Source organism: Candidatus Nitrotoga sp. M5 (genome assembly GCF_927904885.1).
Taxonomy (GTDB): Bacteria; Pseudomonadota; Gammaproteobacteria; order Burkholderiales; family Gallionellaceae; genus Nitrotoga.
Map to the genome: position 1 here is coordinate 1 of NZ_CAKMNW010000013.1, position 57,671 is coordinate 57,671.

Consider the following 57,671-nt stretch of genomic DNA (forward strand, 5'->3'; position numbering starts at 1 on the left):
TGTACCCACACTCGTCGGTTGTCTGTAAACTTTTAAAGAACGGGCTGCCGTAACAGCGAGGGGCGCATTATACAGAGCAAATGTCGACGGTCAAGCATTTTGTTTCTCTATAACTTACACAATGTAGATATTTACTCCTTTCTGGCAAATAAAATGCCTCCCGAATTCGCGTTGCGTATGTGTTCCGTCCCTTGTAACTCTATTAGAGCCCTTCATTTAATGCGGGATCATATTGATTAATGCAGAGAGATTTGAAACTTTGAGTCAAGAATATCCATTCGCCTGCCCCCCTCTAGAACGCGGTCCGAAATCATTACTTAACTTTCAAATGTCACAGCATTGGATTCCTTGTACAACATCACTGTTGTCACAGTGATCAAGAGGGAAGGGCATAAAAACGATCAAGATCGTTTTTATCACCCGCAACCACTCAATTTTTTGCACACCTGGCGCGGTAAAGCCAACCTGTTTTGCTTCAGTCACTGCGCTGAAGACAACATTGCCAATCTTTTTTAATTTCTATAACCGCCCTATCTCACAACGAGCTTTGAATCACCTGACACCCATCCAGTCATGGGGAAAATAGGATACAAAAAACAAAAATATTTGTTTAGCGCGTTTATCAACAGGCAGGATTGATATGTATAAGCACTGATTCTAAGTGCGTCATGACTGGGACGTGCACCGCCAAGCTGACAGTGAAGGACACCTACTAGTGCAATTCAATACCTGATCAACTGAGAACCTTCTGACCTGATTCAACACAAATCCACCTCGGCGAAACAGAAATAGCAGAGGGCATTACAGACATCGTAATTTATTTACAGACCTAAAGAAATTCCGGCGACACGACCGTGCGCAGTGCGGTTTGTAATTTATCACCGTGCAAACGAGCGCTAAACCACCATACGCAGCCTTTTTTGACACTCCAGCCAGCCTCGGGAGCTCCCAACAATGTAGCTGCAATGCGCCCCAAGGTAGGCTGGTGACCAACCACAAGCACTACACCATTGGTATTTGGCCAGCCTGCTGCAGCCATGACCGACTCAATCGACGCCTCCGTTCCTACCTCTCTTGTGGTTTCGAACGCCAGACCCAAGGCACTTACCGTCTGCTGTGCTCGCTTTGCTGGACTAACCAGAATGCGCACACCCTCGGGAAGATGATGTTTTAGCCATCGCCCCATCTGTTGGGCCTGTTTATCGCCTTTTGCTGTAAGTTTGCGTGAGCAGTCCGGCACACCATCCTCAGCATCCGCATGCCGCCATAAAATCAAATCCAAAGCCCTGTCCTCCGTTGATAAAGCAGCCATTCTATACCTCGATTGTTAAGGCCATACCGCTATTACTGTTTGAATTGAGTGTCGGAGCTGCATACATTGTGGTCACAGAGCACACATTTTGAAACTGCCAAGCTCAAAACATAGGTAGGTGCGTTTTATCGTATGGGTCATAGTCAGCGGGATATTCGTGGGCAAGCAACTGAAAGCAAAATAACGAACGATGAAGGCGTGAAGCAGCTTGAGCAAAATGTGGCTGTTGCCTAGCTTGCCCGCATTGCGACGGAGCGAAGCTGTGTTGCTGGAATAATAGCTGCGATTGGCAATCGTTACTACTGACGTCATTGTAAACGCACCTTCAATTCCTTCGTCCACATGCCATTGATACGATTGCACCACAAAGACAAGTAGATCAATTATGCACAGACGATGCTTCAATCCTTGAGCATACGTCAAGAGGCGAGCAGTTACGGTACACCCAAGAACACCTGATTCAAATGGCTGCATCGCTTTAACCTATATGTAGTGCGTTAATGAGAAATTCACATGCAAAGTAACTCGATTACTAAACTGGCTTGGCAACACGCATGGCTCAAGGGGTTATGATTGACGGACTTAAACCTGCATAGCTTTAAATTTTTAAAAAAATCTATCGATCACATATTGCAATTGACCATGTAGGAACATATATCCATACTGTTGAATGATATTATCAGGGGCATAGTTTTACGAGGGCTGCTACAGCACTTACAATGCTCAAGATCATGATTCAACAGTCGAAGAGGTACTATATAAACGATTAATATGTATCAATAAATAATTCAACCTACACCACAACACGAACAGGAGAACAGAACCATGGCATTTGTGAATGAGCACGTCCCAGAGGAGGATATTAAGAAATACGGATTAGAGGAAATTAACCAGTGTTATGGCAAATCGAATGTGCGACCTGATTGGACGATTGATCGTGAGAATGACATTTACCTTCGATGGATCATGTCAGGCGAAGAAGAATTCAAAAACCAGCACGACTTCACTTTTTACTGGAAAGGAACATTGATATTTGTCCGGCTTCGGATAACTAATGGGAAACTACTGGGTACCAGAGGTTGGGCGAATTGGCGGCTGGTTATGATGAATCTACCTGAAGAATTAGAAGAAAAAAAACCAGAAATTATTGCCGATTTAAAAGCTGCTCTTGCAGTCTATAAAGATTTCGGGGTTTATTCGTCCATGATTGATTACACTGTCACTTTTGAATTCTAAAAACTACCGTCAGTGGCTATGTTAATTGCTACTTGATCTGGCGACATCCAAAAACACATAAAAAAATATGACCGTATGTACTGCGTGCATCTCAATTTTATCCGATGAAAAATTTGTCTGGCCGGTTTCACTTGAGGCATATAACGATACGGCATTGGTTTCCTAAACACCAAGGGGCATCTCTTAAAATCCAAGTTTTATCACAATACGGCGCCACCCTGAAAAATTATTGCATATATATCAACAATATACATCAAAATAATTTTCCTCGCGTCTTGTCTTGCTTAGAAACTTGTTTTTAAAGGCACCCCGAGGCTTATATTAAAAGCGGGCTCAACACCTTTTATTTTATTTTGTTTTGGATAAGTTTTTTAGTGTCAAGCAAACTCTCCGGGTCCACTGTGCTGCAATTTACCAACACTACTTTATGGCGTGACAGTGCCCCTTGCTTTAGCTCGACATTTCGTCGTGGAACATTAAATCTGCCAGCAATGAAGCGTAGCAGCGCTTCATTGGCACGCCCCTCAACGGGCGGGACGGCTAGGCGAATCTTCAGTGCATCATCATGCAAACCGATCACCTCAGTGCGTTTGGCACCTGGCTGAACATGTAATACCAGCTTAATATTATTTTTTTCGAGGTGATACCACACGTTCAAAACAGACTCAAGGCCAAACCCTCCAACCAACGTATCGGTACGATGAGGATAAGCTGGCACACTATGAGCAATAGTAGCAAGGTTAAATCAATATTGCCGACGGGCGGAATACGCTGTTGCAGGGGTAGAAGAAAAGGTTGTGTCACTGCGGCCAACATGCTTGCCATCGGTGAATGTGGTTTAAACCACGATAATATTGCTTGAATAAACAGAGCCGCCATTAGCAAGTATACGCTGAGCTTGAGCAGCTTGACTACAGTCCATATAAGCAATCCGAATATGGAGAAGTCCATAGGTAAAGCTTGTAACCAGAACGTAGCAGCGAGATAAATCGCTTCCGCTACGAAAGCCAGCAGCAAGGCTGCGACATCAAAACTCCAGGCAGCAGGGATAATCCGGCGCGCTCGCAGTACCAGGAAATTGGTAAGCGTCATAATGAATGCACCAAGTGGATTGCGCATCGGCGCGCGCAACCATTGCAAGTGGAAGCGCAGTAGCAATATGACAGCGAACGGCTGCAGTATAGTATCAAGCAAAAATTGTAGCGCTTCACTCAGCAAGGCGCACTCCCCAACTCATCGCCCATTTCTTTGGCTCGCTGGGCAGCAGCCTGCACTGCCGTAACAATATGTTGCTTGACTAAATTGGATTCCATGCTGAGCAGCGCACGCTCAGTAGTACCGTTTTTGGAAGTAACGCGTGTTCGCAACACACTCGCATCATCGCTACTGGCACCAGCAAGCTTAACTGCACCGCTGAAAGTATTGATTGCCAAGTGACGCGCCGTTTCTGCATCGAAACCAAGTTCGCTGGCTGCCTGTTGCAACGCCTCGATGAAATAAAAGACATAGGCGGGACCGCTGCCTGACACCGCAGTAACCGCATCCATCATTTCTTCGTCTTTTAGCCATATCGTACTGCCCACCGCAGCGAGTATAGTTTGCGCTATGTCGCGCTGCACATGGCCTACCGCAGGTAGTGCATATAAGCCAGAAACTCCGCTCTGAATTAAGGCAGGCGTATTGGGCATGGCGCGCACAACGTTTTGCGAACGCAACCAATGCGCCAGATCAGCGGCGCGAATACCGGCCGCAATCGAGATCAACAATTGCCCAGTCAACAATGGCGCCAGACTGATTGCGACCCCATGCAACTGCTGCGGCTTTACCGCTAATATAATTACATCACTACCCGCCACTCCTGCTCCCAGTTCGGCTACCGCTTGCACCCCAAATTCATTGATTAATTTCGCATGATGGCTGACATTGATTTCTACTACGCTTATCTGCGCAGCAACAAAGTTCTTTTTAAGCAAACCGCCAATGAGTGCGGTCGCCATGTTGCCGCCTCCGATAAAACAAACTTTCATTGATTTTCTCCGTAATTTCTTTCGCCAAAGATTGCCGTTCCGACACGCACGATAGTAGCCCCTTCCAGTATTGCCGCACTCAAATCATGCGACATTCCCATCGATAGCGTATCCAGTGCCAATCCTTGCATATTGATCTGCTCCATAAGCGCGCGCAGCTTAAAAAATGGTATACGTTGGGCTTCTAATCCTTCAGCGGGCGCAGGAATAGCCATCAGTCCACATAACTTCAGTTGCGGCAAAGATGACACAGCCTGCGCCAGCTCCACCAATCCATCAGGTGCCACACCGCTTTTACTGCCTTCTCCGCTCACATTGACTTGTATACATACATTTAGTGGTGGCAAACTGGTAGGCCGCTGTGTTGACAGGCGCTCAGCGATTTTCAACCTGTCAACGCTGTGCACCCATGCGAAATGAGTTGCAATAGCCCGCGTTTTATTACTTTGTACCGGCCCGATGAAATGCCACTGTAACGGCAAGTCACGTAGCAGCTCGATTTTGTCCAAGGCCTCCTGGATGTAACTTTCTCCGAAAGCGCGTTGCCCAGCTTGGTATGCTTCGCATACTGCAGCTGCGGAAAATCCTTTGCTCACCGCCAACAACTCAATGCTTTCCTGGCGCCGATGAGCAATGTGCGCAGCCTGCGCAATAACGTGATTGACAGCTTGCAAGTTAGAAGTGATCGCGGTCATAATTAACTGGTCGTCAACATAGAATACTTCTTTAATTTGTGGAGACTACACAGCGTCTTATCTGGTAGGCATCAACGTACGGGTACGGTAGAAGCATATTTAAATCGCTCCCCTAACTTAATTTTCATGCGATAGTTCAATTCTGCGAATTAACTAGGATTATATATGGACATTACCGAACTGCTTGCTTTTGGTGTCAAAAACAAGGCTTCCGATTTGCACCTGTCTGCTGGGCTGCCACCGATGATTCGCGTGCATGGCGATATACGGAAAATCAACTTGCCGGCGATGCCGCACACGGAAGTGCATGCCATGGTATATGACATCATGAACGATGGGCAGCGCAAAATTTATGAAGAGAATAAAGAAATTGATTTTTCTTTTGAGATCCCAGGGCTTGCACGTTTCCGCGTAAATGCCTTTGTCCACCAGCGCGGTGCGGGTGCGGTGTTGCGTACCATTCCATCCAAGATATTGACCCTGGAAGATTTAAAAGCTCCAAAAATTCTGGAGTCAATTGCCGATTATCCGCGGGGCATGGTGTTAGTGACGGGCCCAACTGGATCAGGTAAGTCAACCACATTGGCAGCAATGGTTAATCATCGCAACGAACATGAATTGGGGCACATCCTGACTGTGGAGGATCCGATTGAATTTGTGCATGAAAGCAAAAAGTGTTTGGTCAACCAACGAGAAGTTGGCGCGCATACTTCTTCATTCCAAAATGCTTTACGTAGCGCATTGCGCGAAGATCCAGACATTATTCTTGTAGGTGAAATGCGCGATTTGGAAACCATACGTCTGGCCATGTCTGCCGCTGAAACTGGTCATTTGGTGTTCGGAACATTGCATACCAGCTCTGCGGCTAAAACTATCGACCGCATCATTGACGTCTTCCCCGCTGATGAAAAGGAAATGGTGCGGGCCATGCTGTCAGAATCACTGCGTGCTGTCATTTCACAAACATTGCTTAAAACAAAAGACGGTACGGGACGTGTAGCAGCCCATGAAATTATGATTTGCACTCCAGCCATCCGTAATTTGATTCGCGAAGCCAAGGTGCCACAGATGTATTCTTCCATCCAGACTGGCGGCGCTCTTGGAATGCAAACGCTGGACCAATGCTTGCAAGATCTGGTCAAGCGCAACATTGTATCTTCTGTAGAAGCTCGCACCAAAGCGACTAACAAGGATGCAATTGTCGGCTAATCAGGAGTTATTCATGGAAAGAGATCAGGCTTACGAGCTAATGCACAATCTGTTGCGAGGGATGATAACCCAGAAGGCATCTGACCTGTTTATCACCGCCGGATTCCCGCCCGCACTAAAAGTGGATGGCAAGATGACCCCCGTTTCACAACAGTTGTTGACACCGCAACACACTATGGAACTAGCAAACAGCATCATGAACGATCGCCAGGCCGCTGAATTCGAAGCCTCACACGAATGTAATTTCGCTATCAGTCCAGCCGGCATTGGCCGTTTCCGCGTTAATGTGTTTATGCAGCAGCAGCGTATAGGCATGGTGTTGCGCACCATCACCACCAAGATTCCCGATCTTACGCAAATGGGGATGCCAGAAGTGCTAAAAGATGTGGTAATGACCAAGCGCGGACTGGTCATTCTTGTTGGAGGCACTGGCAGCGGTAAATCCACAACATTGGCAGCCATGCTTGGTTATCGTAACCAGAATACTTACGGTCATATCATTACCATCGAAGATCCGGTTGAGTTTGTGCATGAACACATCAACTGTCTCATCACTCACCGCGAGGTTGGAGTTGACACCGATTCTTGGGAAGTCGCACTGAAAAATACATTGCGCCAAGCACCCGATGTTATTTTCATCGGTGAGATTCGCGACCGTGAAACCATGGAATATGCTGTAACATTTGCCGAGACTGGCCACCTGTGTATGGCTACCATGCACGCTAATAGTGCGAATCAGGCGCTGGATCGCATCATCAACTTCTTCCCCGAAGAGCGTCGCGAGCAGTTGATGATGGATTTATCTCTTAATATCAAGGCGCTTATTTCGCAGCGCTTAATCCCCCGTGTTGATGGAATAGGCCGCTCGGTCGCTATGGAAATTATGCTTAACTCACCGCTCATCTCTGATTTGATCTTTAAGGGAGAGGTGCTTGCAATTAAGGGGGTGATGTCCAAATCGCGCGAGCTGGGGATGCAGACTTTCGATCAAGCGCTGTTCGATCTGCATGAAGCCAACCAGATCAGCTACGAAGAAGCACTAAAGAATGCCGATTCAGTCAACGATCTGCGCCTGAGTTTCAAGCTGAAAGGTCAAAACGCCAAGGATCTCGACTTGATGGCGGGGCTGGATCACTTACAGATGACTTGATCAGCCTGGGCCTGAAGAAATTCCAGATCATTAAAATTGGCGAAGGTGTAACCCACGCTAACATCTTTAACGGTAGCACCTATAAAATCGAAGTAACCATTGTGAGCATGGATTCTTGAACTAGGTGACAGAATCTCTCTATCCATTAATGTTTCACCCATAACTGAAACATTACCAACGGTTTACGCAAACATAATGATAGGACGTAAACGCAGCCAGGCAAATCACTCTAAAACTTCGCGTTCAATTTCTTCCACAGTGACATGGCGCACGTCCTTGCCTTTGACCATGTAAATTACATATTCAGACATATTTTTGGCATGATCCCCGATGCGCTCAATAGCCTTGGCGACAAATAAAATTTCCAGCGCAGTGGAGATGGTGCGCGGATCTTCCATCATGAAGGTAATGAGGTAGCGCATAATGGTGCGGAATTCCTCATCAACCAACTCATCCTGACGTACTACTTGAGCCGCATAGGCAAGATCAAGGCGAGCAAAGGCGTCCAACGATTTGCGTAGCATGTCCAGAGCCATTTCTGCGGCACGCTGGATCTCAGTATAACGTGGCAGGATGAGACTTTTCCTCTGCGACAGCAGCTTTCCCATGCGTGCTATTTTTTCCGCTTCATCGCCGATACGTTCGAGATCAGTGATAGTCTTAATTACCGTCATCACCATGCGCAAGTCACCTGCGGCAGGTTGGCGGCGAGCAATAATATGGTTACAGCTCTCGTCGATTTCCATCTCCAACGCGTTAACGCGATGATCATCCTTGATAATGCGGTTCATCAGCGGCACATCGCCACTAACCAGTGCTTCAATAGCGAGCCGAATTTGACTCTCTACCAATCCACCCATTTGCAATACTCGTGCACGCACCGCTTCCAGCTCGGCATCAAATTGCTTAGAGGTATGTTCAGTAGAGGCCATAATTCAGGTCCTTATAAATAGATAAGAGTTGCGGATACTACTCGCTTATTGTGACAACATTGTTACAATTCAGCGGTAAGGGCCTGCACCCCGCTTGCAGTCCCCAGCAACAGTACGTCTGCTCCACGATGTGCAAACAGGCCATTGCTGACCACGCCGACAATATTATTTAACGTAGTTTCCAGCTCCACCGGGTTCAATATTTTTAGGCCAGATACATCCAGAATACGGTTGCCATTGTCAGTAACAAAATCCTCACGCAATTTGGGCTGTCCACCCAACAGCACCATCTGGCGTGCCACATAGCTAGTAGCCATGGGAATCACCTCCAGCGGCAAGGGGAAGTTTCCAAGTACATCTACTAGTTTGCTGGAATCACATAAACAAATAAATTTTTTGCTCGCGGCGGCTATTATTTTTTCGCGCGTTAATGCACCGCCACCGCCCTTAATCATATGTAGGTGACGCGTGATCTCGTCTGCCCCATCTATATATACAGGCAAGCTACCCACATCATTCAGCGCAACCACTTCGATACCATGCTCTTTTAATCGCTCCGCTGAAGCCTCGGAGCTAGCCACCGCACCGCATATTTTTTTCTTGATCTTTGCCAGCTCATCTATAAAAAAATTAGCTGTCGAGCCGGTGCCCACCCCCACGATGCAATTCGCTGGGACATATGCTATTGCGGCTTGTGCCACCGCGAGTTTTAACTTATCTTGCGTCATAGTTATGCAGCCTCAATTTAACAAACATTATTACTAGCTTCAGATTATTGCAGGAATTAACACTTTTAGAAACACTTGGCATCTTTCATATTATGATATCTTTAACTAATCATCAGTACGGTCCTTGCTAAGCAAACTGGCCCAGCAAAATGCTGGCCTTATTTACTGTCACTATATATTTTTCGTAGCCAAGTTGACCTTAACCATACAATTGAAGCCCTTTGCAGAGCTAACACTACTAAAGATGACAACATTTGACGGAGACACTGCTCCATTACATCACGATGGTATTCCATCGCCATGGATTTGCCGTCATGCTCAATGGATTCGTACAGGCGGGCAGGTTCTCGATTTAGCGTGTGGCAGCGGACGACATACTCGTTGGCTTGCGGCCAACCACTGGCAAGTACATGCAGTAGATCGTAATGAAACAGCTCTTGCCGAGCTACAACAACTAGCTAATGTATCAACCATGGCAACAGACTTAGAGAATGATACTTGGCCGTATTCTGGCCATCATTTTGATGGCATAGTTGTTAGTCGTTATCTGCATCGCCCATTATTACCGAAGCTGATCGAATCACTGCATGCTGGTGGGGTGCTGATTTATGAAACTTTCATGGATGGTAATGAGCGCTTTGGGCGACCAAAAAACCCAGATTTTTTGCTGCGTTCTAATGAGTTATTAGACGTTTTTTTTCCGCACCTGACAGTAATTGCCTATCAACAAGGTGAATTTCAAGAGCCAGACCCCGCCGTCATACAGCGTATTTGCGCAGTATCTAAAAGACACAACAACCAAGCATTAGAATAAATATCGCTTATATATCTCAAGCTATATACTTAATATTTTTTCTGCCCTGCACCAACCTGGCCTTTCCTTTTGTAATTGCTAATCATCGCCCAAATCCTTCTTGGCAAACTTAACGTCGAGCTGTTTTAATTTACGATACAAATGGGTGCGTTCCAAACCAACGTTCTTCGCTACACGGGTCATATTCCCGTTCTCTTTATGCATATGATAATTGAAATAAAGACTATCAAAATGATCACGTGCTTCGCGTAATGGTAAATCGAGTGGCAACGAAAATTGCGCCGCAGCCTCCAAAATAGTCGCCACGCTTTCCCCGTCAATTAAATCTGCCGATGTAGCTTTCTGCCGAATATTTGGTGTTGCACCCTGCATGATTGCCTTGGCAACAGCATCAAGCAATTTCTTTAACGCAATTGGTTTTTCAAGGAAATCCACCGCACCAATCCGCGTCGCCTCAAGTGCTGTTTCTATGGTGCCATGCCCTGACATCATGATCACTGGCATAGTCAACAAATTCTGCCCCACCCACTCTTTAAGCAAGCTGACACCATCAGTATTTGGCATCCATATATCCAGCAACACTAAATCCGGTACCTGCCGGTTGCGGAAATCGCGCGCCTCAATTGCATTTTCAGCCAGATGCACATGATAACCTTCGTCAAACAAGATTTCAGAGAGCAACTCGCGTATTCCAACCTCATCGTCTACCACTAGAATTTCTTTAGTTGCCATTTTTACGCGACCTCTATCAATAAGGGCAAGGTAACACTTACTCGCGTTCCACCAGTTGCTACATTTTCAATAACAATGTTGCCACCGTGCTCTTCCACAATTTTTTTCACGATTGCCAAACCTAGTCCAGTACCTTTGGGCTTAGTCGTCCGGTAAGGTTCGAAAGCGCGTACTAGCATATGTTCAGGAAAACCGCTGCCATTATCTTGCACACACAGCTTTAATGCGCCGCCTTCATCTTCTGTGCTCAGGATAATTTCCCGTTCAGTCACGTTTTGCAAAGCATCACATGAATTCTGCAACAAATTATGAATCACTTGTCGCAAGCGTGTCGCATCCCCCTTTACACGAGTTTGCACCGCATTCAAACGCAAGGCAATTGGGTTGCTATTAGCTTCATACAATCCGAGCACTTCGCGCAGTAGCTGGTGCATGTCCAGCACCACCAGCTTGGGAGCAGGCCTCCGGGCATAATCGGCAAATTCCGTTACCATATTTTTCATTGCCGCCACCTGACTCACGATAGTCTGCGTGGCTCGCTGCAATAGTTGTGCGTCGCCACCATCCAGCTTGGCACTCAATTTGTGCTGAAGGCGCTCCGCAGACAGCTGTATGGGTGTAAGCGGGTTCTTGATTTCGTGCGCCAAACGACGGGCTACTTCGCCCCACGCGGCCTGGCGTTCCGCTTGAAGCAAATAGGTAATGTCGTCGAACACTACTACGTAGCTATTGTCCGTCGCTGTAGATAACCGAGTGCCGCGCATTAACAATATCTGATCTCCATTCTTGCTAAGGCGCTCAATTTGACGTTGCCATTCCCCGCTCGCCACTTCATTAAAGGCCTGCATGACCGCATCAGAAAAGGATCGCAGTAAAGGATGCCGCACAGAGATTTCCGCCAAGGGCACATCCTGCATATGCAGGAGCGACAACCCAAGTATCTGTGCAGCACTACTGTTAACTGAACGCAGCCTGAATTGCTCATCCACCACTAAAACGCCAGACGACAGGTGTGCCAGCATGCTTTCCAAGTAAGCTTTAGCATCTTCCGCTTGGCGTTGTTGCTGCTCACTCGTAGCTTTAGCATCGGCCAGTTGTAACGTCATCTGGTTGAATAGCCCAGTCAAAGCTCCCAACTCATCACCACTTTTAATTGGATGCTGTCGCGAAAAATCGCCCTGCGCTACCGCCCGTGTTCCTTCAGCCAACGCTGCGAGCGGCGCACTTAGGCGGTCACTGATAAAAAAAGCAGCTGACACTGCGCTTAACAACACGATCAACAGCGAAATCGTCAGCGTGATACCGAACAAGCGCTTCAATCCCAAACGAGACAGTGACAACTCCTGGTAATCGCGATAAACCGCCCGTACCATTTCTGCATCAGCTGCAAGCTTCTTGGCCACAGGCTGTGTTAGTTGCAGGATAAGCGTCCCAGTCGTCAACTGCTGTGGCATAACCATCACCAGCACACGCAATATCAAGCTGTTATCAGGCAATGTATCAACAATGCTATGTAGTCCCTGCTGGCCTGCTTCACTTAGCATTTCAGCGCTCGGCGCATCTGGAGGTTGCTTGTGACTACTACTGGCAAAAGTTAGTAATTTTCCGCTTTCGTTAAATAATGCAACATCCTGAGCAGTACCGTTGCCTATTAGCTGGGACAACATTTTTTTGTATTGGGCTGGAGATTGCTTTGAAAGAAACAGGGCAGCGGACTGACCTTGCTTGCTCAACTCATTCAGGTCCGCTTCCAGCGCATTTCGGCCCAGATTTAAACCGCCTTCTAACGCTTTTTCTACCCGAAGATCGAACCACGATTCGATGCTCTTATCAAGAAACTGTACCGAGACAGCATATACCAGCAAACCGGGCAGAATCGCAATCAAAATAAAAAATAGCGTCAAACGCAGGGTGAGCTTTGCACCAAATACTTGTGTCTTGAGCTTGCCGCGTAACTGCCATAATTGATAGCAAACCAGCACGGTCAGGCTCGATGCCAAAACTCCAGCCAAAGTCAGCAGTACGTAATAGTTACGTGAAAACAGATCCGTATTTGCGCTGGCGCTTGACAGTAGATAAAGCAGAAAACCGCCAAGCAGTGCACTGCCAAAAATCAAATACTTCACTGCCTACTCACTTTCGCGGACTTCAGCAGGTGCGACAGGGCGCACTATCCAGCGGTACCAATTGGAATCAAAATCCCAATCCTGATTGGCCAATGCATTAACTTGCAGCGGTTTGGGTAATTGAGTTACATCCAGATGCATTCGTATGGCAGCAATGTAGTCCACCTTTTGGGATAATAGCTCTGCATCAATAGGTGCAGCAGACTGATGACTAATAATACGAAGCGCGTCGCCCAAGCTAGAAAAATTCTGAAACAGCGAGCCACGCTTGATACGGTATTGGCGTGTCAATTTATTGTAAGATAACTTGGCAGTTTGTTCGTTTGTCGCAATAACTTCGTCAAACCAGTACCAACGCGGACGAATCAGAGTGAACTCGGTAATGAAATACAGAGGCACGCCAAGAGTCAGCGCTTGATCTACAATAAAGTTCAGACTAACGTCGAAATCAGCCGAAATCTGGTAATTGCCGTCAGAAAACCGCACCTCAGTTTTACGCACTGAAATTCCTTCGGCAAAGGCAACCGAAACACTTAGCCATAATGCCAGCAGCACAGCCAGCAAACGAGCCAGGTTATGCCCGTTTTTGAAGTAATGCATAATAGAAACCATCGCGTTGGTCATCGGGAAATAGTTGACCTTCATTTAAATTGGGTACAAGCAGTGGCAATTGTTTGCCATCATCATGTTTATTTAAAAATTCATTAATGACCTGTTGATTTTCTCGCTCGAAAATGGAACAGGTGACATATAGTAACTTTCCATTTTTTTCCAGCAACTGCCACAACGCGCAAAGAATATGCAACTGCTGTTGCGCGAACCCATTAATATCACCCGGACGACGCAACCACTTTATATCGGGATGTCGCCGCACCACACCGGAGGCAGAGCATGGTACATCGGCCAAAATTCGATGGAATGGTTCGCCATCCCACCAGCTATCAGGTTGAGCCGCATCACCGCTTTGCAAACGCGCATGCAATTGCAAACGTTGCAGATTTTCACTTACCAGCTCCAACCGTTGCGAATTTTTATCCACAGCTAGCAGGTCGAGCTGCGCTAGCTCCAGTAGATGTGTAGTCTTTCCGCCCGGTGCAGCGCACGCATCAAGCACACGCATGCCGTCTTGCACGTCTAACAAGCTTGCTGCGTATTGCGCACCCGCATCTTGCACTGATACCAGGCCGTCGAAAAACCCTGGCAATTTATTTACCGGGAGAGGATTTCTCAACAGCACAGCATTTGGCTCGATCAGACTGGCCTCTATGTCATGTTGCGCAAGTAATGCCAAATAATCTGCTGCACTGTTGCGTCGACAATTCACACGCAGTGTCATGGGCGGATGCTGGTTACCCGCTAGCAAAATAGCCTCCGAATTTCTTCCATATTGTGCTTGGACTGCTGATATCCACCATTGCGGATAGGCATAACGGCCTTCCTCGCTGATCGCCGCGGCTGCAAGTAACGCCTCGCGGTTGCGCAAAAAATTACGCAACACCGCATTGGTCAGTCCTCCAGCTGCAGCATTGCATTTTCGAACCGCGCGCACGGCATGATTGACCACCGCGTGGGACGCAGCTTTGGTATGCTGCAGTTGATATAAAGCCACCAATAACAGGCAACGTAATTGTGCATCCTGCACCGGCTTATGCAACAGTTGATCCAGCACGCGCGCTAACTGACCGTAAAATCGTAGCGTGCCGTAGCTCAGATCCTGTAGCGTACCACGTTGTTGTGGCGTCAATTCAGGCCTGGTTTGCCCAGGCGTAGCTTGCAAAGCCGCACTCAATGTCTGACTCAGATTGCGTCCGGCCAACACTTGGCAGACGACTTGGCTGGCACCCCGTTGTGCGATATGCATGTCAGAGAGATAAAGAACAACGGTCGCCAGGACGCACAGAAAATCCCTGCATAAACTGCATCGCAGGTAATGCCTTAGCATTCTGACGCTGCAATACCTCAAGGCATAATGCCCCGTGGCCACATGCCACAATAATGCCGTTTTTTTCTATAGCCAGCACAGCTCCCGCTTCACCTTCAATCCCGTCACGCACGCTGGCCTGCCAGATTTTTACAGGTACCCCATTAAGAACTGTATGTGCAACAGGAAAAGGGTTATAGGCATGCACCGCACGCATGATTTGTGCAGCACTTTCTGACCAGTCAATTAACGCTTCTGACTTGCTTAATTTGGCAGCATAAGTTGCTTCGGTCTCATTCTGCGGCAAAGGCTTTATTTGTCCTTGCTCCAGCAAGCGCAGAGCGTCGACGACAGCTTCAGCTCCTAATTTCTCTAATTTGTCATGCAATGTTTGCGAGGTGTCATGCGCAGTGATCGAACAAGACTTTGTAAGCAACATATCGCCAGTATCTAGTCCTGCATCCATCTGCATAATAGTGATACCGGTTTTGTCGTCACCTGCCAGAATGGCACGTTGAATAGGTGCCGCACCACGCCAGCGCGGCAATAGAGAAGCATGGATATTAATACATCCGTAGCGTGGCACCTGTAATAGTGCTGATGGCAATATTAGCCCATAAGCCGCAACCACTATTACATCCGCCGCATAATTGGCAAGTTCTTGTTGCACATCGACAGATTTTAATGACGTAGGCTGTAAAACGGGCAAGCTATGCGCTACGGCAAGCTGCTTGACAGGACTTGCTGTGAGTCGCATGCCACGACCAGCAGGCCTGTCGGGCTGAGTCAATACCGCGACTACAGTAAATTGTTGCACCATCAGCGCCTCTAGTGCGGTGGCGGCAAATTCTGGAGTACCGGCAAAAATGATCTTTAGGGAAGAGTTGATTATCAGGACACCTTTAAATTTTTATGATGACTTTTGTTCAAGCTAAGGTGTCGTGGCAACCAAGCCACGACACCTTAGCTTGAGAAAAGCACATTTCTGAAGTGCTTACATCGTTTCACGACGGCGCTTCTTAAGCTTGGAGCGGAGACGAGATTGCTTGAGCGGCGAAAGATACTCCACAAACACCTTACCTTTAAGATGATCCATCTCATGTTGAATGCAGATCGCCAGCAACCCGGCCGCTTCAAGCGTGAAAGATTCACCGTGCGTATTTAGCGCACGCACGGTGACTTGTTCAGCGCGGCGTATTTTTTCGTATATCCCTGGAACCGACAAACAACCCTCCTCGCACACGCTCTCACCACTACTGGCCGTAATTTCCGGATTAACGAGCACCAACAACTGATCCTGGGTCTCAGAAATGTCTATCACAATAATCTGTTGATGGACATTTACCTGAGTCGCGGCCAGACCCACGCCCGGCGCAGAATACATTGTTTCGGCCATATCAGAGACCAACTTGCGGGTGGAATCCGTTACTTCATGCACTGGTACTGCGACGGAATGTAACCGCTCATCGGGATATTGCAATATTTGTAGAATCGCCATAAATGCTTGCTAATTTAAATAACTAGGGGCAAAATTTAATCGTATTACTCAAACATCGTGCAATACTAGCCGACCTTAGCTTGGTTTCTAAAAACTGGGTTTCCACGCAAAATGGAGTTTCCATGCAAAAGATTATTATATCGCTGATTTGCTGTTTATTGCCCACCTTCGCCTTCGCTGATACGGTTAAAATCCATGATAACGCACCGGATAGTCACATTGTAGTGAAAGGAGATACGCTGTGGGACATCTCCGCCAAATTTTTCAAAGATCCATGGAAATGGCCGCAAATTTGGGGCTTAAACAAAGATTCCATTAAAAATCCGCACTGGATTTATCCTGGTGACGTGGTTCATTTGGATCGTGCAAGCGGTACATTACACTTAGGTAAAATTATAAAGAACAAAGCAGGCCAATCTGACAGTGTGAAACTGTCTCCCCGAGTATATGTGCAAAGCAGTGAACACAACGCAATCCCCAGCATTCCAGCCAGAGCCATCGAACCTTTCCTCAGCAGGCCGCTAATAATCGAGGAAGACGGGCTATCTAACGCACCAACTATAGTTGGCACCCTCGAAAAACGCGTCCTTCTGGCCACTGGAGATATCGCATACGTTAAAGGACTATCAGAAGACCAGGGGTTGCTGTGGCAAATTTATCGTCCGGGCAAAACACTGCTAGACCCAGAGAATAACAAGGTACTGGGATACGAGGCAGTTTACTTGGGTGATGCAGAGGTCGAAAAATTCGCTGATATCAGCACGCTTAAGATCGTTAAAGCGCTTAATGACATTAACAAAGGGGATCGACTTATCCAAGCATCCAGTGAGTTTGCCGGAAGCTATGTGCCCCGTACTCCAGACAGCCAGATTGCAGCACGCGTCATCTCAATTTATGCTGGTGTTTCTCAAGCGGGTCAGCACTCCATCGTAACCCTCAATAAGGGGCTTCGTGATGGTCTTGAAAATGGCCATGTACTGGCGCTGTATCGGAAGGGAGATGTCACCAAGGAAAATGGAGAAACGCTTACTCTGCCAGATGTGCGATACGGCCTGCTATTTGTATTCCGTTCTTTTGACAAGGTTGCCTACGCGCTAGTGATGCGCACACGACTCCCAGTGCAATTGTTAGATAACGCGCTGACGCCCTGATTCCCTATACTATGGACGCTGAACTTGCGTCATGGCTTGCCCTGAACCAGATACCTGGTTTAGGTAATGAAGGCGCACGCCGTTTGCTACAAGCTTTCGGCACTCCCGCTCAAGTCTTTGCCACGCCAACGCATACTCTCCAACAAATAGTTAAGCCAAACATTGCTGCAATCATCACGCAAGGCTGGGACGAAGAAAAATTTGCGCCCATTGCCAGTTGGCTGACTGATCCCCACAACCATATCGTCACATTGGCTGACCGTGATTATCCGAAGGCTCTGTTTAACATTTCCGATCCACCACTACTGTTGTATGTAAAAGGACGGCTTGAATTGCTTAACCATCCGGCGCTAGCCGTAGTTGGCAGTCGTAACGCTACCCCACAAGGATTGAGTAATGCGGAAGCTTTTGCGCGGGCAGCGAGTGCTTCTGAATTGTGCATTGTCAGTGGAATGGCTCATGGCATAGACGCCGCAGCGCATCGCGGAGGGTTGCATGAATGCGGCTCCAGCATCGGCATAGTTGGCACTGGGCTGGACAAAGTTTATCCCGCAGCCAACCGCCAACTGGCGCACCAATTGGCGCAGGAAGGCGCGTTAATCTCAGAGTATTCATTAGGAACTCCGCCACTCGCGGCAAATTTTCCGCGTCGCAATCGAATCATTAGCGGACTTAGCTTAGGATGTCTGGTGGTCGAAGCTTCTTTACAAAGCGGCTCACTGATTACCGCCCGTATGGCTTTGGAACAAGGGCGCGATGTCTTCGCCATTCCCGGCTCCATCCACGCCCCACAGTCCAAAGGGTGCCATCGTTTGATCAAGCAGGGCGCTAAATTGGTAGAGTGCGCGCAAGACATCCTAGAGGAACTAGGGCATTTTTCCGCTAGCACGCCCCTGCATTCTAGCGTCCTCAAAGAACACCCTTTGTTAACACATTTAGGTTTCGATCCGGTAGATATGGACAGCTTAAGCCAGCGCAGTGGCTTGACGATTAGTGCACTATCCGCCATCCTGTTACAACTGGAGCTGGCTGGTAACATCGCAACTTTACCAGGCGGTCTTTATCAACGTATAAATTGAAATTGAAATTATTCAGGTCAAGCAGCATTTCCCTACAGGAGAAAAAAGCTGTAGCTATTTATAATTCCTTGCTCCAAAGTTTAACCTTTACCTACTAATCAATTTTTTATTGGGACATTATGTTTGACATTTTAATGTATTTATTTGAAAGCTATTTTCATGCCGGCCGCTATCCCAATTCAGACAAACTATCCCGCAAGCTATCCGCTGCAGGATTTGAAGATGAGGACATTCACCGGGCGCTGACTTGGCTGTCTGGCCTCGAGCAATTGAATAAAGCAAACTATCCATCCACCATTAATGATAGCGATGGACGCTTTTATGCCGATTTGGAAATCAAGCGCATTAGCTTTGAAACACGTTGTTTCCTGACATTTTGGGAACAAAACAAGATAATCACACCCGTAGAACGAGAAATGATCCTAGACCGTGCGGTTGCATTGAACCGTGACAATTTGCCCTTGGATCAAATTAAACTAATCGTTCTCATGGTGCTGTGGAATCAACGTCAAGATTTGGACCCTTTAATAGTCGAAGATCTGCTTATTCCGGCCGATTCCAGTCGCTTACATTAAAACATTAAAATCTAAAAACTCACCATGGCGAGCAATCTACTAATCGTTGAATCACCGGCCAAGGCCGTCACCCTGAAAAAATACCTGGGTAAAGATTTTGAAATACTAGCAACCTATGGCCACGTGCGCGATCTGATACCCAAATCGGGAGCGATCGATCCTGAAAATGATTTTGCCATGCAGTATGAAACTATTGCGCGCAACAGCAAACATGTAGACGCCATCGCAAAAGCTGCCGCTCAGGCTGACAACATCTATCTGGCACCTGACCCTGATCGAGAAGGAGAAGCCATTGCATGGCATGTCGCTGAACTGCTCAAAGGCAAGCGCAACTTAAAAAACAAATCCATGCAGCGAGTCGTATTCTACGAAATCACTCAGTCTGCGGTACTCGAAGCCGTTGCACATCCGCGTGAAATTTCCATTCCCTTGGTTAACGCGCAACAAGCGCGACGTGCCCTGGATTACCTGGTGGGTTTCAACCTTTCGCCGCTGCTATGGCGCAAAATACGCCCCGGGCTTTCTGCTGGACGCGTGCAAAGTCCGGCGCTGCGCCTGATTGTTGAACGAGAATTAGAAATCGAGGCATTCCGCTCGCAGGAATATTGGACTGTCCATCTTGACAGCCAGAAAAACAACCAACCATTTACTGCCAAGCTGTTTCAATACCAAGGAAAAAAGCTGGAGCAACTCGGCATACCCAGTGAGACAGCATACCGCAACATTTTTGACAACATTAGCGCAGCCAAATTACCGCCGCGCGTGGTACGCGTGGAAAAGAAAGCCAAACAGCGCTATGCCGCTGCTCCGTTCACCACCTCCACGCTACAGCAGGAGGCAGCGCGCAAATTAGGCATGTCTACTGACCGCACTATGCGCTTCGCCCAACAGCTTTATGAAGGTATCGACATAGGCGGTCAAACTGTAGGCTTGATCAGTTATATGCGTACCGATTCCGTCACCCTTGCACAAGAAGCCTTGCAGGAAATACGGGGTTATATCACTGCACATTTTGCATCGGACTATTTGCCTAAAACTGCACCCATCTACAAAAGCAAAGCCAAAAATGCACAGGAGGCTCACGAAGCAATACGGCCAACCTCGATTGCGCGTACCCCGGATAGCATGCGGGAATTTCTCACCATTGATCAAGCGCGGCTCTATGAAATGATCTGGAAGCGTACCCTCGCATGTCAAATGGCCCCCGCGCGTTTCGATACAGTCAGCCTTGATATCCGCCTCGGCGGGGATGACACCCTGTTTCGTGCCAACGGTCAAACCCTGGTATTTCCTGGCTTTATCGCTGTCTATCAAGAAAGCACGGATGACAGTGAAGAAGAAGAAAACAAAAAATTACCGCCTCTGGAAGAAGGAGAGACTATTCCTCTTGACAAGCTATACGGTGAGCAGCATTTTACCCAGCCTCCACCACGATTTTCCGAAGCGAGCTTAGTTAAAACTTTAGAAGAGCATGGCATTGGGCGTCCTTCAACTTACGCCAGTATTATTTCCACGCTCCAGGCTCGTGAATACGCATTGCTCGACAAAAAACGATTCAAACCGACCGATGTCGGACGAGTTGTTATCCGCTTCCTCACCGAACATTTTACGCGCTATGTTGATTACGGATTTACTGCGCAAATGGAAGATGAGCTGGATGAGGTTTCAGATGGAAAGCGCGACTGGATACCGGTATTGAACGATTTTTGGCACCCTTTCGCTGCGCTTATTCAAGATAAAAAAAACATCGAGCGTAAAGATGTAACACAAGAACTCATCGACGAAGCCTGCCCCAAGTGTGGCAAGCCGTTAGCGACCCGTCTTGGCAAACGTGGAAACTTCATTGGCTGCACAACCTACCCGGAGTGCGATTACACTCGCAACCTGACAGGTGAAGCCGACCCGGGAGAAATGCGCAAGGAGCTGGGAAACGATCCAGCCAGTGGTCTGCCGGTGCTATTGTTGCGTGGTCCTTATGGCTATTACATACAACTTGGTGAAGTAGAGACAGGTTCCAAAACAAAGCCTAAACGTATCTCCTGGCCAAAAGAATTACCACCAGAAAATGCAGATCTTGCCGCTGCCACAGAACTGTTACAACTTCCCAAAGAGTTGGGACTCCACCCTGAAAGCGGTAAAAAAATTATCGTCAACATTGGACGCTTCGGCCCTTACGTCGGCCATGATGGGAAATTTAAATCCATTCCCAAGGGAGACAGTGTTTTCACCATTCAGCTGGACCGCGCGGTAGCTTTGCTAGCAGAGGCAAGAACTTCCAATACTGTGTTACGAGAACTGGGTGTACATCCTGATGATCAAAAGCAGGTAGAGGTCTGTAATGGCCGCTATGGCCCATACGTAAGACATGGGAAGGTTAACGCCACGCTGCCTAAAGACGTATCCCCGGAAGAAATAACATTGCAAGAAGGGTTAACACTGCTGGCAGAACGTGTGGCAAAAGGGCCGTCTCAAAAGAAAGCCACAGCCAAGAAAAAGCCTGCTGCTACGAAAAAACCAGCCGCTCCGAAAAAAACCGATGCTCCGAAAAAGGCCGCTGCTGCAAAAAAACCTGCCACCACGAAAAAATCCGCCACACCAAAAAAGCCTGCTGCTACGAAAAAGCCTGCTGCTACGAAAAAGCCTGCTACCAAGGAATAACATGTCAGCTATGCTGAACTAGCAGCTTGTCGGACTTAAATGAAATCGTCTAAAAATTCAGCAAGGAATCCTTAAACCCGACAAGCTGTCAGGCCTATCGTTTGTAGTGCTTAGGCAAATTTTGATAAAGTTGGCCGAAAAAGCACACTCTGATTAGTTGAGTTTTTCCAGTTCAATCTTAAGCGCTTCGACATTCTTCTCGTGTAGCATGACCTTCCCCTGCAAAGCATTTATTTTGTCCTCATATTTGGCCGAATTCTGATAGTTTTTACCGTCTTGCCCCTTGAGAATTATTGAATTTTCTTTCTCGTTTTTCAAGTTCCGGTGAGATTCTTCGACCAGCTTGAGTTCGGTTGACAATTCTTCTTCAAGTATCTTGAGACGCAAGTTATCACGGTTTTTCTGTGTAGCCTGATCTACCTTAAGAGTATTAGAAAGTGCAGCCTTTTTTGGTACTCCCACAGGGGACGGCACAATAGTCGGCGGCTCCAAAACAAGTTTTTTGGAGCCTTCTATAGGTGAGCTGGAATAAGTTACATGTCCATCAGCATCGATTTTTTTATATACCGCCGCCTGTGCCCAGCTGACAGAACCAGCACACAGGATAATCAACAGGTAGTGAGGTTTCATAATTTTGTGCCTTAAAAATTTTTAGAGGCAGTACAAATCAAAAGTCAGCGTGTGTGATAAAACAGGTGACTCCGAAAATTCAAACAGGAGACTACGTCCGGCAGGCTACTAGCGAACAAATCGACTGTACCCAGGGTTCCCTGGATTTATTTATAATAAACGTGACTTATCACCCGACACAAATCCACTTAGAGGCAAATCCACGCCATTGCCCAGCGCAATTATTTTAAACAACTCACCCATTTCAGCAGGGCTAGTCAGTTTTTGCAACTCTGCAGAAAGTGGCAGATATTCGAGAACATTCTCTGAATCCGTTTCTGCCAATAATCCAGTAATGCCGCTGTTAATCAGAAAATAGGCTTGCGTCGTATAACCATAGAGGTGTAATCCTGCATCAATGGCCGCTTCTGCTACAGCGGTGAAATCGACATGCGCAGTAATGTCCTGCAAACCGGGCATGAAAAACGGATCGTCATGTGCATGATGACGATAGTGGCACATGAGTGTGCCTTTAGTGCGCTGCGGATGGTAAAACTCGCGCGCGCCAAAACCATAATCAATAAAAAGGAGTGCGCCTTGCTGTAAGCGCTCGCTCAGACTTTTGACCAAGCCACGTGCGGCAAGCGACACATCACTGAGAGTGTCTTCAGGCACTTTGATCTGTTGGGCAATCTCCCGCAGCATTGAATTTTCCGGCAGACGTTCCTGCCACACAAACTTGTCCCCCTCGCTCGCCACACCGCGTTCAACAATATTCGCATCCGTCCAGCGCACCAGATGCACTGGTAAAGCATCTAGCACTTCGTTGGCGACCAGCACGCCAGAAATGCTGTCTGGAAGCGCATCCAGCCAATGCACACGGTTAATTAAATGTGGCAAGCGCGCTTGCAGCAATGCTTGTTGCCGTTCGCGTAAATCAGCGCTTACCTCCAGAATGTCATAACGTTCGGGCAAACTATTCTGCTTTTCCAGCTCGCTCAATATATCTACAGCCAGCTTGCCACTACCTGCACCGAGTTCGATAATATGCGGCGTGCTTTGCGCCATAATTTCAACTAATTGTCGTGCCAACGTTCGACCAAATAACGTAGAAATTTCCGGCGCGGTAACAAAATCTCCAGCTGCGCCGAACTTACGTGCCCCGGCACTGTAATAGCCCATTCCCGGCGCATATAACGCCAGCTCCATGAATCGCGAAAATGGAATCCACCCGCCTTGCCGCAAGATGTCGTAATGAATCAAATCACGAACTTGATCGCTGTGCGCTTGGGCTTCGGGGGATGGCAACGGCAGTGAGAGCATGATTGAGCGATGGGGATGTGTTAAATTACAAGCCGTAAGTTTAGTGGAGAGCACCATGCAAGGTAAAGTGGTATTAGTGACGGGTGGCGCAAAACGCGTGGGGGCAGCGATCTGCCGCAAGTTGCACGCGGCGGGGGCGAATATCGCGCTGCACTACCGTACTTCTGCGCAGGATGCATTGGAGTTGCAATCAGAGCTGCAAGACGAGCGCCCCGACTCTGTGCTGCAAATACAGGCCGACCTGCTGGACCTGCAAGCGCTAACTCGGCTGGTAGAAAAAACCATCAGTCACTTTGGACGGTTGGATGCGCTGGTTAACAATGCCTCCAGTTTTTTTCCTACGTCGCTGAGCGATGTTAACGATCAAAACTGGAACGACCTCATTGGTACCAACCTGAAAGCCCCGCTGATGCTCGCACAAGCAGCAGCAAGGGAGTTGCGTCACAACCACGGCGCCATTGTCAACATAGTGGACATCCATGCCGAACGACCAATGCACGGCTACCTGCTGTATAGCATTGCAAAGGGCGGATTGGCGGCGCTCACACGTGCGCTGGCGCAGGAAATGGCCCCACAGGTACGCGTCAATGCTATTGCCCCCGGCGTTATTGTGTGGCCTGAAAGTGAAGAATGGAGCGATGAAAAGCGACGTCGAAAGATCATCGCCCACACCTTACTTAAGCGTGAAGGCGAGCCCGACGACATTGCCCGTACCGTGAAATTTTTATTAAATGATGCACCCTACATTACCGGACAAATTATTTCGGTGGATGGCGGACGTAGTATTAACCTTTGAATGACAATATGAACGCCATTACACAACCCATCCATTTTGAGCATCACTCCAGCAACTTTAACCGCCTGCGCGGACGACTGGAGCAACAAGTTGGCCGTGCTATCGGTGACTACAACATGATCGAGGAAGGCGACACCATCATGGTGTGCATGTCTGGTGGCAAGGACTCTTACACGCTGTTGGAAATTTTACTGACGCTGCAAAAACGTGCGCCGATAAACTTTCGCCTGATCGCCATGAATCTGGACCAGAAGCAACCAGGCTTTCCGGCACATATACTGCCGGACTATTTCAAATCTCTGGGCATAGAGTATCGCGTAGAAACCCAGGACACCTACTCCATCGTCAAGGAGAAAGTTCCAGAAGGCAAAACCACCTGCTCACTGTGTTCGCGTTTACGTCGCGGCATTATCTATCGCGTGGCTGGAGAACTGGGTGCGAACAAGATCGCATTAGGCCATCACCGCGACGACATGATAGAGACGCTGTTCCTGAATATCTTCTTTGGCGGAAAACTCAAGGCTATGCCACCCAAGCTGGTTACCGATAAGGGCGACCACGTGGTGATTCGTCCGCTGGCTTATTGCGCCGAGAAAGATATTGCCAGCTTTGCCCGCACCCTGAAATTTCCCATCATCCCGTGCAATCTGTGCGGTGCGCAAGAAAACCTGCAACGCCAGAATATCAAAGAAATGTTAACTGCGTGGGAGCGCCAATACCCCGGCCGTAGTCAATCCATCTTCACCGCCATGCAGAACGTGAAATCCTCACACCTGATGGACAGCAAGTTGTTTGACTTCAAGGGTATCAATGTAGGAGACGCGGTGGATGAGGGAGATGTAGCATTTGATGGCTAAATGCTCAGCGTGAATTTCAGGTTATCAAAAAATTTGAAGATCAACCCAAAAACTGAGGAGTTATGATCATGTTGACTACAACCCAAAAGAAAACCGCAGAATCTCTCGTCAATATCTTCGAAACTGGCAGGGTGTTAGGTGATTACGGCCAAGTAACACTGATTGCTGGTGACACAGGGCACCTCACCTTCGGCCGATCACAGACCACACTAGGTTCAGGTAACCTGAATGAATTATTACAACGCTACTGTGCGAACGCAGGTGCCCGCTTCGGCTCTCGTATAGCACCCTATTTGTCGCGCTTTGCGGCACGTGACCTTAAGCTGGACAAGGAAGCCAAGCTGCATAACTTGCTACGTGCCAGCGCTGACGACAACGTAATGCGTGATACGCAGGATACCTTTTTCGACGAAGCATATTGGCAGCCTGCCGCTCGAACTGCAAAGCGCTTAAATATCACCAGCCCACTTGGAGTAGCGGTGGTATACGACAGTTTTGTACACGGCTCATGGAGATCAATGCGCAACCGCACCATACAGCAGGTTGGTGATAACACTAGCTGTAATGAGCATAAATGGATTACCACGTACATAGCCATCCGCCGTGCCTGGCTGGCCAACAGTTCGCGTGCCGACTTACGCGCTACCGTCTACCGCATGGATGCCTTCCAGCGCCTGATTGACCAGGATTACTGGGGGCTACCATTACCGCTTGTTGTACGCGGTCAAGAAATTTCCACCGATTCACTTTCAGCTACGCCACGCGGTTGTTACGATGGCCCGCAGCCTGGGACACGTTCACTAGTTTTGCAATCACCCCTGCAACGCGGGCTGGATGTGCGCCTTCTCCAGCTTGGACTGTCGGATCGCGGCATTGACATTAAAGCGGATGGAATATTCGGTCAAACCTCACTGCGACTCGTTAAAGAATATCAATATACTCATAATCTTCCAGTGACCGGTGTCGCCGACCTGGCGTTGATCGCTCGACTTGTTGAATAAACTGTTAACGATACTTTTTTCAAGTAACGCCGTATTGTGAAGAAGCGAGACCAGCAGGCAAACTGCAAAGCAACAACTCGCGAAATTAGATTGTTACACATACTCTTACGACCCTTTTCGTATCGAAAATAACTCATGCTTGCTTTCCCATCTTATTTACAGTAATTTGTAAGCTTGCGTAGGGGTCCTCGTCAACAAGTCGGCGAGGTGAGAGATACCCTTTGAACCTGTACGGATAATGCCGTCGTAGGGAAGCGTCAGTTGTTTCTATTGATGCTCCTTGCTTTTTTGGAGCAACCCACCATGAATGCCCATCCTAAGTTTTTAAGCCAAGCTGCCCACGTTGACAAAGCGGCAGTGCAGCCTTTACCGAATTCACGCAAGATTTATGTTGCGGGGTCACGCCCCGACATTCAAGTGCCGATGCGCGAAATTTCGCAATCGGACACACCAGCAAGTATGAATGCGGAAAAAAATCCGCCGATATACGTGTATGACTGCTCCGGCCCCTACACTGACCCGGCCGCCTATATAGACATCCGTTCCGGACTGTCGACACCACGCATGCCGTGGATTGCCGAACGTAACGACACCGACGAATTATCCGGCCCGTCATCGCAATATGGCACCGAACGACTGAATGACCCCGAGCTGGACGAATTACGCTTCAACCTGCGCCGTAAACCGCGTCGCGCGAAAGTGGGCGCGAACGTGTCACAAATGCACTACGCTCGCCAGGGCATCATCACGCCAGAGATGGAATTTGTCGCAATCCGCGAGAATATGCGCCGTAAAGAGTATCTCGAAGAATTAAAAGCATCCGGCCCGATGGGAAATAAATTAGCCGATTTAATGGGTCGACAGCATCCCGGCCAATCTTTCGGCGCCAGCATTCCGGCCGAAATTACATCCGAGTTCGTACGCGATGAAATTGCCCGTGGTCGCGCCATTATCCCCGCCAACATTAATCATCCTGAAGTCGAGCCGATGATCATTGGCCGCAACTTTCTGGTAAAAATAAACGCCAATATCGGCAACTCGGCCGTTACTTCCAGCATCGGCGAAGAAGTTGAAAAACTGACGTGGGCGATTCGATGGGGTGCCGACAACGTAATGGATCTCTCCACCGGCAAGCATATCCACGAAACGCGTGAATGGATCATCCGCAACTCACCGGTGCCAATCGGCACCGTACCAATTTACCAGGCACTGGAGAAAGTGAACGGCAAAGCCGAAGACCTGACGTGGGAAATCTACCGCGACACGCTGATAGAGCAAGCCGAGCAAGGCGTCGATTACTTTACCATTCATGCCGGCGTGTTACTCCGTTATGTGCCGCTAACGGCCAACCGCATGACTGGCATCGTATCGCGCGGCGGTTCTATCATGGCCAAATGGTGCTTGGCTCATCATAAAGAATCGTTCCTATACGAACATTTCGAAGATATCTGCGAAATCATGAAAGCGTATGACGTCAGCTTCAGCCTCGGCGATGGCCTGCGTCCCGGCTCGATCTTTGATGCCAATGACGAAGCGCAACTGGGCGAACTGAAAACGCTAGGTGAACTCACTCAAATTGCATGGAAACATGATGTACAAGTCATGATCGAAGGCCCCGGCCATGTACCCATGCACCTGATCAAAGAAAACATGGATCTGCAACTGGAACAATGCCATGAAGCGCCCTTCTACACATTAGGCCCACTCACGACAGACATAGCACCAGGCTACGACCACATCACCTCCGGTATCGGCGCAGCAATGATAGGCTGGTACGGCACTGCAATGCTGTGCTACGTAACGCCAAAAGAACACCTCGGTTTGCCGAATAAAGCCGATGTCAAAGAAGGCGTCATCACCTACAAGCTCGCAGCACATGCCGCTGACCTCGCCAAAGGCCATCCTGGCGCACAGATTCGCGACAACGCGCTATCCAAAGCACGCTTTGAATTCCGCTGGGAAGATCAATTCAACATTGGCCTCGACCCAGACAAAGCGCGCGAATTCCATGACGAAACACTACCCAAGGACTCCGCCAAGGTCGCACATTTCTGCTCCATGTGCGGGCCTCATTTCTGTTCGATGAAAATCTCGCAGGAAGTAAGAGACTATGCCGCTACTCAAGGCGTAGATGAACAAACTGCTCTTCAGAAAGGAATGGAACAAAAAGCGGAGGAATTCGTGAAGCAGGGGACGAATATTTATAGTAAAGCGTGATTATTTGTCGCTTTCAAATCATCTGCTGAAATACTGGCCGTTTTTTGTCGGTAGTAGAGGCAGCTGGTTCAATGTATTCCATCGCAATCCTGTGACCTTGTGCCTTGCACCAAGTGCGCATTTGCAATAACTGGTCAGTTGATAGAGAGGGCTTTTTCCTCTTGCTTTGCCGCAGATACGCTGGCATAAAATGCCACTGCTATTTTATTTACTCTTTTTTATTTATCGAGCTGAACCATCGTCTCCCTGAAGATGATACACAACAAGAAAAAAAAGGTGCAGTTATCAACTAAATTCGGTTGTGGGTGTGATTCAGATATTAATTTCAATTCAATTAATGAATTATAAAATAAGAGTCGGTTTATACACCTTGCAGGTGCCTTTGTCGGCATTTTTTCGGTTGTCTACTTTTGGTTATGAATCGAAAGGACCTTGCCTTTGACCGACCACCTACTTGACAATGAAGCTTCAAATTTCGTGATCGCATTGGGCAAGGCCATGCATCATTACGCGGCCATGGAATTTGTACTGAATGCACTAATCTCTGAACTTGTGGGCGACACCGTATTCACTGCCTCATTTATTGCTCTGAATGCCGCCAAGCGCATTGACCTACTTACCAAGCTCGTTGAGCGCATCGAGCCCGCTCTGAACCGACAGGGATGGAAATCAGTCAATCTCTTTGTCCAGCTGAAGGCAGCCTTCCAGAACAGAAATAAGATAGCTCACAATCCCTACTTGGCCACACAGAAGGTCGCGCCGGATGGCAGCCACATTCACACTGGCTTCATTCGCGTGGTTCGCTACAACGATGTGGGATCCAAAGAGGAATTGATTGATCTTGCCAGTCTGGGGCGAATGACCGTCGAGTCATCCGAATTGCTGCAACGCTGCAAAGAATTGCTCTCTCATTGCCAAAGGTTTCGTTCCCAGCGGCCTGTCGCCGACGCCTAACCAGTTAGAGGGTGGGCACGATTTGCGCCAACGCGGACACATAATTAGGGGCAGAAAGTTTGCTCTAGAGCATCCCCTTATTCCTCGCCCACTAGCGTACTCCCCGATCATGCAGTTGACGACCTGCCACAAAACCTTACAATCCCCATAGGTTCCGCTCTCCATAAGGTTCAGTCCAACATGGTTTATCTGCCGCCAATATGGGACGCGGGTTAACCAAGTTTGGGCGGGGCGGCAGATAAACGCTATTCGTTAAGCGCCATAAGGAGAGAACTGTGTTCATAGTGTTCCTTGGATTTATTGCTAACCAGCTCGCCACATCGGTTTTCTTTTTCTCTATTGTTTGGCTAGTGATGCGCACACGAAGCGGTGTGAAGCTTGGCGTTGGGTGGTTGATCCCGGGTATATTCGCCACTGCCTTCCTCGGTGGGCTTGTCCGACTCACGTTTTGGATGGTCTCTGGAGAAAGCGCAGGGGCTCCTCTTAGCGAAGAGGCCATGTCTTTTTTCTTTCTCGTGCTACCAATATTTACCGCCATAGGACTTTGCGTTTTTCTCAGGAGGCAAAAAATATGCTTGGCCAAACAGGGTAATCCCGGTGGTAACTCTTAACAATCGCTTCGGGAATAATTGAGGTCAGGAATAATTGGGCTTGGTGGAGGTTTTTCAAGAAGCCACCTAAAGATAAATAAAGCATAGACGCTATTAAGTCTATAGATTAAGTATTTGGGGAATAATAATGAATATTTCAGGTGTTCAAGTAGCCGCCATGGCATCAGGTCTGGATCAGCGTGATGCAGTTGCTGTTACTGTTTTAAAGAAAAGCATGGATATCCAAAAGCAAACCGCTATGCAATTAATTGAAGCCATTCCACCAGTTCAATCTCTGCCAACGGGTAATTTGGGTAGTAATATTGATGTGCATGCATAAACACAGCTAGTCAACCTGAACTTTGGATAAGCTCGGTAGGGTGGGCACGTCTTTGTGCCCACGCGGGCAGTGTCAATCATGACCCAGCACTGTATTCTCAATCGCATCAGCCCAGACATTCGCACATACCCCATCACACACTTAGCAGTGAAATGTCGAATGAGACCAATCAACAGCACGTTGTACATTCCTGCGTTGAAATGAATGCAATCGACATGGCGGGAATAAATCATTTTCATCAGAAATTTGATGTTCCCAGAATCGCCGTTGCCAGATAGTCGACGCGACGTTTGAGAATCCGCGTGGGCACAAAGGCGTGCCCACCCTACATCGCTGAATGCGTTAATGAATCGGTGTGAGTAAGTCGGACGGGGCTCAGTCGCCGTCTCCCATCTCCAACGACAGTAGATAATTGAGCGTAAATGTATCGTAGTCGAATTCAGAGTCGTTCGCGACCGTCGCCAAAACCAGGGGTGCAAGGTGCTTTCGCTCCTCCGCAGTCTCTGAGTCTGAGAATTTGGCCGCCGCCGCCGCAGCGTACATTTCATCCATCAGCCGTCTTGCCCGCGCATCATAGCTCTCGATGTCGGGATTGGCAGGAATGATGTTATCTTCGATCCAGGTCTCAGCCCAATTTTGGAAGCGCTTGCTCATGATTGCCCACCTATCTTCTGCATCTTATTCAGCGCCGGTTTCCCAGGCCACTGTTAACCACCCGATATTTCGGTCCAAGTAAATGGAAGTCTACTACATCGCATTATATGCTTCAATAGTGTGATAGGTTGGGTACGTCTTTGCACCCACGCGGGTAGCTGCACGCAGTACATACCCGTGTTTAACCGGGTTAAAATAAATGCAATCGACATGGCGGGGGAAATCATTTTCATCACAAATTTGGTGTTCCCAGAATTACCGTTGCCAGATAGTCGATTCGCGATGTTTGAGAATCCGCGTGGGCACAAAACCGTGCCACCCTACATAGCTAATCGCCAAGAGGAGTAGATATGAAAATTATTGGATGTGGTTTCGGCCGCACAGGCAGTATGTCGATGAAAATTGCGTTGGAGCAGCTCGGCTTTGGGCCCTGCCATCACATGGATGAAGTTATCGCAAATCCGGACAAACACTTACCCTATTGGCTCGCCGCCGCTAAAGGTGAAAAAGTCGATTGGGATGAAGCTCTGGCTGGTTATGAAAGCTGCGTTGACTGGCCAACGGCTGCATACTGGCCAGCACTTGCTGAACATTTTCCCGACGCGAAAATACTGCTAACAACCAGAACAGCCGAGAGCTGGTATAACAGTATTTCCAAAACCATTTTTAAGGTTATCAGTGACGGCGTTAACGCAGCGCCAAGTGATAAACCAAACCCATTTGGTGAAATGCTTATGCGTATGATTATGAAAAATACCTTTAAAGGGAACATAACTGACCGCAGCCACTGTATTGATATTTTCAACAAAAATGTAGAGTCGGTGAAAAATGCTTTCGAAGGCGATAAATTATTTGTTTATAACATTGGCGACGGCTGGGAAGGGCTCTGTAAATGGTTGGATGTGCCAATACCAGATACACCTTTTCCGAGAACCAATAACGAACAAGAGTTTTTTGAATTGTCAGGCAAGCTGAAAAAATAAAAATAACAAAAAAGATCAGGTCCGAATGCCATTAGTTTCACAGCAACTGAAGCCTGCTCTTGAACTGGAAACTCAGGGGACACATTACTTAATTGCGTAAGGAGTTAAGTAATGTGTCCCCAAAATTTTTAAGCGTAAATTTAAAGTTACGGGATCAAGTTCCAACTACATCAAAGATGATTGTAGCAATCTGCTACAATCATTCTTCCAGAAACCATTTACAAGGAATGATCATGGCAAAGTCTGCTTCCCCTATTCGGCTGCAAGAAGAATTGATGAAGTTGGCGACGGTGACGGGTAAACAGTATCACCGTAGTACCGCCGAACAAATTGAATATTGGGCTGCCATGGGGCGCAGCGTATCCGCAATGCTGACCCCGGATGATGTGCTGTCTGTTGCAACCGGATTAGCAACAATCAAAGTCGCACCTGTTTATAGTGAGCCAGTTGATCCCAGTGAAGTTTTTCGAGGGCTTGAAGATCAGCGTAGCACCGATAAAACCTTGTCTCAGGTCGTCACTAGCAGCCCGGTAAAGTTTCAGGTGTCTTTAACGCACCCAGGTTATTTGGAGAAGATTGATTCGAGTGGAGAAGTTAAGACAGGAAAATTTCAGGATGGCGAGTTTGTTGAAATAAACATGCTCAATTCTTGAAACTCAAAAAACAGCTTTGGTTGCTGGCTGGTGGGAATGGCTCAGGAAAAAGCACTTTTTATCGCACACAATTAGCAGCGCGTAGCATACCGTTTATTAATGCTGATATATTGGCAAAAAAACTTTATCCACTTGCGCCAGAATCACACAGCTATGATGCCGCGATATTGGCGACACAAATGCGCTTGCAGTTATTACGGGAAGGACGAAGCTTCTGCTTTGAAACCGTTTTTTCTCATCCTTCAAAAATTGATTTTGTTGCGCAGGCCAAAACAGCTGGTTATGAAATCATTTTGGTATTCATTCATTTGAATGACGTTTCACTCAATCAAGCACGTATCGCTCAACGCATAAGTGAAGGTGGACATTATGTTCCCGAAGAAAAAGTAATCAGTCGGATTCCAAGGGTATTAAAGTTGATCAAACAGACGATACCCTTATGCAATCACACCTATATCCTGGATAATTCTCGCGCCGACAACCCTTTTCAGCAAGTTGCTGTTATTCACGACGGGCAACTTGAATTAAAAAACCGTTCACTACCTGAGTGGTGCCAAGAATTATTAACCGATTACATGAGTCAATCATCAGAATAAAGCCCCAGAACTCCCTTCTCCAACATTATATTCGGCTTTTTTTCACCTTCGCCTTGGCTCAGCACTTTTTGTAAATCTGCCATATTATTAATAATGAAAACACTCGACACCCTATTCAAAACACTACCGCAAAAAGGCAAAGTAACGTGGATTGGCGTTAGACCCGAACGACGTGCAGAAATGCTGGTAGTCGATGCTGTCGAAGCCAAGACTCAAAATGGATTAACAGGAGATCGTTACGCAGGGCGATCGGGCAATCGGCAAGTCACCCTTATTCAGGAAGAACACCTGTCAGTAATCGCATCAAACCTCGGTTTAGAATCCGTAGAACCGGCACAATTACGTCGTAATATCTGCATTAGCGGGATCAACCTAATCGCTCTGAAGGATAAACAATTTCAGATCGGCGAAGTGATACTTGAATATACCGGCCTCTGCCACCCCTGCTCGTTTATGGAAGAAACTTTCGGCCCCGGTGGCTACAATGCGGTTCGCGGACACGGCGGGATAAATGCAAGAGTGATTAAATCTGGGATAATTAGAATGGGGGATGAAGTGCTATTCATCAATAAAGCACAATGAAGAGCAGTGAAACATGGCTGAACAACAATACCTAAAATTTCTCTAATTCAGGAAAGAAGACGGATTCAAGTTCAAATTGCAACAGCTATAACTATCGAATATATGATCGGAACATACGAAATAGTGCGGCCACAACCAATATTTTGACCTTATTTGCTAGCATACTCGTTCTGAAGGCAAGATTCCTCTTTAACAAATTTTTCAATGGTTTACGCGACACTACCAGTATTGCAGATACAGCTATACCTAATAAATATGGATACTGCATTAAAAATTTAAAAGTATTGCTCCGTGGAAACGTTCCTGAATTACCAAGCAAAACCGTTGAGTTCTTAGCAATAGAATCTCGCTGAATCAAAGAGCTTCGATAGTTGCGCCGAGACTCCTCCATTCGATCCAAGATAATTTTTTTTTGCTCTTCAAGTGACAATGAGATTGTCATACCACTTCCTTTACTAGCTTTGCATCTTTCTCTAATTCGGTACGTATCGTTTCTAATGGGAATTCTGGACGTACTCTATTCAGACTTACCAGGAAAATTCCCAAAGCCGTCAAGGCATAGAAAGCCACAATACCCCACGCAGACGCTACACGATAAGGGGTCTCCCAGAAGCTAACTATTACAGCCACACCTATAAAGACCAAGCTTAATAATGCCAGAACAAATATCGCAACATAACTGATTATTTGGGCACTAACGTAATTCCACTGAATCTTTATCAAGATCGACATCAATTGCACATAATCGCCAATACGATCACGTGCAACGATGCCAAGCTGCTTGATTTTCCGGATTTTTTTAAACATTAAATTTATCTCAACTTAGGAATACAAGTGCTCTACGGTGAGTCAATATTAACGCCGTGAAACTAATAGTCCAAGTAAAAAACCAAATGCAGCTGCATACCCCACTGCTTGTAAAGGGTTTTCTTTTACATATCCTCTGGAGCAATCGACTCCATCATTGAAATGTTTGCGCGCATCAGCTGCCACGATCTTCGCAACTGCTTTTGCAGATGCCATTCTCTCCATCAGTTTTTCCTTGGCCTCTTCTAAATCAACATCAGATAAACTAGGCATGCGAGCAATAAAATCATCTAAATCGGCCCGCAGGTTGGCCATCTCACTACTTGCGACGGCTCCTACCTGCTTCCCAGCGGTTGTAGTAGCATCTACAACATTCCCCACTGCGGCGCCCGTACGCTGAGCCATTTTTTCTGCGTTGGCCACTGCGTCTTCTACTTTATTTGAAGTTGTATTCTGCATAATGACTAGCTCCTTTAATTTTGGTTAGTGTGAAATTTCCGGCAATAAACCCAGTGTCAGTCTCTTACAATTTTTAATTTCGGTCTGTTCGTTAACGCACATACTTCACAGACTAACGGGAAATTACAGTGGCCTCTATCAAGATTAAGAATAAATCACAATCATTGAAGCAATTATAACATTCCAACAAACTCTATCACATTTCGCAGACAGCCAGACCTCTGAGACTGGAATATTCGGTTGTCCTGAATTTTACGCCACATCGCGCGGGGGTCGCCGAAAGGATATTTTCGAAGCGCTACGGGAAGTTTTAATGGCCTAACTAAGATCGATCGTTATGTCGCTGGATGAGTACCGGATGCAAAATATCAGGCTTACCTATCCGCTGCTTACACGATGGCAGAGATCAGGGCCATTTCGGGATACGTTACATGATGGTATTTCGCGCACTGGGGAAGTTTGAAGAAAACTGAAAAAATCATTATTTACATAATTAAATTTAGAGAATTCAATTTTTAGAGGTGCCTTCTTTTCTGTTGCGGATACTTGTCTTATATTTATTCATCGCGCATGATCCAGCGTGGCATTAACTCGAATAACAACAACGAAAGGGGCTACATTGAGAAACCATCGATTGGTTCATTATTTCATGCCTGCAAAGCCTCTAAAACAGAACCTTATGTCCTGGTATGAGTGGTTCAAAAAATATGAGCAGGGCAAAACATGTAAGGTTAACTTCCTCCAAACCGCAATTTTTATTTTGGGATTACTCATTGCGGTTACATTTGTCGGAAATTTATCAGCTGCTGATTTAGCAGATGTAGAAATTAAAGGGGTTGATAAGGTACTGAACCAGTTAGGGATTAAAAATTCTCTGACCGAAAGAATGAAGGCAGCCTCTCATACGCCTCAATTTGAAAAAGCTCTGCCGAATGACACTAAGAATCCTGACAATAGCGTTCTCGATAATGTGCAGGTTACCGGTATTATTGTGAGTTTCCGTTCCATGGAAGCGAAACTTCTTTCTCGAAATAATTTACCGCCACCTCAAGCGTTAATTGAAGAAATAGGTCGATTTTCTGGAGTCCCTTTGGCGTTTAATCGAGCAATGTCGTTAGACCGGTTTGTTTTCCGTTTTTCGAAACCCCTGACTTGGGCAGAAGCTGAAATCATTGTGAACCGCGTCAGGCAATCCGTTAACGTTGAGAGTGTGGAACCTGATACTCGCGCAAATCATTCCATGGTTCCTAATGACACTTTTGCATCTGACCAATGGAATCTTAAAAGTAGCGCTACATTTCCAGGGTCGGCTGATCTCGGTCGAGCATGGGATCTCACAGTAGGATCTTCGGACACAGTAATCGCTGTGGTCGACACCGGGGTGAGGCCCAACATTGAGTTTGTCACCAGGCTTCTTCCCGGGTATGACTTCATTTCAAATCCCCTGAGCTCCAATGATGGAGACGGTCGGGATAACAACGCACTTGACCCAGGAGACTGGACTCACGCTGGAGAATGTGGGTCCGGATCAGAAGCAACAAATAGTTCGTGGCACGGCACACACATTACCGGAATTGTTGCCTCTACCGGAAACAACTCAGCTGGTATCGCCGGGATTAATTGGATGACCCGTATTCTTCCCGTCCGTGTTCTTGGCAAATGTGGTGGAGACGGGTCTGACATTATAGATGGCATGATGTGGGCAGCGGGAATTGCGGTTCCAGGCGTACCGATTAACCCTCACCCGGCGCAGATAATCAACATGAGCCTTGGAGGATCCAGGCCGGGCGGATGTAGCGGTACCGTATATCCAGAAGCAATCAATCAAATCAAAGCCAAGGGAGCGTTGATTATTGTTGCCGCTGGAAATAGTGACAGCGAAGCAGCCAGTTTTGTACCAGCGTCGTGCACTGGGGTAACAACAGTGGGCGCGGTTGGGCCTTATGGGTATCGAGCAAGCTATAGCAATTTCAGCTCTGGATATAAAGTAGACATATCTGCGCCAGGAGGAGATATAGCAACTTATGGCATCGAGGCAGGGATTCTATCAACAGTAAATTCTGGTAAAACAGTTCCTGAATCAGGGGCAGTAGATTACAAAAACGGTACCAGCATGGCAGCACCCCATGTTTCTGGTGTGGCCTCACTTGCCTTGGCCTTGGATCCCCAAATTGCCCCAGAAATGCTGATAATTAGTATGATTTATGGCAGCCGCGCGTTCCCATCTGACTCTCAATGCACAATATACTACCCCCTTTGCGGGTGGGGCGTGCTGGATGCCTATGCAACATTACAAGTAGTGGATGCTTTAAAACCTTTTTCTCTCATTTATGAATACTACAATGTTAACCTCAACCACTATTTTCGTACCGGATCAAGGTCTGAATCTTTATCAGTGCTGTCAGGCGGAGCAGGGGCTGGATGGCGTGATACTGTAGATTACTTTCTAGCGTGGCGACAAGCTTCTCAAGGTGCGGTGCCTGTGTGCCGGTTTTATGGAACGCCAGGAAAGGGGCCGAATTCACATTTTTATACCGCAGACCCGGGCGAGTGCAGCCAAGTAAAGAATGATCCCGGCTGGACATATGAGGGAATCGCGTTTTACGTAAAGTTGCCAGTCAATCATACCTGCCCGGTAGACACCGTACCAATCTATCGCCTCTATAATAATCGATGGATGTATAACGACTCCAACCATCGGTTTACCACCGACATAACTGAGGTCAATGCGATGGTCCTTAAGAGCTGGGTATCAGAGGGCTTGGTTATGTGTGGTGCAGGCGGTTGATTGTAGTTAGCTTCATGATTTCTTTATGATGCCAGTAGCCAGAAACCACACGATGCAGTTATAACATGCCAACAAACGCTATTACACTTGATGCGCCACCCGCATGAGGATCAGGCAACAGCTCAGGCTCACCAATCCGGTTTTTATACGATGGCAGAGATCGGGGGCCATTGCAAAGCACACTGTATGACAGTAAGTCGCGCAGTGCGGTAGATAAAGAAAACCGAGAAAAAATATTGTAATGTTTGAACTGCCGCCCACGCTTCGCTCTAAAAAAACAGATTAATCGCCAAGCAGACTTGAGTAGTATCGTTATTAAATACAATTGGCTGTAATTGTTACGCTTGGCTTTCTCTATTTTTATAGGAATTTATGACTCTTGCTTTTCTTGCAGTAGCAGTTGGTCTGATTCTGCTTGTGTGGAGTGCTGACCGTTTTGTGGAAGGCTCCGCTTTCACTGCGCGTTATTTTGGTATGCCGCCATTGCTGGTCGGCATGGTCATTGTTGGCCTAGGCACATCCGCGCCTGAAATGGTGGTGTCAGCGATCGCAGCATCACAGGGCAACCCCGGCATTGCGCTCGGCAACGCCTATGGTTCGAATATCTCCAATATCGCACTCATTCTTGGGCTGACAGCTTTAATTAGCCCCATCACTGTGCATTCGCAGGTGTTACGCAAAGAATTGCCAATACTCATCGCCATCACGGCTCTGGCCGCTTACCAAATGTGGGATGGTGAACTTACCCGTAACGATGCTCTGGTGTTGTTGGGTGTATTTTTCATCCTGATGGCCTGGATCATCTGGCAAGGCCTGCGTACAAAATCGGATACTCTTGGAGTCGAAACTGAAGGTGAGATCGAAGCAAGCACTATGTCGATTGGCCGAGCGGTTTTCTGGCTGGTGATTGGCTTGATACTGTTAATCATAAGCTCTCGTATTTTGGTCTGGGGCGCGACTTCAATCGCGCGCGGCTTTGGCGTGAGCGATCTGATTATCGGCTTAACCATTATAGCCATAGGCACTTCACTGCCGGAGCTGGCATCTTCGTTAATCGCTACGCGTAAAGGTGAACATGACATTGCCCTGGGTAATGTTCTTGGCTCAAATATTTTTAATACGCTCGCCGTGGTTGGTATCGCGGGGGTGATTCATCCCATGTCGGTGGAACCGGAAGTATTATCTCGAGACATTCTGGTCATGGCAGTGCTCACCGTCTCGCTGTTTTTTATCTGCTATGGATTTCGAGTGCCTGGCCGCATCAATCGAATCGAAGGCGCAGCACTACTTGCCTGCTTCATCGGATACACCACTTACCTGGCAAGCAGCGTTTTTAATGCATAAAGCCATCCAATCAGGCATTGCTTAATAGGTGTAAAGGTTCGCAGAATTCAGTGCCATTCGGGGTGCATTACATGACAGTAAATCACACAGTACGCTAGTTTCAAGAAGGCCGAAAACATGCTGTAATGTTTGAACTGACCCCATGTTTCTTTTTCTCGCAGGTGATGATCAGAACATTTATGCTGTCGGTTTTGTTGAATATTTTCGAATAGGAGGGTTACATGGAAGAAGCGATGAAAGAAGGGATTAGCCTATTGACGATCTATGGTCTCAAGGTTATTGGCGCCATTCTCATTCTCATCATCGGGCGAATGATTGCGAATTGGGCAAAAAAACAAGTCGAATATCGGTTTGAACAATCAGCAAATGTTGATCAAACGCTCAAGGGATTTGTCTCCAGTTTTGTACGCTATTTAGTGTTGATTGTTACCTTCCTGGCTGTCATTTCCCAATTCGGGGTCGAAACTACAAGTTTAATCGCGGTTTTTGGTACAGCGGGCTTGGCGATTGGTTTGGCCCTGCAGGGCACACTCAGTAATGTGGCGGCTGGGGTCATGTTGTTGATCTTCCGTCCATTCAAGGTGGGCGACTACGTCGATGCGGGAGGTACGGCTGGGACGGTCAAAAGTATCTCGTTATTTATCACCGAATTGGCCACACCGGACAATGTGCAAATTCTCGTTCCCAATAGCCAAGTATGGGGAACGGTCGTAAAAAATTATAGCCATCATACAACCAGGCGAGTCGATTTAGTGATGAGCATTGATTATGCCGATGATATTGATAAAGCACAGGCCGTGGTGGAAACTGTGGTGACGGCGGATTCGCGAGTCATGGCTGATCCGGCTCCCATGGTAGTTGTGGGAAATCTTGGTGAAAGCTCTGTTGATCTGACGATCCGAATCTGGTGCCAAGCTAGCGATTATTGGCCACTCAAGTTTGAATTAACCAAACAGCTCAAGCAAAAATTTGATTCGGAGAAACTCACGATTCCATTCCCTCAGCGAACCATTCATATGGTCAAAGCAGATGGGTGATTTTGTGAGGGAGAGTTAATCAAACCGCATTAATATATTGTAAAGCAGCATGTTACAAAATTAATCTGTAACATTAAAAATCAGCTTGATGACAACAGGCTGTTCAAGGGTTATGCTGGTTACAGACTGATAGAGTTTAAGGTATGTTCGTTTTGACTCTTTAGTTAAAAAATATCATTTATCAGCATCACTCTGCGACTGTACTGAAACCCTAATTCATAAAGGACTCATTCCTATGCCTTTAGATTTCAAGCTGTACGACACGGAAAACTTTTACGATGAGCTGATACAGCCTTCAGGTGCTCCCCGTCCTGGGGCGAAAATTCTGGTCGGACGCATCGAAGCTCTGCATGACGGAGAGATCATTGCCCGCCAGAAAGCGGCTGAAGCTGCAATGTACAACATGGGTATCACGTTCACTGTTTACGGCAATGATGAGAGTACCGAGAAAATATTCCCATTCGATATCGTTCCACGCATCGTGGAAGCCAAAGATTGGGAATATATTGAGCGAGGTTTGAAGCAGCGCATCCATGCTCTGAACATGTTCCTTGACGACATCTACCACAAACAAAAAATCCTTAAGGACAAGATTATCCCTGCAGATATGATACTTTCGGCGAGTTCATTTCGACCACAATGCGTCGGCTTGGATGTGCCACGTGGAATCTGGTGTCATATCACCGGGACTGATTTGATTCGCGATCGTGATGGCCAGCATTACGTGCTGGAAGATAATCTGCGCTGTCCATCCGGTGTGTCTTATGTGCTGGAAAACAGGCAGGTGCTTAAGCGAACCCTGCCGATTGCATTCGAAGCTTCACGGGTGCGTGCCGTAGATGATTACCCGGCAAGACTGCTGGAAACACTGCAGTTTCTTGCGCCTGATAATATTCCTTCGCCCACCGTTGTAGTACTTACGCCGGGCATGTACAACTCAGCCTATTTCGAACATTCGTTCCTCGCCCAGCAAATGGGCGTAGAGTTGGTGGAAGGTAGCGATCTGGTGGTAATGGACGGTTACGTTCATATGCGTACCACGAGTGGTTTTCAGCGAGTAGACGTGATTTACCGACGGATTGATGACGACTTTATCGACCCGAAAGCTTTTCGTGCAGACTCGGTATTGGGTGTGCCTGGTCTGATGGATGTGTACCGAAATGGACGTGTGGCACTTGCCAACGCTCCAGGTACGGGTATCGCAGACGACAAGGCGGTATATACCTATTTGCCTCAGATCGTTAAATATTATTTGGGTGAGGACATGATTCTGCCTAACGTGCCCACTCATATCTGTGCGGATGAAAAAGAACGGGAATACGTGCTGGCCAATCTGGATAAACTGGTGGTGAAAGCTACCAACGAATCGGGTGGATATGGCATGCTGGTGGGTCCGCATTCCACTAAAGAGCAACAAACCCAATTTGCTGAATTGATTCGCAAAAATCCGCGCAACTACATTGCTCAGCCAACCCTTGCGCTATCTCGTGCACCGGTTTTGGTTGATGATCATTTTGAGGGGAGGCACATAGACCTGCGCCCCTATATTCTTTACGGCAAGGATATTTACGTGGTGCCCGGTGGGCTGACTCGTGTTGCGTTGAAAAAGGGCTCACTAGTAGTCAACTCATCACAGGGTGGAGGCAGCAAGGACACTTGGGTGTTGAGCTAATGACGATCTCAAAAATGGATAATAGAGGGAGTAAGTCCGTATGTTAAGCCGAGTCGCTAATTCTATTTACTGGATGAGTCGCTATCTTGAACGCGCAGAAAACGTCGCGCGTTTCATTGGTGTCAATCTCAACTTAAGCCTGGATATGCCTGGAGAATACGGCGAGCAGTGGGGGCCGTTGGTAAACATTACCGGAGACGGAGAGTTTTTTACAAAGCGATATGGCGAGACCACTCGCGAAAATGTCCTGCATTTTCTGACTTTTGATCGCGACAATCCTAATTCGATTTTGAGCTGTGTCCGCCACGCACGCGAAAATGCTCGATCGGTCAGGGAAATCATCTCGTCTGAAATGTGGGAGCAGGCAAACCATTTCTATCTGATGGTCAAGGATGCAGCCGCTAATAAGTCATCACTCGAAAATCCACATGATTTCTATCAGAATGTAAAAACGGAAAGCCATCTTTTCGACGGCATTACAGAGGCCACCATGTCCCACGGTGAAGCTTGGCATTTTCTACAAATGGGCGAGCTTCTGGAGCGAGCTGACAAAACGTCGCGTATCTTGGACGTGAAATATTTCATCTTATTGCCTGATCAACATGTTCTCGGTGCGGCCATTGACAATATTCAATGGTCTGCGCTCTTGAAATCAGCCAGTGCGCTGGAAATGTACCGAAAACATTCCAAGCAGATTACGCCATCCAAGGTAGCTGAATTCCTGCTCCTGAACAAAGATTTTCCACGCTCGGTACAGTCATGTCTAAGACGTGCGACTAACTCGTTACGTGCCATCACAGGTTCGCAACAAGATGATTTCAGTAACGTGATCGAAAGGCGTCTAGGGAAACTGCTTGCGGATTTAAACTACACTCAGATAGACGAAATAATATCCTGCGGACTGCACGAATTTCTGGATGGGCTGCAAACTCGGCTGAATAAAATTGATGATGCCATATTCGAATCTTATTTCACGCTGCGCCCATTGACCGGACGCAGCGCCACTTAACTTAAATATAAATAAAACAACATGACATTCTGTGCGGCATTCAAAATCGAAGAAGGCCTCGTTGGCGTCTCCGATACACGCCTTACTTCGGGTACCGAGCGCACCACGGCACGCAAGGTAACGATACATCAGCATGGTAATCACTCCATGTTCTTGATGACATCCGGATTGCGATCGGTGCGTGATAAGGCACTGACCTATTTCGAAGAAGTTTTGGAAGAGCAAGACACTCACTTTGATAAGCTCTATAAGGCCGTGAATGCTTTTGCGGGGCAAGTGCGCGTTGTTGCCAATGAAGACAAGGAGGCTCTCAAGGAAGCAGGGTTGGATTTCAACCTGTTCTCGATCATCGGCGGGCAGCTGGAGAAAGACAATGAGCACAAGCTTTTCATGCTGTACCCTCAGGGAAACTGGGTAGAAGTCGGGAAAGGATCTCCTTACTTCTTGATCGGTGAGTCCAGTTATGGAAAACCAATCCTTGATCGAGTTTTACGCTATGAGTCACCAATGGATATGGCCCTAAAACTGGCTTATCTCGCCTTTGATTCGACGCGCATCAGCGCGGTAGATGTTGATTTTCCGATTGATGTAGTGCTATATAAACGCAATTCATTCGATATAGTCCAGCATCGATTTGAGCGCGAGGATCTTCAGCATTTACCTGAGTTGTGGCAAGAAAGTCTGCATAAGTCGGTGCAGGAGATGCCAGACGAATGGGTGGATATGGCACTCTCCAAGTTATCGTCAAAGTAGCTCCATCAAACGCATGTTGTTAAAGATTATCCATCGCACCCGCTACCACTACAGCCAGCCGGTATTTTTGGAGCCCTTCACTGTCCGGCTCAGGCCTCGCAGTGATGCTAGCCAAACTTTGCACAATTACAATATCAATGTTACGCCCACTCTTGGTGGAATCACCCACTGTACTGGCCTTTACGGTAACAACACTGAAACGATTTGGTTCAACGGTCTGCATGACAATCTATTGATAGAAGTTCAGATGCTGGTAGAAACACATCGTGGCAATCCCTTCGATTTTTTTGTCACCAACCAACAGGCCCTGACTTTACCGCTGGTGTATGAACCAGAGATTGCAGGAGCACTTGCGCATTATCTGGTTCTCGATGGAGACCATCCTCATTTGGCTGTATTCGCCCAAGAAATAATGCTGGCAGCTAAACATGAAACAATCCCTTTCCTGACAATGCTCGCTGAAGCAATTTACCAACGCTTTGAATATATGCTACGTGAAGAAGGCGATGCCTGGACATCCGATGAAACGATGAAACAGGGGAAGGGATCCTGTAGAGATTTCGCAATGCTATTTATAGATATCTGCCGCAGCGCTGGTATCGCAGCACGATTTGTCAGTGGCTATTGCCTCGGAGATGATGCGGCCAACAGTGGGGATATGCATGCATGGACAGAGGTGTATTTGCCGGGTGCTGGCTGGCGTGGATTCGACCCAAGTCGTGGTCTGTCCGTCAATGACGATTACGTTTCTGTGGCAGCGGGTCAGCACCCTCGTGATGCTGCACCCACATCCGGAAATTTCCGTGGGGATGCTATTTCTTCAATGGATGCTGAAATCTCGATTACTTTACTAGAAAGAGATATCAACGTGAATCATCAATCTCAAGGCAATTCGGGATTAGACTCGATTTAATTCGATCTGCCGCGCGGCAGAGGTCGGTGATTGTCAAGCTAGTCGTCGCCTGAATGTTTTTGTTCAGGCTGTTACTTACTGCGCAATTTCAGCAGCCTCAACTATGACTTCGTACAATTGGGCTTCTGTTGCCGTAGCCACTTTTACCCCAACTGCAATTTGGTTACGTTTTCCTGGGGCTACGACACCAACAATCTGCATTGGTGCACTTTGTGCAATAGCACGTCCAGTTCTCGCGTCGTATTTCACTACTCGCACCTGCACGCGGGCAATTGGTATGGCGGTATTATTTTGCACAATCGCATACAAATCACCAGAATTATCCGCTTGTACACCTGCTTGAATATACTTAGCTGGGTTGCGTGGTAAATCTAAACGTACGCCACGGGCCGAGGCATCTTTACCAATATCAGAATTCGAGTCCGCCGCCATTTGGTAGTGTTGCAAAGCAATATCAGTTTGGCTGCGGCTTTCAGCAAGTTGGCCAAGTAATGCGTGCCCTGGCGCAGTCGGTAATAATTCGTTGGCACGTTTAAGATAAGGCTCGGCTTCATCCTTTTTGCCCATATTAAATAATGCTATACCACTTTGTATATATGGCTTAAAGTAATCCGGATGCAATTTTATGGCTTTGTCGTAGTAATTTAAAGCCTCTTCTGGTTTTTTTTCTGATAGCGCGATATCGCCTAATAGTCCCTGAAAATGTGCCTCACGTGGTTCGCCTGCAATGGCTTGATTAGCAAAGGCGGTGGCTTTTGCCATGTCTTTTTCCGCCAGAGCTTTTACGCCCTTGTCATAAGCTTCATAAGCGGCTTGGGTAGATTTAAGCTTACTGACCTTTTGCGCAAACACTTCCTTTCCCCATTCGCCGCCCGCGCCGAGTTTTGCCAATGTTTCTTTGTTAGCGGCTACGCGCTCAGGTGAAGGGGGATGACTAGCAAATAAGCCATCAATAAAACCGCTTGTTCGATCAGCACTTAAACGTACAAAAGTTTCCTGCAAAATGACCGCTGCTGTTGGGTCATAGCCCGCTTCTTTCATGTATTTCATGCCGTAAAAATCTGATTCACTTTCAGCGTCACGCCCGTACTTGCTAGAGGTCAGTTGAGCGCCTAACTGCGCCCCACCAACAATCAGGTTAGCGTAGTTGCTATTTTGAGCGCCAATTCCAATGGCAACCATCGCTCCCTGCATGAGCACGCCGCGTTCCATACTTTTTGCACCGTGGCGCGCCGCTGCATGCACCATTTCATGGCCCATGACAGCCGCTAGTTCGGCCTCACTATTTAATTCATAAAGCAACCCACGATTAAAAGCTATTTTACCGCCTGGCATCGCCCAGGCATTAGGTGTTGAGTCATTGATAATTGCGTATTCATAAGGTAATTCACGGTCAGAAACGGCAGCCAACTTATCTCCTACGCTCTGGACATAAGCTGTGAGCTCAGGGTCTAAGATATAGTCACCACCTTGCGATTGGCGCGCGGGCGCGTAATTCTGCTTACCGATAGAAATTTCTTGCGACTCTGAAACGAATTGAAACTCTCTTTTCTGGGTAACGGGGTTCGTGCCGCAAGCTGTAATTAATAGCGATAGTGACGCTATTAACAATAAGGGAAACGACTTATTTGGATTTTGTTTGAACACAACGAGCTCCAATGAGTGTAATTAATGCATGACAAATAATATGGCAATTAGAGCGAAACGTGACTTAAGTATAGCGCTTAAATAATTTAAAAGGCACCTCTAAAGTCATTATCGCTTTTATGTTTATAGCGATACTCAATTTCTTTCAAATACATAGAATTAGCACATTACTTCAAATCGCTTGATCAATACATCCAAGAAGGAAGAGCGAATTAATAAATTGAAGTAGCACACGCCTGTAAATTTATAATTCTTCAAGCAACTTAACTCATTATTATTAAAACCTACAGTGGTTCTTCATTGAACAAGGGAAAAATTGGATTATTGAGTATGCGGAGCATCACTGGTTAATGAATATATTGCGTTATTATTACGGATGAAATTTTATGCAGTCTAAGATTTAATGCTTATATTTTAATGACTATGTCTTCAAAAAAACAAATTGGTCATTTTAGTGCCCCATTGTCGCTCGACTTTGGTGGCAGCAGGGTTTCTTCACGAAGGCTTGAACTGTTGACTGCGATCGGTCGAGCAAACTCGATTAGCGGCGCTGCAAAAGCGGTCGGAATGACCTATAAAGGTGCTTGGGAAGCAGTTGAAGCCATGAATAATCTTGCTGGTGCGCCTCTGGTAACGGCTTGGCAAGGAGGACGTGGGGGTGGCAAGGCAGAGTTAACTGAAGTTGGGCAACGATTGGTAGATGAAATAGTGCGCATCGCTGCGTTGCAAACCCAATTTTTTGCGTCGCTTAATGAAGATGTAACTATGGACAATAGTTTTCAGCTTCTAAAAAGGATAGAGGTAAAAACAAGTGCTCGTAATGCTTTCATGGGCATCGTTGAAAGCGTGCAAATGAGTGCAGTAAATGCGGAGGTGACACTGAAGTTGGCAAGCGGTGAAGCCCTGTACGCTGTTATTACCCGAGAGAGTGTACGCTCACTTGGACTTGTTCCGGGCAAGGTTGTGTATGCCTTGATTAAGGCGTCATGGGTAATTTTAACCTCAGCTGACGAAAAAATTAAAATATCAACACGTAACTGTTTGTATGGGCTGGTCAGCCACATTGAGACAGGTTCAGTAAATACCGAGGTACTGCTGGATCTGGGAAAAGGCGTTACCCTTACCGCGATCATTACCAACGAATCGTACACAATGCTTGGGCTTGCTGTTGGTAGCCGTGCATGCGCTTTAATCAAGGAGTCTCACATTATTGTTGGTGTAGACTAATGTAAAAATAATAGCAGTTGCGCTATTATTTTAGCTGACACTATATCTCTCATGCATGTTTGCATTTAGCATATACAAATGTTGCCTTAAAGCATTGAAACTAGATTAATTAATGGCAATTATCAAGTTCATTGATTCGAGTTAAGATATTGAGATAATCTGGATAGAAATGAAATATTGCTATCCAGAAACATCAAAAAATGTTGGCGAGATTAGACTATTTTACCCAAGCGCTATATAGTAAGGTATATTTAGTAGCGCCTACCTTCCTGAGATGAAATGGGTAGCACTAACGCTTCGCCATCACTCTACTTGCATGGTGGCGCTTGGATTTCACCGCATAGGTTCGAATTACTGGTAGCGATTCATAGTACTAATTTAAATTAGTTGAAGCGCAAAGCTGTTTGAAATGTGCCACAAAGGCCTGAGTAGCAGTTGAAATAATGAATAGTTTAACTGAAATACCTGTGGACGCAGGGCAACATCAACTACGACAGCTCAACAACTTGCAGCTGAACTAAGTCGTCACCGAGCATTACAAGCACTTATATTTCAAATGGTTGAGATATGTTTAAAAAATGACAAAGAAAAGTTAGACGATTTCATACATTGACAGGGGTGATTTAAAATAAAAACAAGTGCGCGTAATACGTTGAAAGGTACTGTTGAAGCAGTGATTGATGGAGTCATAAATTCAGAAATCATACTTAGGCTGGAAAGTGGTGCAGCAGTTTGCGCTATTGTAACAATCGAAAGTGCACGGTTATTAGGACTTGTGCCAGGCAAAGCAGCGTATGCATTAATCAAATCAACATGGGTGATACTGGCATGGACGGATGAAAAAATTACAACGTCGGCGCGAAATCGGTTGTGCGGGGTGGTCAGCCGGATAGAAAAAGGCGCCGTAAATACCGAGGTGGTACTCGATTTCGGCAATAGCAATACTCTTGCTGCGATTATCACTAATGAATCGCAAAACCTGCTTAAATTTTCAGTGAATAGCCCAGCTTGTGCGTTAATTAAGGCTTCTAATGTGCTACTTGCCGTAGATAAATAAATGGTAATCCGTAGTTCATGCGTTTTTTTTAATTAGCGTTATATAGTTATATATATTTTGAATGAGATGATTTGCTTTGAAAAAATTATGATCAAAAGATCATATTACCCATTAGGCAGAATTATAAATAAGGTTGTCAACTTTACGAAAGTTACAAGCTTAATCAAGTTCGGATGTTTCAATCTTATCAAAATTAAAATGGCTGAATTAAGGATACAAGAAGGAATTCTGGTTTGTAGCCTGTTAGTGACATCGCCCTCTTCCGTTGCTCAGGAAAATTTGCAGCTGAAACTGCAAATTGAAGAGTCGAGCCAGAAAAGACAAACTGCATCAAAAAACACAGTGCCATTTCACGAGATTGCCCATGAGAATGCCTCTTTTAAAGTAAGAACAACGACTAAAACTGAAACAGCCTCTGTGAACACTGTCACTCCAAGTTATTACGTGGAAAGCCGAACTTTTGGGATAGCTCAGGAAACTGAACCTCCTCGCTATGCTCAGCAAGTCAATAAGACATGGCTAAAAAACACTGAAGGCCTGGCAAACATTAACTGGGTAGATATAGGTCTGCAGACTCGACTACGTTACGAATATCGTGACAATGATTTTCGTCGTAGCAAAGATGTCTTAGATGAACCATTCTTGCAGAGCACGCGTATTTATGCCGACGTTAAAAGTAAAATTGACCCGTTCCGCTTCACCGTAGAAATGCAAGATTCTCGCGCATATAACAGCGCATTCCAGAGTGATAATCGCAATGTCAATAAAACCGAGTTAATTCAAGGTTATGGTGAGCTGTATTTCAAAGATGCACTAGGCAAGGATGATCTAGGTAATGAAAGATCCGTAAGTATCAAAGCTGGCCGTATGACCTTGGATTTAGTTGATAGACGATTGATTGCACGTAATCAATGGCGAAATACACTAAATACATTTCAAGGGGTACGTACAACATTTGGCCAGAAAAAAAATGATTGGCAGGGAGAGTTAATTGCCGTGCAGCCAATAACTCGCCTGGTAGATCAAGCGGATAAAGTGAATGATGCCCAGTGGCTCTATGGCATTGTCGGCGACTGGCGCAAATGGTCAAAAATTATCACATTACAGCCATATTATTTAATGCTTAAACAAGATGGCAGCAAAGTTACCTATGCTTCGAATGGAACGCTTGCAGCTGCTAGTGCTCACACAAACCGTGAAATTCACACGGGTGGTTTTCGAGGTTTTGGCATTGTAGGAAATACCGGGCTTGATTACGACTTTAACTATGCTAAACAATGGGGTAATGATGGATCCTCAACTCAAGATGCCTATGCCTATAATCTAGAAGGAGGTTATACCGCCCAATATTCATGGAAGCCACGTTTAAGTGCCACTCTAGCTTTCGCCAGCGGAGATAAAGACCCTGATGATTCCAGAAGTCAGCGTTTTGACAATCTGTTTGGTGCTTCGAGGTCGTCTCTATCCGCTAGTAACTCCATTCAATTTTCAAACATATATGCTACTAAAATTCGCAGTCAGCTTACCCCCTCAAATAAATTAAAAATTGACTTTGGCTATAGCTGGTATCAATTAGCCAGTGCTACTGACCTTTGGAGTGGTGGTGCTAAATTACAAGATAAAGCTGGTACAAGTGGCAAAAAGATAGGCGAAGAGTTTGACGTTCGCTTGCGGTATCCAATTAATAAGTACATCGAGTTAAATATAGGTTATTCGCATTTCATGGCAGGTGACTTCACCAAAAAGGCTTCACAATTGGTAGAACCAGGTCGTAAAGCACATTCCAATTTGCTGTATGTTGAAACCACCCTAAGCGCATTTTAATTAAACAAATAAAAGGTACTATTTATTATGACAAAAATTTTCCACACCATTGTTATCGGCATAATATTTGCGTTTGGTGCCAGCATCTCAACTGCTGAGAATATAACCATCGTCGCTGCTTCCAGTATAAAATTTGCCATGGCCGATATTGTGAGTAAATTTAATGCCGAGCACCGCCATGACGAGGTAAAAGCTATTTATGGCTCGTCAGGAAAATTCAGTGCTCAAATCCAGAACGGTGCACCTTTTGATATTTACTTCTCAGCGGATGTTAGTTTTCCGCAGACGCTGAAGAAAGAGGGGCTAACAAGTGCTGATCCAGTAATTTACGCGATTGGCCGCTTGGTAATTTGGTCTTCAACGACTGATGCGACTAAATTAACCCTGCAAAAATTATCTGAATCCGCTATTCGTAAAGTGGCCATTGCTAACCCCAAATTTGCCCCCTACGGTATGCAAGCCAAGGAAGCAATGAAATCGACCGGAATGTGGGACAAGCTGCAGGGCAAGCTTGTTTTTGGTGAAAATGTTGAACATACCGCACAGATGGTAAGTACCGGAGCCGCCGACGCCGGTATCATTGCGCTTTCACTGGCGCTTAATCCTGCTTTGTCTAAACAAGGAGGATATAGCTTGATTGATGACAGTCTGCATGAGCCGTTGGCGCAAGCTTTCGTAATAACCAAACGAGCGAAGAATAGTGCACTGGCGCGACGATTTGCGGCTTACGTCCAGACACCAGAATCTCGCAAGATCATCGAAAGCTATGGTTTTGTGTTACCCCAAAAACATCACTTTTTGGCAAGGTAGATTTTGGAGTACTTAAAACAAAGCTTGAGTTTGAGTACAGAGGACTGGACAGCGATCTGGCTTACGATACGGCTTTGTTCATACACCACATTAACTTTAATGGTGATAGCAACGCCATTGGCTTGGTGGTTGGCTAGCGGACGCTCTACCTTTCGAAATGCTGTACAGGCTGTGGTTGCATTACCGCTGGTGTTACCGCCCACCGTGCTCGGATTTTATCTCTTGATTGCGCTTGGCCCACGCGGCTTCATCGGCGGAACGTTAGAGGATATGGGGCTACATCATCTTGCCTTTACTTTTGAGGGGATATTGATCGGCTCAATTTTGTATTCCTTGCCGTTTGCCGTGCAACCCTTGGAGCAAGCATTTTCCAATTTGGGGCGACGCCCGATCGAGGTGGCTGCTTCACTTGGGGCTGGCGCGATCGATCGCTTCATTAGCGTAATTTTACCTATGACAAAAAGCGGTTTCATAGTCGCTATGACACTCACTTTCGCTCACACAATGGGCGAGTTCGGGGTAATACTGATGGTGGGCGGCAATATTCCAGGGGTTACCCACGTATTATCAACCACTATCTATGGCTATACAGAAGGTATGCAGTATGCCGCTGCGGGAAGACTTAGCCTGATGCTATTGATTTTCGCGTTTATCGTGCTTTTCGTAGTGCACTGGTTTAATCGAGGTTTCGGGATGATAAAACCATGACCTTGTCGGTACGTGCTCGAATTTCTCATTCAAACTTTGTTTTTGATGTGGATGCTAACTGGCCCGCGGATGGTGTTACCGTTCTGTTTGGACGTTCTGGCTCGGGTAAGACTACATTGCTGCGACTGATTGCTGGCTTGGAGCATCCGAACAACGCGCAGGTAAGCTTTCGACACGAAATTTGGCTTAATGGACGTCATTGTGTACCGCTGCATCGGCGCCGGATCGCTATTGTTTTTCAAGAGGCAAGTTTATTGCCGCATCTGTCTGTACGCGAAAACCTCCTCTACGGGTACAAGCGCACACCCGTTGCCGAGCGTAAATTACATTTGGACGAAGTGGTTCGTATGTTGGGCATTGAAAAATTGATTGAACGACATATCAATAAACTTTCCGGTGGCGAGCGCCAGCGTATTGCTTTAGGGCGTGCACTGTTAACAAGTCCACGCTTGCTCTTGATGGATGAGCCACTTTCGGCACTCGATACGCAATCTAAGCGCGATATCCTTCCCTATTTCGAGCGCTTGGTTAAAGAAGCAGATGTGCCAATTGTGTATGTTACCCATGCACCAGCTGAAGTAGAGCGACTTGCAGACCGAGTGGTGTTTCTGCAGGATGGGCGCATCGATCACATCGAAACGCTCAAACACACCTTATCTCGATCGGATTCACCGCTATTCCGTGACGAAGGCGTGGTATCGGTCATTGAGGGTCAGTTGGGGCGAAAAGAGCATGGGTTAACTTCTTTTCATGTGGGCGAAGATTGTTTTTGGTTGAGCACTCCTATTTGTTCAGATAACGTTGGCAAATCGCAACGCTTGCGTATTCTTGCAAAGGATGTCGGCATTGCTCTCGCTAAACCGAAGAACACAAGCCTGATGAACATATTGCCGGTGACGGTACAGTGTATCGACCCCGCTCGTGAGGGACACGTATTGCTATGGTTACAGTTAAGTGGAGGTCAAAATTTGTTTTCTGAAATCACGGCATGGTCGCGTGATCGACTCGATTTACGCAAAGGACTTGTCGTATATGCCATGATAAAAACGGCTGCGTTAGCGGAGTAAATATAAAACGGACGCTTTTTTTAATTATTCAATCTTTAAATTTTTTAAAAAATAAATTGATTTTAAAGCAATCCCCCTTATGCCTCTAGCTGATAAGTTTCATATTCGGCCTTGAGACCACTTCAACTGTTTACAAACAACCACTTCTTCGTTTCAATCAACCTGTGCATCTGAAAAACAATCTTTGCTAAATCGATACCACACGCTACTATGTTCGTCCTGAACTGCTATCTGTTAATTGTAGACGGTGAATCAGAACGTATGGGCTAATCAGCATAGTTGAATCCGCCACCCATGGCATGCATTGACGTCACACTAACCATTGGGTAGCATAAATCGATTTCACAAAAATGTTTATCTGGCGTCATAAAAACATCTCAATCACCTAGCAATGTCACTAACAGCTGTTTTTAATCTAATTAAATATTAATATTAGGAGCCAGCAAACATGAAACTATTTAACTCTAAAAAATATCTTGCGCTGCCTTTCTTGATTCTTTCTGTGGGACTGTATGGCTGCGGGAATGACAAAGTGGTTGATAGTGACACTACAGAAGTGACGGATCCGAATGTTTCTAATGAGCAAAATGAATATATAACGCTGGAGCAAGGCTGGAGCAAGGAAGAGGGAATGGATTTTTATAGAACCTCTCAAGGTTCGCAATTAATGCCCTACTCATGGTTTTTGGCGCTGGAGCAAGCTGATAATGACAGCCTTTTCCGTGACAATGCACATGTTAAGCAATTGGGCTACATTCCCCAGGCAAAAACGGCGGGTACCAACCCGGACGGATTACCAATTGGATTTGTCAAAGATGACAATATGGAAGCGTTCCTATCTTCAGCCCTGTCCGCTAAGCGTTTGTCCTCTGGAGATAAGCGCTATACCGAATATAAAGAGTGGCTGGGTTTGACTTGTGCGGCTTGTCATACTTCCGAAATCACCTATAACGACCAAACGTTGAGAATTGATGGTGGACCACCAATGTCTGATTTTCAAACCATGATTAAAATGATGTCAAAAGCATTGACATCGACCACCGCTGACGACAATAAATTAGCCCGATTCGCAAAAAATGTTTTGGCTGAAGGAGGCTATAACGAAACTGAGCAGCAACGCTTAAAGACGGAGATAATCGCTTACACTGACTGGTTAAACAATTATATTCAAATCAATTACGACGGTGTGGCAACGCCTTATGGCTATGGAAGACTAGACGCATTTGGAGCCATACTGAATCGCGTGACGGCAAGTTTTACCGGCATTGAGGATAATGCTACACCAGCCAACGCGCCCGTCAGCTATCCCTTCTTGTGGAACACTTCCCAGCTCAGTTGGGTGCAGTGGAACGGGTCAGCCAATAACCATATTGGTCGCAACGTTGGCGAGGTTTCCGGTGTGTTTGCTCATACAATTGTGAATACTACGAATGATGATGAACGGTTTTACTCTTCTGCAAAAATCGTTAACCTGGATCATTTAGAACAGTTAATGAGTAAGCTGGATTCACCAAAATGGGGCGCGCCACTCCCCGCAATCGATGATGCGAAAGCCGCAAAAGGCAAAGCATTATATGCAGCAAATTGTGTTATGTGCCATAGCGTCCGTGATGAAAAGGGGGAGTTTCCAATGACTGACCCGAATCCGCTTGGAAAACAATTTATCCAGATACATATGACAAAGCTGGAAAAAATTGGCACTGATCCGCTGATGGCGATGAACTTCGTGAACCCTGCATTAAATGTCGACCCTGGTGTTATGCGTAGTTATCTCCCCAAGCAATATCAAGATGCGGACAAAACACCTAAAGTGCCGCGGGGTGAAATGCTGACTGCCATTGTCGGCAATGTTATTCAGAAAAACATTGCCGCCTTCAACCCACCATTGGATCAACAACAGTTAATGGAATTGACGGGATATCACCTGCCGCCTGAAAAAGGTGGCGCATCGCCACCAAACCTTGTCGCTTATAAAGCAAGGCCATTAAACGGCATTTGGGCGACAGCACCTTATTTACACAATGGATCCGTATCCAGTTTATATCAACTGTTATTGCCCGACACTGAACGCGAAAAATCTTTTTATGTCGGTAGTCAAGAGTTAAATACCGAACAAGTGGGATTTAAGCCAAATCAGGACGGCAACAGTTTTTTGTTTAATACCGTTAATGAAAAGGGAGACCCCATTCCCGGTAATAGTAATGCCGGGCATAGCGGGAAATACTACACTCAGATCAGGGAAAACAATGAATGGCGGGATTATACGAGTGAGGAGCGCTATCAATTAATCGAGTATATGAAAACGTTATAAGATTTGCTGTTGTGAACAAATGGTGATTATCAATATCGCCATTTGTTTTCTTGGATAAGTACAAACGGTTGGATATAGAAATGAATAAATCACGCGGCATTCTTTGGGCAATAGCAAATATTACCCTGCAAAATCGTCAAGTGAGGTAAGCCGGTATCTCGCTGCAAGGTAAAACCTCGTAAAACCCACCCTCGCTCTGCTCAATTTTGGCCACAATCCTTTAAGTTCGACTAACTGCTAAAAACTTGAATTTTAATAGGCGCCCTAATGCTAAGGTTTGCTGTGATAAACGGTAGTATCACCAATTAATCGGTTATCGGTATTGCTGTCTGGTATGGAGGACTCACTGAAATTTTTCTGGGCATCGGCTGGTAACAAGCTATTTTGTTCACGCACTGATTTAAGATAGATTCGTGCTTCACCCTTTGACGTTTGGTCGGGGGTTGCTCTTTCTATATTTTGAATCGTGATATTTGCACCATATTCAATTAGTAGCTGGGCAGATTCCAGGCTTTCAACTTTATGTAATGCGGTATTCCCTTTTTTAATAATCATGCTCCCCGTTTGTAGCTGGACATTCGGGTTGGTACCAGCGTCCAGTAAACACTTAGCCACTTTAGGGAAGTCCACCCATATATACAAAGCGGTTAATCCATCTTTATCTTGAAATTTAGCATCGGCACCGTGATCGGTTAAAAATATTGCAAGTTCAGGATCGTTAACGTCGAATATTGGTGGGCGATTATTGTAATCCACAATGTTCGGATCAGCTCCGTTGTCGATTAACAGCTGTGCCGCCTCTATACTTTCGATATAGTGCAACGCTGTTTTCCCAAAAAAATTTTGGGCGTTTACATCTACACCAAGTTTGATTGCATTCTTCATTCCCTCTAAATCGTTATCCATTGTTGCTGCTATTAAGGATTCATCAATTTCATCAGTTTCATTTTGCATATTTATCTTCTGTAGGCTAAAGAGTTGGAGTATTTCTAGCGGTATTCAGCTGGCTTTACATTATTCCCGAGAATTTATCGGAATAGTATTATTTCAACCACGTTAAATAGCTTATTAGGAAAGTGATTCTATCCTGGATAATTTCATTCACGCAGTTTCTGCGTGAGCGGCTTAGTGTTTATACGCAGACCATACTTCGGTTTGGTTAAAATGGTTGTACTTGGACAGTGCTACCTGCTTCAAGACGTCCCTGCGATACAGGTAACACAATGTAACAATTGGCCTTGCTCATTGAGCTAAGAATGCCGGAGCATTGTGCACCGGATGTGTGCACTACCCATCCACCGTTTTCATCTCGACTGAGAATGCCGCGCTGAAATTCGGTTCGTCCGGGAACTTTTCGGATAGGGCTTAGGCAGGTAGCCTGGAGTTCAATGGTTAGTTTGGGTAGCTGCCCCATAAGCGCGCGCAATGCATCACGCACGAACTGCTGGAAAGTTACCATGACTGCAACTGGGTTGCCTGGCAATCCGAAAAAATGGCAAGTCCCGATTTTGCCATAAGCAAGTGGTTTGCCTGGCTTCATGGCTATTTTCCAAAACACAACCTCGCCAATTTCCGCTAGCAGTTGCTTAATATAGTCAGCCTCACCAACTGAAACTCCACCACTGGTTATGATGACATCAGCTCGCTCTGCAGCGTCAAGCAACGCCAGTTTGAGGCTGGCTTTGTCATCGCGGATAGTGCCCATGTCTATAATTTCCACGCCTAGTTCGCCCAACATGCCTAGCAGTGTATAACGATTACTATTATAAATTTGACCAGGCGCTAATGGTTTTCCTGGTTGCTGCAATTCGTCTCCGGTTGAAAATAGCACAACTTTTAGTTTACGGTAAACATTGATCTCACTGAAACCAAGTGAAGCCAGAAGCCCCATCTCAGCGGGGCGAATGATCCGTCCGGTAGTCAGCACGGTAGCGCCCTGCGTAATATCTTCCCCGACCAAGCGAATGTTCTGACCACGTGTGTGCCCTTCACCTATTTCAATCTCGGATCCGGCGACCTGAACATGTTCTTGCATCACCACGCTATCACAACCTTCAGGAATGAGAGCGCCAGTCATAATTCGCACGCATTCGCCTGCAGCAACATAGCCAGTAAAAGCGCGTCCAGCGAAGGCACTGCCAATAAGAGTGAGTCGACTAGGCAAACTTCCCAAGTCGTCATAACGCACAGCGTAACCATCCATTGCTGAATAATCGTGCGGCGGCACATTCATAGGTGAA

The 57,671-nt window shown here is 46.5% G+C and carries 56 protein-coding genes, 1 pseudogene and 1 riboswitch (1 of these 58 running past the window's edge); of the genes and pseudogenes, 33 read left to right on the top strand and 24 right to left on the bottom strand.

The features are described 5' to 3' along the window. Window positions 1–829 precede the first annotated feature (829 nt). Together MJ770_RS04575 and MJ770_RS04580 are read right to left on the bottom strand one after the other, a co-directional pair. Window positions 830–1,312 carry a SixA phosphatase family protein gene (locus MJ770_RS04575; protein ID WP_445083123.1) on the bottom strand — a complete coding sequence of 161 codons (483 nt, stop codon included), beginning with the start codon at window positions 1,310–1,312 and terminating at the stop codon, window positions 830–832. 72 nt (window positions 1,313–1,384) lie between these two features. Beyond that, window positions 1,385–1,786, bottom strand: a complete 402-nt coding sequence (locus MJ770_RS04580; protein WP_239250423.1) for a hypothetical protein — start codon at window positions 1,784–1,786, stop codon at window positions 1,385–1,387. A gap of 351 nt (window positions 1,787–2,137) precedes the next feature. Between MJ770_RS04580 and MJ770_RS04585 the strand changes: the two genes are divergently transcribed. Next, window positions 2,138–2,548, top strand: coding sequence for a hypothetical protein (locus tag MJ770_RS04585; protein ID WP_239250424.1), 411 nt, complete (start codon window positions 2,138–2,140; stop codon window positions 2,546–2,548). A 343-nt stretch (window positions 2,549–2,891) separates the two neighbouring features. On the opposite strand, the gene MJ770_RS04590 is transcribed toward MJ770_RS04585, so the two are convergent. The 4 genes from MJ770_RS04590 to MJ770_RS04605 are packed head-to-tail and all read right to left on the bottom strand — an operon-like array spanning window position 2,892 to window position 5,270. After that, on the bottom strand, window positions 2,892–3,206 hold the full coding sequence (locus MJ770_RS04590) for a DUF167 domain-containing protein (protein ID WP_239250425.1): 315 nt from the start codon (window positions 3,204–3,206) through the stop codon (window positions 2,892–2,894). Next, a complete protein-coding gene (locus tag MJ770_RS04595) occupies window positions 3,203–3,766 on the bottom strand; it encodes a YggT family protein (RefSeq protein WP_239250426.1) in 564 nt (187 codons plus the stop codon). Before MJ770_RS04595 ends, MJ770_RS04590 begins: the two co-directional genes overlap by 4 nt. Next, on the bottom strand, window positions 3,760–4,575 hold the full coding sequence (gene proC, locus MJ770_RS04600) for a pyrroline-5-carboxylate reductase (RefSeq protein ID WP_239250427.1): 816 nt from the start codon (window positions 4,573–4,575) through the stop codon (window positions 3,760–3,762). Before proC ends, MJ770_RS04595 begins: the two co-directional genes overlap by 7 nt. Continuing rightward, window positions 4,572–5,270: a YggS family pyridoxal phosphate-dependent enzyme gene (locus tag MJ770_RS04605; RefSeq protein WP_239250428.1), complete on the bottom strand. Its 699-nt coding sequence runs from the start codon at window positions 5,268–5,270 to the stop codon at window positions 4,572–4,574. The genes proC and MJ770_RS04605 overlap by 4 nt, the downstream gene beginning before the upstream one ends. Before the next feature lie 165 nt (window positions 5,271–5,435). Between MJ770_RS04605 and MJ770_RS04610 the strand changes: the two genes are divergently transcribed. Both MJ770_RS04610 and MJ770_RS04615 read left to right on the top strand, forming a co-directional pair. Beyond that, window positions 5,436–6,479: a type IV pilus twitching motility protein PilT gene (locus MJ770_RS04610; RefSeq protein ID WP_239250429.1), complete on the top strand. Its 1,044-nt coding sequence runs from the start codon at window positions 5,436–5,438 to the stop codon at window positions 6,477–6,479. 13 nt (window positions 6,480–6,492) lie between these two features. After that, complete coding sequence (locus MJ770_RS04615) at window positions 6,493–7,629, top strand: PilT/PilU family type 4a pilus ATPase (RefSeq protein WP_239250430.1); 1,137 nt, start codon at window positions 6,493–6,495, stop codon at window positions 7,627–7,629. A 224-nt stretch (window positions 7,630–7,853) separates the two neighbouring features. Here the strand turns inward: MJ770_RS04615 and phoU are convergent, their stop codons facing one another. Both phoU and rpiA read right to left on the bottom strand, forming a co-directional pair. Beyond that, complete coding sequence (gene phoU, locus MJ770_RS04620; RefSeq protein WP_239250431.1) at window positions 7,854–8,561, bottom strand: phosphate signaling complex protein PhoU; 708 nt, start codon at window positions 8,559–8,561, stop codon at window positions 7,854–7,856. A 62-nt stretch (window positions 8,562–8,623) separates the two neighbouring features. Beyond that, the gene (gene rpiA, locus MJ770_RS04625; protein ID WP_239250432.1) at window positions 8,624–9,289 is read right to left on the bottom strand and encodes a ribose-5-phosphate isomerase RpiA; all 666 of its coding nucleotides are present in this window, start codon (window positions 9,287–9,289) and stop codon (window positions 8,624–8,626) included. Window positions 9,290–9,533: 244 nt separating this feature from the next. Here rpiA and MJ770_RS04630 point away from each other — a divergent pair, with 244 nt between their 5' ends. Then, window positions 9,534–10,103, top strand: coding sequence for a class I SAM-dependent methyltransferase (locus tag MJ770_RS04630; RefSeq protein ID WP_239250433.1), 570 nt, complete (start codon window positions 9,534–9,536; stop codon window positions 10,101–10,103). Window positions 10,104–10,181: 78 nt separating this feature from the next. Here MJ770_RS04630 and MJ770_RS15570 read toward each other — a convergent pair whose 3' ends face one another. The 7 genes and pseudogenes from MJ770_RS15570 to def all read right to left on the bottom strand — a co-directional run bounded on the left by MJ770_RS15570 (window position 10,182) and on the right by def (window position 16,380). Further along, window positions 10,182–10,307, bottom strand: a complete 126-nt coding sequence (locus MJ770_RS15570; RefSeq protein ID WP_445083125.1) for a helix-turn-helix domain-containing protein — start codon at window positions 10,305–10,307, stop codon at window positions 10,182–10,184. A gap of 126 nt (window positions 10,308–10,433) precedes the next feature. Beyond that, window positions 10,434–10,835: pseudogene (locus MJ770_RS15575) on the bottom strand (response regulator); the annotation flags it as partial. A gap of 2 nt (window positions 10,836–10,837) precedes the next feature. Further along, a complete protein-coding gene (locus tag MJ770_RS04640) occupies window positions 10,838–12,961 on the bottom strand; it encodes a sensor histidine kinase (protein WP_239250435.1) in 2,124 nt (707 codons plus the stop codon). A gap of 3 nt (window positions 12,962–12,964) precedes the next feature. Next, window positions 12,965–13,561 carry a DUF4390 domain-containing protein gene (locus MJ770_RS04645; protein ID WP_239250436.1) on the bottom strand — a complete coding sequence of 199 codons (597 nt, stop codon included), beginning with the start codon at window positions 13,559–13,561 and terminating at the stop codon, window positions 12,965–12,967. After that, window positions 13,536–14,822: a 16S rRNA (cytosine(967)-C(5))-methyltransferase RsmB gene (rsmB, locus tag MJ770_RS04650; protein WP_239250437.1), complete on the bottom strand. Its 1,287-nt coding sequence runs from the start codon at window positions 14,820–14,822 to the stop codon at window positions 13,536–13,538. The genes MJ770_RS04645 and rsmB overlap by 26 nt, the downstream gene beginning before the upstream one ends. Before the next feature lies 1 nt (window position 14,823). Then, entirely contained in the window at window positions 14,824–15,771 is a 948-nt protein-coding gene (gene fmt, locus MJ770_RS04655; RefSeq protein WP_256448795.1) for a methionyl-tRNA formyltransferase, read from the bottom strand. Window positions 15,772–15,876: 105 nt separating this feature from the next. Beyond that, on the bottom strand, window positions 15,877–16,380 hold the full coding sequence (gene def, locus MJ770_RS04660; protein ID WP_239250439.1) for a peptide deformylase: 504 nt from the start codon (window positions 16,378–16,380) through the stop codon (window positions 15,877–15,879). 122 nt (window positions 16,381–16,502) lie between these two features. On the opposite strand from def, the gene MJ770_RS04665 reads away from it, so the two are divergent. From MJ770_RS04665 to topA, 4 genes are all read left to right on the top strand, one after another. Continuing rightward, entirely contained in the window at window positions 16,503–17,531 is a 1,029-nt protein-coding gene (locus MJ770_RS04665; RefSeq protein ID WP_239250440.1) for a LysM peptidoglycan-binding domain-containing protein, read from the top strand. 11 nt (window positions 17,532–17,542) lie between these two features. After that, entirely contained in the window at window positions 17,543–18,610 is a 1,068-nt protein-coding gene (gene dprA / locus MJ770_RS04670) for a DNA-processing protein DprA (RefSeq protein WP_239250441.1), read from the top strand. Between the two features lie 119 nt (window positions 18,611–18,729). Then, entirely contained in the window at window positions 18,730–19,185 is a 456-nt protein-coding gene (locus MJ770_RS04675) for a DUF494 family protein (RefSeq protein WP_239250442.1), read from the top strand. Window positions 19,186–19,209: 24 nt separating this feature from the next. Then, window positions 19,210–21,843, top strand: coding sequence for a type I DNA topoisomerase (topA, locus tag MJ770_RS04680; RefSeq protein ID WP_239250443.1), 2,634 nt, complete (start codon window positions 19,210–19,212; stop codon window positions 21,841–21,843). Window positions 21,844–21,996: 153 nt separating this feature from the next. On the opposite strand, the gene MJ770_RS04685 is transcribed toward topA, so the two are convergent. Further along, a complete protein-coding gene (locus MJ770_RS04685; RefSeq protein ID WP_239250444.1) occupies window positions 21,997–22,473 on the bottom strand; it encodes a DUF4124 domain-containing protein in 477 nt (158 codons plus the stop codon). A 150-nt stretch (window positions 22,474–22,623) separates the two neighbouring features. After that, window positions 22,624–23,775 (bottom strand): class I SAM-dependent methyltransferase, encoded by a 1,152-nt coding sequence (locus tag MJ770_RS04690; RefSeq protein WP_239250445.1) that lies wholly within the window; start codon window positions 23,773–23,775, stop codon window positions 22,624–22,626. Between the two features lie 55 nt (window positions 23,776–23,830). Between MJ770_RS04690 and MJ770_RS04695 the strand changes: the two genes are divergently transcribed. The 4 genes from MJ770_RS04695 to thiC all read left to right on the top strand — a co-directional run bounded on the left by MJ770_RS04695 (window position 23,831) and on the right by thiC (window position 28,646). After that, complete coding sequence (locus MJ770_RS04695) at window positions 23,831–24,571, top strand: pteridine reductase (protein ID WP_239250480.1); 741 nt, start codon at window positions 23,831–23,833, stop codon at window positions 24,569–24,571. A gap of 8 nt (window positions 24,572–24,579) precedes the next feature. Next, entirely contained in the window at window positions 24,580–25,428 is an 849-nt protein-coding gene (gene ttcA / locus MJ770_RS04700) for a tRNA 2-thiocytidine(32) synthetase TtcA (RefSeq protein WP_239250446.1), read from the top strand. A 68-nt stretch (window positions 25,429–25,496) separates the two neighbouring features. Then, window positions 25,497–26,429 (top strand): chitosanase, encoded by a 933-nt coding sequence (locus MJ770_RS04705; protein ID WP_239250447.1) that lies wholly within the window; start codon window positions 25,497–25,499, stop codon window positions 26,427–26,429. Window positions 26,430–26,599: 170 nt separating this feature from the next. After that, window positions 26,600–26,700, top strand: a riboswitch (TPP riboswitch). 32 nt (window positions 26,701–26,732) lie between these two features. After that, window positions 26,733–28,646: a phosphomethylpyrimidine synthase ThiC gene (gene thiC / locus MJ770_RS04710; protein WP_239250448.1), complete on the top strand. Its 1,914-nt coding sequence runs from the start codon at window positions 26,733–26,735 to the stop codon at window positions 28,644–28,646. Window positions 28,647–28,659: 13 nt separating this feature from the next. Here the strand turns inward: thiC and MJ770_RS15580 are convergent, their stop codons facing one another. Continuing rightward, entirely contained in the window at window positions 28,660–28,833 is a 174-nt protein-coding gene (locus tag MJ770_RS15580; RefSeq protein ID WP_445083124.1) for a recombinase family protein, read from the bottom strand. A 251-nt stretch (window positions 28,834–29,084) separates the two neighbouring features. On the opposite strand from MJ770_RS15580, the gene MJ770_RS04715 reads away from it, so the two are divergent. The 3 genes from MJ770_RS04715 to MJ770_RS04725 all read left to right on the top strand — a co-directional run bounded on the left by MJ770_RS04715 (window position 29,085) and on the right by MJ770_RS04725 (window position 30,530). Then, window positions 29,085–29,600, top strand: coding sequence for a hypothetical protein (locus tag MJ770_RS04715; RefSeq protein ID WP_239250449.1), 516 nt, complete (start codon window positions 29,085–29,087; stop codon window positions 29,598–29,600). 275 nt (window positions 29,601–29,875) lie between these two features. After that, window positions 29,876–30,211 (top strand): hypothetical protein, encoded by a 336-nt coding sequence (locus tag MJ770_RS04720; protein WP_239250450.1) that lies wholly within the window; start codon window positions 29,876–29,878, stop codon window positions 30,209–30,211. Window positions 30,212–30,338: 127 nt separating this feature from the next. Beyond that, a complete protein-coding gene (locus tag MJ770_RS04725; RefSeq protein WP_239250451.1) occupies window positions 30,339–30,530 on the top strand; it encodes a YjfB family protein in 192 nt (63 codons plus the stop codon). 375 nt (window positions 30,531–30,905) lie between these two features. Here the strand turns inward: MJ770_RS04725 and MJ770_RS04730 are convergent, their stop codons facing one another. Then, window positions 30,906–31,184, bottom strand: a complete 279-nt coding sequence (locus MJ770_RS04730) for a DUF768 domain-containing protein (RefSeq protein ID WP_239250452.1) — start codon at window positions 31,182–31,184, stop codon at window positions 30,906–30,908. 350 nt (window positions 31,185–31,534) lie between these two features. Here MJ770_RS04730 and MJ770_RS04740 point away from each other — a divergent pair, with 350 nt between their 5' ends. From MJ770_RS04740 to MJ770_RS04755, 4 genes are all read left to right on the top strand, one after another. Then, entirely contained in the window at window positions 31,535–32,167 is a 633-nt protein-coding gene (locus MJ770_RS04740; protein WP_256448794.1) for a sulfotransferase family protein, read from the top strand. Between the two features lie 233 nt (window positions 32,168–32,400). After that, window positions 32,401–32,820, top strand: a complete 420-nt coding sequence (locus MJ770_RS04745) for a ParD-like family protein (RefSeq protein WP_239250454.1) — start codon at window positions 32,401–32,403, stop codon at window positions 32,818–32,820. Further along, window positions 32,817–33,416, top strand: a complete 600-nt coding sequence (locus tag MJ770_RS04750) for an AAA family ATPase (protein WP_239250455.1) — start codon at window positions 32,817–32,819, stop codon at window positions 33,414–33,416. The genes MJ770_RS04745 and MJ770_RS04750 overlap by 4 nt, the downstream gene beginning before the upstream one ends. Window positions 33,417–33,509: 93 nt before the next feature. Beyond that, window positions 33,510–33,998 (top strand): MOSC domain-containing protein, encoded by a 489-nt coding sequence (locus tag MJ770_RS04755; RefSeq protein ID WP_239250456.1) that lies wholly within the window; start codon window positions 33,510–33,512, stop codon window positions 33,996–33,998. 438 nt (window positions 33,999–34,436) lie between these two features. Here MJ770_RS04755 and MJ770_RS04760 read toward each other — a convergent pair whose 3' ends face one another. Continuing rightward, the gene (locus tag MJ770_RS04760) at window positions 34,437–34,805 is read right to left on the bottom strand and encodes a phage holin family protein (protein ID WP_239250457.1); all 369 of its coding nucleotides are present in this window, start codon (window positions 34,803–34,805) and stop codon (window positions 34,437–34,439) included. Window positions 34,806–34,853: 48 nt separating this feature from the next. Beyond that, complete coding sequence (locus tag MJ770_RS04765) at window positions 34,854–35,264, bottom strand: DUF883 family protein (protein ID WP_239250458.1); 411 nt, start codon at window positions 35,262–35,264, stop codon at window positions 34,854–34,856. A gap of 649 nt (window positions 35,265–35,913) precedes the next feature. Here MJ770_RS04765 and MJ770_RS04770 point away from each other — a divergent pair. The 7 genes from MJ770_RS04770 (at window position 35,914) to MJ770_RS04800 (ending at window position 44,780) form a co-directional block, all read left to right on the top strand. Next, window positions 35,914–38,052, top strand: a complete 2,139-nt coding sequence (locus MJ770_RS04770) for a S8 family peptidase (protein ID WP_239250459.1) — start codon at window positions 35,914–35,916, stop codon at window positions 38,050–38,052. Window positions 38,053–38,424: 372 nt separating this feature from the next. Beyond that, complete coding sequence (locus MJ770_RS04775) at window positions 38,425–39,396, top strand: calcium/sodium antiporter (protein ID WP_239250460.1); 972 nt, start codon at window positions 38,425–38,427, stop codon at window positions 39,394–39,396. A 221-nt stretch (window positions 39,397–39,617) separates the two neighbouring features. Beyond that, a complete protein-coding gene (locus MJ770_RS04780; protein WP_239250461.1) occupies window positions 39,618–40,433 on the top strand; it encodes a mechanosensitive ion channel family protein in 816 nt (271 codons plus the stop codon). Window positions 40,434–40,668: 235 nt separating this feature from the next. Then, window positions 40,669–42,105 (top strand): circularly permuted type 2 ATP-grasp protein, encoded by a 1,437-nt coding sequence (locus MJ770_RS04785; RefSeq protein WP_239250462.1) that lies wholly within the window; start codon window positions 40,669–40,671, stop codon window positions 42,103–42,105. Between the two features lie 40 nt (window positions 42,106–42,145). Further along, a complete protein-coding gene (locus tag MJ770_RS04790; RefSeq protein WP_239250463.1) occupies window positions 42,146–43,114 on the top strand; it encodes an alpha-E domain-containing protein in 969 nt (322 codons plus the stop codon). Window positions 43,115–43,135: 21 nt separating this feature from the next. Next, a complete protein-coding gene (locus MJ770_RS04795) occupies window positions 43,136–43,867 on the top strand; it encodes a peptidase (protein ID WP_239250464.1) in 732 nt (243 codons plus the stop codon). Between the two features lie 13 nt (window positions 43,868–43,880). Beyond that, the gene (locus MJ770_RS04800; protein WP_239250465.1) at window positions 43,881–44,780 is read left to right on the top strand and encodes a transglutaminase family protein; all 900 of its coding nucleotides are present in this window, start codon (window positions 43,881–43,883) and stop codon (window positions 44,778–44,780) included. A gap of 75 nt (window positions 44,781–44,855) precedes the next feature. Here MJ770_RS04800 and MJ770_RS04805 read toward each other — a convergent pair whose 3' ends face one another. Continuing rightward, a complete protein-coding gene (locus MJ770_RS04805) occupies window positions 44,856–46,427 on the bottom strand; it encodes a M48 family metalloprotease (RefSeq protein WP_239250466.1) in 1,572 nt (523 codons plus the stop codon). Between the two features lie 417 nt (window positions 46,428–46,844). On the opposite strand from MJ770_RS04805, the gene MJ770_RS04810 reads away from it, so the two are divergent. The 7 genes from MJ770_RS04810 to MJ770_RS04840 all read left to right on the top strand — a co-directional run bounded on the left by MJ770_RS04810 (window position 46,845) and on the right by MJ770_RS04840 (window position 55,431). Continuing rightward, the gene (locus MJ770_RS04810; RefSeq protein WP_239250467.1) at window positions 46,845–47,654 is read left to right on the top strand and encodes a TOBE domain-containing protein; all 810 of its coding nucleotides are present in this window, start codon (window positions 46,845–46,847) and stop codon (window positions 47,652–47,654) included. A gap of 628 nt (window positions 47,655–48,282) precedes the next feature. Then, on the top strand, window positions 48,283–48,711 hold the full coding sequence (locus MJ770_RS04815) for a TOBE domain-containing protein (RefSeq protein ID WP_256448796.1): 429 nt from the start codon (window positions 48,283–48,285) through the stop codon (window positions 48,709–48,711). Window positions 48,712–48,909: 198 nt separating this feature from the next. Further along, window positions 48,910–50,535, top strand: a complete 1,626-nt coding sequence (locus MJ770_RS04820; RefSeq protein ID WP_239250469.1) for an alginate export family protein — start codon at window positions 48,910–48,912, stop codon at window positions 50,533–50,535. A gap of 27 nt (window positions 50,536–50,562) precedes the next feature. Next, entirely contained in the window at window positions 50,563–51,345 is a 783-nt protein-coding gene (modA, locus tag MJ770_RS04825) for a molybdate ABC transporter substrate-binding protein (protein WP_239250470.1), read from the top strand. A gap of 24 nt (window positions 51,346–51,369) precedes the next feature. Then, window positions 51,370–52,053 (top strand): molybdate ABC transporter permease subunit, encoded by a 684-nt coding sequence (gene modB / locus MJ770_RS04830; protein WP_239250471.1) that lies wholly within the window; start codon window positions 51,370–51,372, stop codon window positions 52,051–52,053. Beyond that, on the top strand, window positions 52,050–53,120 hold the full coding sequence (modC, locus tag MJ770_RS04835; protein ID WP_239250472.1) for a molybdenum ABC transporter ATP-binding protein: 1,071 nt from the start codon (window positions 52,050–52,052) through the stop codon (window positions 53,118–53,120). The genes modB and modC overlap by 4 nt, the downstream gene beginning before the upstream one ends. 448 nt (window positions 53,121–53,568) lie before the next feature. Beyond that, a complete protein-coding gene (locus tag MJ770_RS04840) occupies window positions 53,569–55,431 on the top strand; it encodes a c-type cytochrome (protein WP_239250473.1) in 1,863 nt (620 codons plus the stop codon). Between the two features lie 270 nt (window positions 55,432–55,701). Here the strand turns inward: MJ770_RS04840 and MJ770_RS04845 are convergent, their stop codons facing one another. Together MJ770_RS04845 and moeA are read right to left on the bottom strand one after the other, a co-directional pair. Further along, complete coding sequence (locus tag MJ770_RS04845; RefSeq protein ID WP_239250474.1) at window positions 55,702–56,385, bottom strand: ankyrin repeat domain-containing protein; 684 nt, start codon at window positions 56,383–56,385, stop codon at window positions 55,702–55,704. Between the two features lie 205 nt (window positions 56,386–56,590). After that, window positions 56,591–57,671 carry the 3' portion of a molybdopterin molybdotransferase MoeA gene (gene moeA / locus MJ770_RS04850; RefSeq protein WP_239250475.1) on the bottom strand. Its footprint extends 176 nt past the window's final position, so only the last 1,081 of its 1,257 coding nucleotides appear in the window; its start codon lies beyond the right edge, outside the window — the gene reads right to left on this strand; the stop codon is at window positions 56,591–56,593.

Excerpts from the sequence above, each read along its gene's own strand:
- MJ770_RS04665 (WP_239250440.1), top strand. The coding sequence starts at position 16,503 with ATGCAAAAGATTATTATATCGCTGATTTGCTGTTTATTGCCCACCTTC.
- MJ770_RS04645 (WP_239250436.1), bottom strand. The coding sequence starts at position 13,561 with ATGCATTACTTCAAAAACGGGCATAACCTGGCTCGTTTGCTGGCTGTG.
- modC (WP_239250472.1), top strand. The coding sequence starts at position 52,050 with ATGACCTTGTCGGTACGTGCTCGAATTTCTCATTCAAACTTTGTTTTT.
- MJ770_RS04765 (WP_239250458.1), bottom strand. The coding sequence starts at position 35,264 with ATGCAGAATACAACTTCAAATAAAGTAGAAGACGCAGTGGCCAACGCA.
- MJ770_RS04690 (WP_239250445.1), bottom strand. The coding sequence starts at position 23,775 with ATGCTCTCACTGCCGTTGCCATCCCCCGAAGCCCAAGCGCACAGCGAT.
- MJ770_RS15580 (WP_445083124.1), bottom strand. The coding sequence starts at position 28,833 with ATGCCAGCGTATCTGCGGCAAAGCAAGAGGAAAAAGCCCTCTCTATCA.
- MJ770_RS04780 (WP_239250461.1), top strand. The coding sequence starts at position 39,618 with ATGGAAGAAGCGATGAAAGAAGGGATTAGCCTATTGACGATCTATGGT.
- MJ770_RS04820 (WP_239250469.1), top strand. The coding sequence starts at position 48,910 with ATGGCTGAATTAAGGATACAAGAAGGAATTCTGGTTTGTAGCCTGTTA.
- def (WP_239250439.1), bottom strand. The coding sequence starts at position 16,380 with ATGGCGATTCTACAAATATTGCAATATCCCGATGAGCGGTTACATTCC.
- MJ770_RS04745 (WP_239250454.1), top strand. The coding sequence starts at position 32,401 with ATGGCAAAGTCTGCTTCCCCTATTCGGCTGCAAGAAGAATTGATGAAG.
- rpiA (WP_239250432.1), bottom strand. The coding sequence starts at position 9,289 with ATGACGCAAGATAAGTTAAAACTCGCGGTGGCACAAGCCGCAATAGCA.
- phoU (WP_239250431.1), bottom strand. The coding sequence starts at position 8,561 with ATGGCCTCTACTGAACATACCTCTAAGCAATTTGATGCCGAGCTGGAA.
- topA (WP_239250443.1), top strand. The coding sequence starts at position 19,210 with ATGGCGAGCAATCTACTAATCGTTGAATCACCGGCCAAGGCCGTCACC.
- MJ770_RS04800 (WP_239250465.1), top strand. The coding sequence starts at position 43,881 with ATGTTGTTAAAGATTATCCATCGCACCCGCTACCACTACAGCCAGCCG.
- MJ770_RS04840 (WP_239250473.1), top strand. The coding sequence starts at position 53,569 with ATGAAACTATTTAACTCTAAAAAATATCTTGCGCTGCCTTTCTTGATT.
- MJ770_RS04705 (WP_239250447.1), top strand. The coding sequence starts at position 25,497 with ATGTTGACTACAACCCAAAAGAAAACCGCAGAATCTCTCGTCAATATC.
- MJ770_RS04740 (WP_256448794.1), top strand. The coding sequence starts at position 31,535 with ATGAAAATTATTGGATGTGGTTTCGGCCGCACAGGCAGTATGTCGATG.
- MJ770_RS04685 (WP_239250444.1), bottom strand. The coding sequence starts at position 22,473 with ATGAAACCTCACTACCTGTTGATTATCCTGTGTGCTGGTTCTGTCAGC.
- MJ770_RS04675 (WP_239250442.1), top strand. The coding sequence starts at position 18,730 with ATGTTTGACATTTTAATGTATTTATTTGAAAGCTATTTTCATGCCGGC.
- thiC (WP_239250448.1), top strand. The coding sequence starts at position 26,733 with ATGAATGCCCATCCTAAGTTTTTAAGCCAAGCTGCCCACGTTGACAAA.
- MJ770_RS04845 (WP_239250474.1), bottom strand. The coding sequence starts at position 56,385 with ATGCAAAATGAAACTGATGAAATTGATGAATCCTTAATAGCAGCAACA.
- MJ770_RS04760 (WP_239250457.1), bottom strand. The coding sequence starts at position 34,805 with ATGTTTAAAAAAATCCGGAAAATCAAGCAGCTTGGCATCGTTGCACGT.
- MJ770_RS04605 (WP_239250428.1), bottom strand. The coding sequence starts at position 5,270 with ATGACCGCGATCACTTCTAACTTGCAAGCTGTCAATCACGTTATTGCG.
- MJ770_RS04695 (WP_239250480.1), top strand. The coding sequence starts at position 23,831 with ATGCAAGGTAAAGTGGTATTAGTGACGGGTGGCGCAAAACGCGTGGGG.
- ttcA (WP_239250446.1), top strand. The coding sequence starts at position 24,580 with ATGAACGCCATTACACAACCCATCCATTTTGAGCATCACTCCAGCAAC.
- MJ770_RS04575 (WP_445083123.1), bottom strand. The coding sequence starts at position 1,312 with ATGGCTGCTTTATCAACGGAGGACAGGGCTTTGGATTTGATTTTATGG.
- MJ770_RS04775 (WP_239250460.1), top strand. The coding sequence starts at position 38,425 with ATGACTCTTGCTTTTCTTGCAGTAGCAGTTGGTCTGATTCTGCTTGTG.
- MJ770_RS04730 (WP_239250452.1), bottom strand. The coding sequence starts at position 31,184 with ATGAGCAAGCGCTTCCAAAATTGGGCTGAGACCTGGATCGAAGATAAC.
- MJ770_RS04755 (WP_239250456.1), top strand. The coding sequence starts at position 33,510 with ATGAAAACACTCGACACCCTATTCAAAACACTACCGCAAAAAGGCAAA.
- MJ770_RS04810 (WP_239250467.1), top strand. The coding sequence starts at position 46,845 with ATGACTATGTCTTCAAAAAAACAAATTGGTCATTTTAGTGCCCCATTG.
- MJ770_RS15570 (WP_445083125.1), bottom strand. The coding sequence starts at position 10,307 with ATGCATAAAGAGAACGGGAATATGACCCGTGTAGCGAAGAACGTTGGT.
- MJ770_RS04785 (WP_239250462.1), top strand. The coding sequence starts at position 40,669 with ATGCCTTTAGATTTCAAGCTGTACGACACGGAAAACTTTTACGATGAG.
- dprA (WP_239250441.1), top strand. The coding sequence starts at position 17,543 with ATGGACGCTGAACTTGCGTCATGGCTTGCCCTGAACCAGATACCTGGT.
- rsmB (WP_239250437.1), bottom strand. The coding sequence starts at position 14,822 with ATGCATATCGCACAACGGGGTGCCAGCCAAGTCGTCTGCCAAGTGTTG.
- MJ770_RS04790 (WP_239250463.1), top strand. The coding sequence starts at position 42,146 with ATGTTAAGCCGAGTCGCTAATTCTATTTACTGGATGAGTCGCTATCTT.
- MJ770_RS04610 (WP_239250429.1), top strand. The coding sequence starts at position 5,436 with ATGGACATTACCGAACTGCTTGCTTTTGGTGTCAAAAACAAGGCTTCC.
- MJ770_RS04615 (WP_239250430.1), top strand. The coding sequence starts at position 6,493 with ATGGAAAGAGATCAGGCTTACGAGCTAATGCACAATCTGTTGCGAGGG.
- MJ770_RS04580 (WP_239250423.1), bottom strand. The coding sequence starts at position 1,786 with ATGCAGCCATTTGAATCAGGTGTTCTTGGGTGTACCGTAACTGCTCGC.
- proC (WP_239250427.1), bottom strand. The coding sequence starts at position 4,575 with ATGAAAGTTTGTTTTATCGGAGGCGGCAACATGGCGACCGCACTCATT.
- MJ770_RS04795 (WP_239250464.1), top strand. The coding sequence starts at position 43,136 with ATGACATTCTGTGCGGCATTCAAAATCGAAGAAGGCCTCGTTGGCGTC.
- modA (WP_239250470.1), top strand. The coding sequence starts at position 50,563 with ATGACAAAAATTTTCCACACCATTGTTATCGGCATAATATTTGCGTTT.
- MJ770_RS04770 (WP_239250459.1), top strand. The coding sequence starts at position 35,914 with ATGCCTGCAAAGCCTCTAAAACAGAACCTTATGTCCTGGTATGAGTGG.
- MJ770_RS04725 (WP_239250451.1), top strand. The coding sequence starts at position 30,339 with ATGAATATTTCAGGTGTTCAAGTAGCCGCCATGGCATCAGGTCTGGAT.
- MJ770_RS04585 (WP_239250424.1), top strand. The coding sequence starts at position 2,138 with ATGGCATTTGTGAATGAGCACGTCCCAGAGGAGGATATTAAGAAATAC.
- MJ770_RS04630 (WP_239250433.1), top strand. The coding sequence starts at position 9,534 with ATGACAACATTTGACGGAGACACTGCTCCATTACATCACGATGGTATT.